This is a genomic window from Acinetobacter sp. ABJ_C1_1 (assembly GCF_044684115.1).
GTDB lineage: Bacteria > Pseudomonadota > Gammaproteobacteria > Pseudomonadales > Moraxellaceae > Acinetobacter > Acinetobacter nosocomialis_A.
In genome coordinates, this window is the sequence record NZ_JBITPU010000012.1 from 57,672 (window position 1) to 115,342 (window position 57,671).

The following is a 57,671-nucleotide window of genomic DNA, read 5'->3' on the forward strand; positions in this document are numbered from 1 at the left end:
TTGATCAAGTAAACCCCACATATTCGCTGGGCGATTTCCTGCTGGACGTGCTGAAATATCAACCGCAATCACAATATCTGCACCCATATCGCGTGCTGTTTTTACAGGAATTGGGCTCACTAAACCACCATCTACATATTTTTGATTACCAATAGTGGCAGGTACAAATACGTTTGGAATACTACAAGACGCGCGTACAGCTTGACCTGCATTACCTTTAATAAAGTCAGCTTTTTGACCATTATCAAGACGGGTTGCTACTGCTGCAAAACGAATTGGGAATTTCTCAATAGGCTTATTGCCTACGTTACGGTTCACGTAGTCCTGTAGCTTTTGCCCAAGAATAATACCTTGGCGATTAAGCGTTAAATCACGAATATCAGATTCTTGCAATTTAAGTGCAAGATTTTGAAGCTGATAAGGTGTTTGTCCGCTGGCGTAGATACTTCCTACAAAACTGCCGGCACTTGTGCCTGTAACAATTTTAGGTTTAATACCATGTGATTCTAAAACCTTGATAACACCAATATGTGAAAATCCTTTTGCTCCACCGCCACCTAAGGCAAGTGCGATTACTGGTTCGCGTGCTTTAACTGAAGTGGTCGGTGTTGGTGTTTTGCTGAATTTATCACAGCCGAATAGGGCTAAAGAGATAAATCCGATACTGGCAAATTGAGCAATTTTCATCTTTAAAAAACAATCTATGGCAAGATAAATTAAGATGGCCCATCAGACCAGATTCGTTTAATTTTTGCTAGGTTTTTTTCACAAGATTTTGTAAAGGTTCCGCAAGCCAATTACGATTTTTAGGTGATATTTTTCCTTTATAGCGCTCAAAAATCTTGGCGAGATCTTCCTCATAGTTTCCACTAGGTATTAAATAGTCTAAGCAATGAATAGTCTTGCGATCATAATCAAAAGAAAACATTACAATCGGAATATTGGCTTTTGCAGCAATATGGTAAAAGCCACTCTTCATTTTTTTTGCTTTCTTACGTGTGCCTTCAGGCGCCATGCCAATCCAGATTTTGTCATAGTGCTGAATAGTGGCAACCACTTGTTCAGTCAGACCATTAGCAGAGTCACGTTTTACAGGAATAACACCTGCCCAATCTAGAGCGCGTTTAAACGGTGGCTTAAATAAACTATCTTTACCCAACACCGTAATTTGAATACCGAGTCCAAAAATAGCAAGAAAACCATACCAACCATCAATGTTAGATGTATGGGGAGAAATAATGGCTACTGCTTTAGGAAAGTTGGGAACTTCACCTTCTATGGTCCAGCCTTGAGCCAAAAAAAGTTTCTTAAATAATGCTCGGCTTAAAGCATTACCACGTTGAGGAACCTGAGACGGTAGATTGGGAAAATGTTGTTCCATATTTTTAAGTTTTAAATCATCCTTTGCTTTATCTTAATCTTTTGAAATCTATGCTTCATTGGCAAAATGTAAGGCCACGCATGGTATTTCATGTGATTACCGCATAAAGAAATAAAAGTAGGTATATATGTTCCGACAGCAAAATCTTTATCTTTTGCTATTTTCCTTATATTGGGCACAAGGCTTACCTGTGGGGTTTATGACCCATGCTTTGCCCGTAATATTAAGAGCTCAAGGTGTATCACTTGCCCATATTGGTGGTTTTGGGTTGCTCATGTTGCCTTGGTCAATCAAAATATTTTGGGCACCGTGGGTAGATCGACATGCGATTTCACGCTTAGGACACTATCGTAGCTGGATTTTACCTACCCAATTTCTGACGGTGGGCGTACTTTGTATTTTATCTTTTTTCCCGATTCAGGCATTAGATCAGCCTGTTTATCTACTTATGTTCTTTATAGCACTGTTATTTATGAACTTAACAGGAGCAACGCAGGATATTGCTACCGATGCTTTAGCTGTCAATTTATTGCAACACCATCAACAACATTGGGGAAATACTTTTCAAGTGGTAGGTTCTCGGCTTGGTTTTATCGTGGGTGGGGGAGCTGTGCTGTGGTGTTTAGACTGGTTGTCATGGCAGCCGACATTTTTATTATTAGCTGCTTTAGTCTTTATCAATACTTTACCTATTTTACTATTTAAAGAGCCTCTTCATAATTCTCATTCTATTAATGAACCTAGCCAGCCAAATTTAGTCACAAAAATTAAGGCTTATTTGAGTTATTTTTCTCAAAATAAAGAACTTCGTTCTTGGTTAATGGTACTCATCACTTTTAAAGTGGCAGATGGCTTAGCTGGGCCGTTACTCAAACCCTTAATGGTAGATATGGGATTAAGTTTTACCCAAATTGGTGTTTACATCACTATGCTAGGCGCTGTAGCTGCTTTAGTGGGGGCATTTATTGCAGGATGGGTATTAAAGTATTTTTCTAGGTCAACTACATTAATTAGTTTTTCAATATTAAAAATCATGAGTTTAGTTGCGTATGTTTATTTGGCCTATGCTTACGAGCAAAAGATAAAAATAAATGCATGGCTTATCTATACTATAAATGCTTTAGAAGATGCCTTTGCCGCGATGCTACTGGTTGTAATGTTAACCTTAGTCATGCATTACAGCCGAAAGAACTACGCAGGCACTGATTTTACTCTCCAAGTTTCGGTCATGGCGACAGTAAGTGGTGGTCTTTATACCTTGAGTGGTGTTATTGGAGATGCGCTTGGTTATTACCATTATTTGATATGTATTGTCAGTGTTGGAGTACTCTTTTTAATTCCTATGTACATATGGAAAGGTACAAAGACTGTATAAAAAATGGCATTAAGTTGATGAAATAAAGAGACTTAAATCAGGTTAAGTCATGCTGAAAAATTGTACTTGTACCTTTAGTCATTCTTTTGAAAATGTATATTTTTAGCTATTCAAATGGCTTATTAATTGTGCCATCTTGTTTGGGTAGCGAATGGAAGCTAGAAGGAGAAAAAGGGATGCGAATAACAAGAAAAATCATGTGAAACCATCAGGACAGCAAAAGAATCTTTAATTAGATTGTATATTAGCCTAAAGTCTAAAAAAGAATAATGAAATAATGATTTAATCATTCTATAAGATAAGAGAGTTGTGTAGGATTCGTTACAACATGAAGTCAAGGTAAAAGTTCTGTAAACAAAAGTCTGTTTTAATTCTTTTGATTTGGGAATTTTAATCTTACCCAGCGTTAAAATTGGTTTTGATTGCGGTAATAAAATTAATGCAATCAAATTTGGAGGATAGTTGGTTTTTTTGTGCTCAATGGTCACACGAATCAACTTGGCATGGACAAGCAACATAAAATATATTTTTAGGAGTTTTTGATGGATCTATTCCTTAATCGTAAATCGTTTGTTGTTAAAAGTTTAGCTATTACAGTAACAGCTTTAATGATGAGTGGGGCAAATGCGGCAACCTCTGAAAAAGAGGAAATTCAAAAACTTCGTCAAGAAGTTGAAGCTTTAAAAGCATTAGTTAAAGAACAGCGCCAAGTTCAACAGCAACAGCAACAAGTACAGCAACAACAGCAAGTACAGTTAGCTGAAGTTAAAGCACAGCCTCAGCCTGTTGCTGCGCCAGCTTCTCCATTAGCAGGTTTTAAATCTAAAGCTGGTGCTGATGTGAACCTTTATGGTTTTGTTCGTGGTGATGCTAACTACATTATCGAAGGTGCGGATAACGACTTTGCTGACGTTAGTAAGACTGATGGTAAAACAAAAGATAAATTACGTTCGACTGCTAAAACTACACGTCTTGGTTTAGACTTTAATACACCTGTTGGCGATGCTAAAGTAGGCGGTAAGCTCGAAGTTGATTTTGCTGGTTCAACAACAGATTCAAATGGCTCATTGCGTATTCGACATGCTTACTTAACGTATAACGACTGGTTATTTGGTCAAACGACATCTAACTTCTTGTCAACTCATGCACCAGAAATGATCGATTTCTCGACAAACGTTGGTGGTGGTACGAAACGTGTGCCTCAAGTGCGTTATGGCTACAAGTTAGGTCCAACTACACAATTGTTTGTTTCTGCTGAAAAAGGTGATAGTACCTCTGCGGCAACAGGCGACAGTATTAAATATAGCTTACCTGCATTAACTGCTAAAATCACTCAAGGTTATGCAGGGGGTAAAGGTTCTGCATCAGCTCGTGCTTTAGTTGAAAATTATAAATCATCACTTGGTGATGATAATAAAACTGGCTGGGGTATTGCTGCAGGTACAGACTTCAAAGTTTCAGATCCTTTGAAGCTTTTTGCTGATGTTTCTTATGTAGTTGGTGATAGCAGCTATTTATATGGTAGTAACGCTGCCTATACTTTGGTAAATAACAATATCGAGCAAAATAAGTTTGTTGCTGTACAAGTAGGCGGTACTTATAAAATCTTACCTAACTTACGTTCAACTTTAGCGTACGGTGCAGAATTTGCTGATGATGGCACTGATTATGCAAAAGCATATACAGCTGGTAATGAAAAAGTTCAACAAGCATGGATTAACTTTATCTATACGCCTGTTAAACCAATTGATTTAGGTCTTGAGTATGTAAACGGTAAACGTGATACTTTTGCTGGCAAATCTTACAAAGATAACCGTATTGGTTTAATGGCTAAGTATAGCTTCTAATCTCTCATAGTTTTTCATCTGAAAAAGTCGAGGTTCAAGTTAACCTCGACTTTTTATTTGTAGTTAAGTTAAATAACACTAAGCCCATTAAAAATGGTTTATACCGATCATTCTATTATTTAAGTCATTTTTAAGTTTCAATTTTTACATTAGAAGATCATAAAAAAAGGTCGTAGTAACCAGAGATGCTGAGTTTTTTTTCTAAATTAAGAAATAAGCAGATTTCCCTGTTTATGTTCAACGTCATTATAGCCATTTGGTTAGGAGCAATTCTAAATATTGGTTTTTATAAGAAAGTTCACCTGTTGACGCCATATTTAGGTATAAAAGCAACCTTATTCTTAGCCGCTACTGTAGTGATTGTTGTTGCTACCTATTATGCAGCTTTACAAATTTTAAACTGGAAATGGACAGCCAAAATTTTTGCCATTTTGTTGGTATTCATTGGTGGATTTAGCTCGTATTTTGTAAATACTTTAGGTGTCATTATTTCACCTGACCAGATTCAAAATATTGCTCAAACAGATGTCGCAGAAGCCACAGATTTACTCTCTTTACGTTTTGGACTTTGGACGATTTTCTTTGTTGTTTTGCCTATATTTTTGATTACTCAGGTAAAACTTAAATCAGAAAAAATACTTCCGCTTTTGCTTAAAAAAGTCCTTTCAATCGCCCTTGCATTTGCCGTTGTGGGCGGATTGTTGTTTGCTTACTATGTTGATTTTGCAGCAATATTTAGGGAGCATCGTGACTTGAAAGGGATGATTTCTCCTCAGAACACCATTTCTTCGGTCATGTCTTATTATCGTAAAAAAGCACCTAAGAAAAATCTTCCTCTTGTGAAGTATGGTGAAGATGCTCATCAAGTCCAGCAAACTCAAAAAGATTTACCTAAACTTATGGTACTTGTGGTGGGTGAAACTGCACGTGCAGAAAGTTTCTCACTGAATGGTTATGCGAAAAATACAAACCCAGAGCTTTCTAAACAAGATATTTTAAACTTTTCACAAGTGAGTTCATGTGGTACTGCAACAGCGGTTTCTGTGCCATGTATGTTCTCTGGTATGCCACGTGCTGATTATGATGAGCAATTAGCGAGTCATCGTGAAGGATTACTTGATATTGCAAAACGTGCAGGCTATCAAGTCACTTGGATTGATAATAACTCGGGGTGTAAAGGCGCATGTGATCGCGTTGAACAATATCAAATTCCAGAAGATTTAAAGCAAAAATGGTGTAAAGATGATGAATGTCTTGATGACATTCTGATTGATAGCTTAAAGCAATATTTGGCTTCTATTCCGAAAGATGATAAGCGTCCACGTTTAGTTGTATTACATCAGATGGGTAGTCATGGGCCAGCATATTACAAGCGTGCACCTGAGAAATATCAACCATTTAAACCAACTTGTGATACTAATGCGATACAGGGTTGTTCACCAGCCGAGCTGATAAATAGTTATGATAATACAATCGTCTATACTGACCATGTATTAAGCCAAATGATTAATATTTTAAAAGAAGTATCAAATTATCAAACTGGTTTCTGGTATTTATCTGACCATGGTGAGTCAACAGGCGAACATGGTATGTATTTGCATGGTTCACCTTACTCAATTGCACCAAGCCAACAAACACATATCCCAATGATTATGTGGTTCTCAGATGGCTGGAAACAACATAATCTTGCTCAAGTAAATTGTTTAAATCAACAAATTAAACAAAAGTTAAGTCAGGATAATTTATTCCCAAGCTTGTTAAGTATGTTGGATGTAAAAACCCAAGTCATCAACCCTCAACTGGACATGTTGCACTCTTGTGCCAATGTAAACTAAAGCGAGCCTAGAACATGACAAAAATCTTGATGATTGAAGATGATTTTATGATTGCAGAATCAACGACTACGTTGCTGCAATATCATCAATTTGAGGTGGAATGGGTCAATAATGGTTTAGATGGTTTGGCCCAACTGGCAAAGAATAAGTTTGATCTCATTCTTTTAGATTTGGGATTGCCCATGATGGATGGTATGCAGGTTTTAAAGCAAATCCGTCAAAGAGCAGCAACGCCTGTCTTAATTATCTCTGCGCGTGACCAGTTGCAAAACCGTGTTGACGGTTTGAATCTGGGTGCAGATGATTACTTAATTAAGCCATATGAGTTTGATGAGTTACTTGCTCGCATTCACGCATTATTGCGCCGTAGTGGAGTAGAGGCTCAACTTGCGAGCCAAGATCAACTACTACAAAGTGGTGATCTGGTTTTAAATGTTGAACAGCATATTGCGACGTTTAAAGGGCAGCGTATTGATTTATCGAATCGTGAGTGGGCAATTTTGATTCCGCTTATGAGTCATCCGAATAAAATTTTCTCGAAGGCTAACTTGGAAGATAAGTTATATGACTTTGATAGTGATGTGACCAGCAACACGATTGAAGTATATGTTCATCATTTGAGAGCCAAACTAGGTAAAGACTTTATTCGAACTATTCGAGGGTTAGGTTACCGTCTAGGGCAATCATAATTTAAGAATTCGGGACTTTATGAACGTGCATTATTCATTAAAAAAGCGATTACTCTGGGGCACCTCAATTTTTAGTGTCGTCTTAGGTTGTATCTTAATTTTTAGTGCTTATAAAGTTGCACTTCAGGAAGTCGATGAAATTTTAGATACTCAAATGCAGTATTTAGCAGAAAGAACAGCAGAGTATCCTTTAAAAACAGTAAGTAGTAAGTTTGATTTACATCGAACTTACCACGAAGAAGATTTATTTTTAGATATCTGGGCTTACAAAGACCAAGCGAATTTATCTCATCATCTTCACTTACTGGTTCCTCCTGTTCAACAAGCTGGTTTTTATTCACATAAAACCGCTGAAGGTGTAGTCCGAACATATGTTTTACCGTTAAAAGACTATCAAATTCAGGTCAGTCAACAAGAGCGGGTTCGTGAAGCTTTCGCGTGGGAGCTTGCGGGCAGTATGTTCATTCCTTATCTAATCATTTTACCTTTTGCGATATTTGCCTTGGCCGCTATTATTAGTCGTGGTTTAAAACCAATAGATGATTTTAAAAATGAGTTAATGGAACGAGATTCTGAAGAGTTAACACCGATTGAGGTGCATGATTATCCTCAGGAGCTTTTACCTACCATTGATGAAATGAACCGCCTATTTGAACGTATTTCTAAAGCACAAAATGAACAGAAGCAATTTATTGCAGATGCTGCTCATGAACTACGAACACCTGTTACTGCATTGAACTTACAAACCAAGATTTTGCTAAGTCAGTTCCCTGAACATGAGTCGTTGCACAACTTAAGCAAGGGATTGGCACGTATTCAGCATCTAGTTACACAGCTTTTGGCATTAGCAAAGCAAGACGTAACGCTAAGTATGGTTGAACCTACTGGCTATTTTCAGCTTAACGATGTGGCTTTAAATTGCGTTGAGCAGTTGGTTAATTTAGCCATGCAAAAAGAAATTGATTTAGGCTTTGTTAAAAACGACCCTGTCGAGATGCATAGTATTGAGCCTACCGTACATTCGATCATTTTTAACTTAATTGATAATGCAATTAAATACACACCGCATCAGGGCGTTATTAATATTTCAGTTTATACCGACCCAGATAACTATGCGTGTATTCAAATCGAAGATAGTGGTGCAGGTATAGACCCTGAAAATTACGATAAAGTACTTAAACGTTTTTATCGAGTGCACCATCATTTAGAAGTAGGAAGTGGTTTAGGTTTATCAATTGTAGACCGTGCCACTCAAAGACTTGGTGGAACTTTAACTCTCGACAAGAGTTTAGAACTTGGTGGTCTTTCAGTTTTAGTGAAGTTACCTAAAGTTTTACATTTACATGAAACAAGAGCTTAAAGCTCTTGTTTTAATTCTTTCTCAAATTCAAAGCGATGAATACAAATCGCGTAAAATAAAATATTGACTGCCCAAACAACCCAACCTGTCCATAAATTATGACTTAGGAAATGTGCTCCTCGCATCATTTGTGCCCAACCCATCATAAATCCTAATAAAATGCCTGAGAATAAATAAAAGTAAGCACGTTTAGGTTGTTCAAGACGATAAACAAAATAACCGGTCATGATGATAAAACCAGCGCTAGCATGACCACCTGGAAAACAATGACCATGTTTCGCAGTAAAGTCCCAAATATAGCCACCTAAGCTGTTAGGATGAACCATATTCCAAGGGCAGGCATGAGCAGATTGTGATTTTAATAAACCCACAATACCGCTACCAATCATACTGACAAAAAACATATAGCCGTATTGCCAGCGATATATTTTTAGCTTTTCTACTTTAAATGAAGCAAGCCAGAGACCAAAAAACATAACATAAACCGCTGTAATAATATCTTTTACGATTTGATGATTAAGCTTTTCGAGATACCAATTTTCTCGATTAAAAAATTGACCTGTTGAATCAATCCAAGGTTGGATGAGGTACATATCAATTTTTCCACCCACTGGAAATACAAATAAAAGTATAAAAAAACTGACAGCAAGAAAAATGAGTTGAAGCTGAAAGAAATGTTTTTGTTGATTCATTGTGTTGTAACATCAATTTAAGCGTGAATTGAGGGCATTACATAAAATAAAACTTAAATTGTTCTTAAACTAAACAGGATTTCATTTATAAATCTTAAAATAATATTAAAATTAATATATTTTTCAATATTATAAGCTGGTTGTATAGAGACTTAAAAGCACACTTTTTAATCAATAGTAACTATTTTTATTTAAAAAGTTTTATTTATATTAGGCAATCAGAAGCAGGATATTTAAACCCTGCTTCATAATCGCTGAATTAAAACATACCTTCTTCAGAGTTCGCAGAGATTTTATGAATAGATAAATCTGCACCTCTAAACTCATCTTCTTGAGATAAACGAATACCAATAGTTGCTTTAAGTATGCCATAAACAATAAATCCACCAGCAAGTGCAATTGCAATCGCTAGAACTGTCCCGATGAGCTGAGAGGCAAAAGATACACCACCTAAACCACCCAGCCATTTTTGACCAAACAGACCTACTGCAATACCACCAAATGCACCGCATACACCATGTAAAGGCCAAACACCTAATACATCATCAACTTTGAGTTTATTTTGAGTGTAGGTAAATAAGTACACAAACATGGCACCGGCTGCACCACCAATCACAAGTGCACTAATAGGGTGAACAATGTCAGACCCTGCACAGATTGCAACTAAGCCAGCAAGTGGACCGTTATGTAAGAAACCCGGGTCATTTCTCCCAATTGCATTTGCTGTAATGGTTCCGCCCACCATTGCCATAAGTGAATTAATAGCAACTAGGCCAGAAATTGCATCAAGACGTTGAGCACTCATTACATTAAAGCCAAACCAACCTACAATCAAAATCCATGAGCCAAGTGCCAAAAATGGAATAGAAGAGGGTGGGTGAGCACTTACGCGACCATCTTTCTTATAACGACCAGAACGTGCACCTAATAAAATAACTGCAGCAAGTGCAATCCAACCACCCATGGCGTGTACCACAACTGAACCTGCAAAGTCGTGAAAAGCTGCGCCAAAAGTTGTTTCTAACCACTTTTGTAGACCGTAGTTACCATTCCAGACCATACCTTCAAAAAAGGGATAAACCAGACCAACTAAAGCGAGCGTTGCAATTGCTTGCGAACGCATTTTGGCGCGTTCAGCAATACCGCCGGAAATAATGGCAGGAATTGCCGCAGCAAACGTCAGTAAAAAGAAGCAACGCATTAAGTTGTAGCCATGATCACTTGCTAGAGCTGTACCATCATGGAAGAAGTGCTGACCATACGAAATGTAGTAGCCAACAAAGAAATAGGCGATGGCTGAAAGGGCAAAGTCAGTCAGAATTTTACTAAGCGCGTTCACCTGATTTTTATGGCGAACGGTACCAAGTTCCAAGAATGCAAAACCTGCGTGCATGGCAAGAACCAAAACTGCACCAAGTAATAAGAAAAATAGATCTACATTTTGCATAGCATGCTCGAAAAAAGTGCTAAATTCCATTTTGGAACAAATCTGGGTCTGTAAATTGCACCAAAATAGATTTAAGGAATCTAAAAACCTAAGTTTGTCGAAACAAACTCAATTGCATAAAAATGAATATGCAATAAGCGCACCAATTTGGATTAAATAAGTAGTTTTTGGCGATAAATGGTGCGTTGATTTGGTTAAAGAGGGGCAATTTGGGCGCTTTTTACGTTACAAGTCATCTAATGCGCTTATAAATTGACCTAAAAAAGTTCGTTATTAAAATATAAAATGAATTAAATTTTGACTAAATTATTTATTAGACCAAACCTCTTGAGCAACTTCTATAAATGCTTTTACGGCTGGACTCATGTGCTTTTTATTTTTTACGGCAAGGCCAATAGAGCGTTTAAGGTTCGGTTTAAAAGGGCGCTTAACTACATTGGGATAGAGTGAGAGTAACTCTTTGGTGATGACCATATCAGACACAATGGACACCCCTAATTGATTGTGAACCATGCTGACGATACTCAAAATTTGTGAAACATAAAATTTAATGTCTGGTTTCACATTAAAGTTTTTTAAAATTAATTCGACCTGATGACGACTACCTGCCATTGTCATAATGAAAGGGCAGTTTTCTAGCTGTGCTGGATCAATATAGAGTTGTTGAGCGAGCGGGTAACCACTCGGAATTAAGGCAACAAAACGGTCTTCAATTAAAGGGAAAGTATCGAATCGCTCATCTGGCATAATCAAAAAACCGACTTCTATGCGCCGTTCCAATAACCACTGAGTAACTTCTTTATCTTCACCTTCATCAATATAAATTTCGATTTTTGGGTAACGCTGTCGAAAGGTTTCTAAAATTTCAGGCAGTAAATAAATAGAGGAGGACGCCCCAAAAGAGCCAATACGTAATGTGCCTTCGTTTAAACCATGGATCGCTGCCACTTCTTTTTCTAAGGTATCGGAAATACTCAATAGCTCTTTTACATGAGTCAATAACTGTTGACCTGTCGTGGTCAGTTCAATATCGCTTTGAGTTCTTGAAATCAGGTTAATGCCCCATTGTTGTTCTAGTGATTTAAGCGCATGGGAAACTGCCGACTGTGAAATTCCCAGCTTTTCTGCTGTAGCAGTAAAGCTTTTCAGTTCGGCAACGAGTGCGAAAATTTCAAGCTGGGTAAATGTCATGTTGTATTTGTTATGAGTAAAAACTCATTTTATCATGAGTTTTCATTATCTTTAATATATGAGTAAGCCAAGGTAGTTGCCAAACAGCAAACCTCCACAAAACTCGAGTAAAGAAATGAATAGCATTGTTTTATCTCTTTTTCCTTTAGTTGCATTAATTGCATCGGGATACTTATTTAAAAAATATCGTTTTTTTAGCGATGAGTTTTGGGCTGGGGCAGAGAAGCTTAATTACTATATTTTATTTCCCGCTTTGCTTTTTAGTACGCTATCGACTGCAAAAATTGACTTACAAAGCTTGAGTACAGCTATCATTGCGATGTTGATTGTGGTCTTAGCTGTGACCGCCTTTTTATACATACTTCGAATGTTTTGGCACATACCGCCTGCACGTTTTGGTGTGCATGTACAAAGTATGGTTCGCTTTAATACCTATATTGGTTTGGCTTTAGTGACTTCACTTTTTAAAAGTGAAGGAATGGCAATACTGGCAATTTTATTGGCGCTTTGCATTCCACTTGTGAACGTTATTTCGGTGCTTGCTTTAACCTCTAAAGAACACATGGCAATTAAACCTGTTTTGATTGCACTCCTTAAAAATCCTTTAATTGCATCGTGTGTGGTTGGGGCTGCAGTCAATGCACTTCAAATCCCGATTTGGGAAGGTTTTACTCAGTTTATTAAGCTTTTTTCAGTGTCGAGTTTGCCACTAGGTTTGTTATGTGTTGGCGCAGCTTTACAGTTTATGCAAATTAAAAAAGATATTGTGGTATTGGCAGCAGACACGTTTGCACGACTTTTAGCAGTACCTGCCTTGGCTTACGCTGTCTGCATGTGGTTTGGTTTACCAAGCTTACAAACGCAAATTTTAGTCATTTTCTTTGCACTACCGACTGCTTCTGCTTCATACATTTTAACCAAAGTTTTGGGTGGCGATAGTCAGCTTATGGCAGCTGTGATTAGCTTTCAAACTTTATGTGCTGCCGTGACTTTGCCACTGGTGATTTGGTGGATTTCTTAAGATATAAATTTTAGGCCTCTTAACACTTAAAGAATGCTTGGCTACCTTCCTCATCTGATTATTGATACACTTTTTTCTTTTTCAGGTGGATGAGTATGTCCTTTGATCTCAAAGTGAGCTTGCAGCAAATGTCTGAACCGTCTGCACAGCAAAAAAAACTGAATCGCCTGATTGATAAAATAGAACAGCAAAAAGTTAGCCTGAGTACATGGCAAAATGCACAAGCCGAGATTCAACAGCACATACGGCAAAAACTGATGCCTGTGTACAGCGATTTGCATAAGGTCTTATTTCAGCAGTTAGATCAACTCTGGAATATGTTGCATAGCCATGATTTTTCTAAAGCAGACATGCAACAGCTGGATGAAAAAATTGCCCAGCTTGCACAAATGTTGAAGCGCTCCCAAATACTGTCTGCTGAACAATTGGATTTAGTGAAACAGATTGATACCTTTTATGAGCAACATGCAGGGGAATCGGTAAAAAAGAATAAAAAAGTTCAGTCAATAAAATTTGGGTATGAAGAAAGTGCTGATCAAGGTTTAGAGTTTGAAGAAGACTTTGAAAAGTACGCTGCCGAGCAACAACAAGCGCGAGAACAAGCCAAACAGCGAAGACAGCAACAGAAACGTGAACAAGCTGAGCAAATGGCAGCGCAGTCACTCAAAACAGTCTATTTAAAAATTGCCGCGATGATTCACCCAGACCGCGAGCAAGATGAAACCAAAAAAGAAGAAAAAACTGAGTTGTTTCAACAAGCAAGTCAGGCCTATGAAAAGCAGGATTTGTTTTATTTACTCAAACTCCAGTTACAGCTTGAACAGAATAAAGGGCTAGGGGCTAAAGAATTATCTGCTGAGCAGTTGCGATTTTATAAACTTGCTTTGGATGCACAAAGTCAGCAGCTTGAAAGTCAAATTGCTGAGATTTTAGATTCTTTTAAGTTAGCAAAGAGTGTAAAAGTAGAACATATACATATCAGTGATGTTTATAAAGCTGTAGATGCTGATTGTGCTGAGTTAAAGCAGCAGGTGAAGTGGGAAAAGGAGCGTTTAAAGCATATGAAAAAGGTGAGTGGGGTGGAGATGTTGTTGGGGCATGGGGTGCTTTAAAGCTTTTTTGCCTATTCCTTTGGAAGAGGGAATATATCGAATAGGAAATGAAGTTCGAAATACTCTCTTCCAATAGGTTAGATAAACATATTTATTCTATAAAAAAGACTAAAATATTTATTCATATAAATCATGAGTTTTTATAAAGAGGGCAATATCAGGTGATTGTATTAAGTTAATACATTTTCTTAATATAAAACCAAATAAAATAACTATAATGCAGAATATAACAATAGCTAAAAACTCTGAAATAAAAAAGAATATAAGACTACACCCAAGTAAACTAATCAAAATATAAAGAAATAAAGTAAAATATTTTTTCTCTATTTGTTTAATTTTAGATTTACGCTGTGCTTGGTTTAAAATAGGTCTAGGAGATTGCCAAATTGTATGTGAATGAGCCAAAGCTTTATTTTTAAGTTCCTGATAATAGTTTTGGTCAATAGCGAAGAAATCTAAAAATGTCTGTTCTGCAACATAAAAATTTTGCATGGATTCAGATAAAATAAAATTATTAAATTCAACTTGTTGAAAATGAATTTCGAGAAATTGATTATCAGAATTACGTAAAATTTTTATTTTTTCAACTGCATTGAAATAAAGAAAATTTGAGTTTGTTAAACCATAAATATTACATAAACCAACAGGGATTTTTGGATTAGTTCTTGCTTGTTTGAATTCAATTAGTACATTATGTGGTTGGAAGTTGATTACTTCAATTAGCAGTAAAGTATAAGAATGTGGTAATAAATAAAGTTTAACTTGTTGTCCGATTAATTGGTGAGGTACGAGGTTGTTTTTACTGAGATTGATTTGAGGATAATCAATTTTAAAATCTTTCTCTAACGTTCTATTATTTATATCCTGATATTTTATTGTAATAATGAGGGAAAGTTTTTTCTTATTCCAATGTTGGATTTTTTTGATAACACCATATGTTAAAAGATATTTTTTAATTTGAGCTTCTTGGCGTAACTTTTTTTGTTTTTGATAATCAAAATAAAGAAATAGAGTAGAAGATAATAGCCCAATAGCACACAAAGTATAAAGAATAATAATAAATATTTGATTATCTATTTTTTTCCAGACTGCTAAAACTAAAAAAAGAATAAGAATAGCTTTAAGCAAGTTTTGTAGCCATTGTGGTGACAGGCTTAGAGGGAAATATTTCGTCAATTGTTTTTCAGAATTGACTATTTTGAGCTGGGGGGGATGATTGGTTGGATTCATTATTTTTTATCTATGAGTATAAAGGCCTGATAAATCATCCATTTATACTACAGATTAAATTGGAGGCTATAAAGATTAAAGTGCAACAATCTGCTCCGTATTCGCTTTAATTTTCTTAACTGAGCAACAAATTAAGCAAGCTTTGCTTTTTCATCCTCAACCACCGCTGCTGGTGCTTTAGACATAAAGCCTTCATTCATTTGCAAGTTGGCCCGCGATTTGGTCGGTAGCTTCTAAAATAAGAAATCGTTGAGGTTATATTCTTTATAAAATATAGTGTGAAAATTATAAAAATTAAAAGATCGGATTTATGAATGAAAAATTTATTCAATTATCAAGAGAACTTAAACATAGACCTATTTTAGAAAAGGCTTTAGGTTATTTTTCTAACTTACCTTTAGTTGCTATCGATTGTGGTTGTGGCGCTGGCAATGAATCTGCTTATCTACTCTCAAAGGGATTTAAAGTCCATGCTTTTGATATTTCAATTGATGCACAAAAAGCCTGTACTGAGCGATTCAAAGATGAGTCTAGATTTAGTTTCTATCATGAATCTTTTGAAGACTTTAATTTTCCACCCGTAAGTTTAATTATTGCTTCATCAAGTCTATTCTTTTGTGAGCCAAGCTATTTTTATAGTGTAATTAAACGAATGATAAATGCACTTCCTGAAGGCGGAATCTTGGTAGTTGATTTATTGGGGACTCAAGATGAATGGGTTGCTAGAGAACCCGCAAAATTTATAGGTTTTACTTATCAAGGTATAGCCGACTTATTTTTATATGAGTTTAATTTATTGTTTCATAAAGAAATGAATGAAAATTTACCTTTATTGAATGGTTGCATAAAATTATGGCATCTCCATATGCTGATTCTACAAAAAAAGTAATTTTTAAAATATAGAAAAAACCAGAACCTGTTTGCACAGATTCTGGGTTCGTTTACTTAAAAAAGATTAAAGCGCAGCAATTTGCTCCATATTCGCTTTAACTTTCTCTAACTGAGCAGCAAACTCAGCAAGCTTCGCTTTTTCACCTTCAACAACTGCTGCTGGTGCTTTAGATACAAAGCCTTCATTTGCAAGTTTGCCCGCGATTTGGTCGTGTTGCTTTTGGATTTTATCTAAATCTTTTTGCAAACGAGCAAGCTCAGCTTTAGGGTCAATTAAGCCTTTCATTGGTACAAATACCGATGCATGACTAACAACGCTAGAGCAAGACAAAGGTGGCTCTTGGTCTTTATTCAAGAATTCAATGCTTTCAACTTTAGCCAATGCTTTGAACAATGCTTCAATACGAATGATTTGTTCACGCTCAGCGTCAGATGTGTTTTGAAGTAATACTGGCAACAAGCGCGCATTACCTAAGCCTAACTCACCACGAATGTTACGTACTGCACCAATCAAGCCTTGAAGCCATTGCATATCCGCTTCAGCTTGTTCATTGATTTTTACTTGCTCAGGAATAGGGTATTGAGCAGTCATAATCGTTGGACCACCTTGACCAAGCATTGGTGCAAGCGTTTGCCAGATTTCTTCTGTCAAATACGGCATTAACGGATGAGCCAAACGTAATGATGCTTCCATGACTGCAAGCAATACACGGCGGACTTCAGCTTTACGCTCTTCAGAAACTTCTGCATCGTTTAGAACTGGTTTAGTTAACTCAACATACCAGTCGCAGTATTCATTCCAGATAAAGTCATAAATCGCTTGAGCAGCAAGGTCTAAACGATACGTTGCAAACGCTTGGTGTACAGCAGCTTCTGCTTTCTGCAGACGGCTCATAATCCATTGTTCTGGAAGTTCCCAAAGATCAGGACGAGCGTCTGTACCAACAGTTTGACCTTCAACATTCATGAGAACGAAACGAGTTGCGTTCCAGATCTTGTTACAGAAGTTACGGTAGCCTTCAACACGCTTTAAGTCGAACTTGATGTCACGACCAGTGTTTGCAAGCGCACAGAACGTGAAACGAACTGCGTCAGTACCATAAGCATTAATGCCTTCTGGGAACTCTTTGCGCGTTGATTTTTCAATCTTCGCTGCATCTTTCGGGTTCATTAGGCCAGTTGTACGTTTTGCAACTAAGCTTTCTAAATCAATACCGTCAATCAAGTCTAATGGGTCAAGTACGTTACCTTTAGACTTCGACATTTTTTGACCTTCACCATCACGTACCAAGCCGTGAACGTAAACAGTCTTAAATGGGACTTGCGATGAACCATCTTCATTTTTCATGAAGTGTAGGGTCATCATGATCATGCGGGCAACCCAGAAGAAAATGATGTCAAAACCTGTCACCAATACATCTGTTGGATGGAAAGTTTTTAAGAAATCATTTGCTGCGTCTTTTTGTGCGTCGCCAGTCCAACCTAAAGTTGAGAATGTCCAAAGTGCAGATGAGAACCATGTATCAAGAACATCTTCATCTTGTTTAAGTTCAACGTGAGCAGCGATGTTATTTTTCGCACGTACTTCTTCTTCGTTACGGCCAACATAGATGTTGCCATTTGCATCGTACCAAGCTGGAATACGGTGACCCCACCAAAGCTGACGTGAAATACACCAGTCTTGAATGTCACGCATCCACGCCATGTACATGTTGCTGTACTGCTCTGGCACAAATTTAATACGGCCATCTTGAACTGCTTCAATTGCAGGCTCAGCAAGAGGCGCAATTTTTACGTACCATTGGTCAGTCAGTAACGGCTCAATGATCACACCTGAACGGTCGCCACGTGGAGCTTTTAAGTCATACGGTTGGATTTGATCTAACCAGCCTTCAGCTTCAGCTTGAGCAACTAATTTTTTACGTGCTTCAAAACGCTCTAAACCAGCATAGTCTGCAGGTGCAGTAATGGTTTTAGAAATCTGTTCGCCAGCTTTTGCAATATATTCAAACTCACCTAAAACTTCGGCGTTTTTGTTGAAGATATTAATGATTGGCAAGCTATTGCGTTTACCTAAGTCATAATCATTGAAGTCGTGAGCAGGGGTGATTTTTACACAGCCAGTACCAAAGTCTTTTTCAACGTAGTCGTCAGCAACGATCGGAATTAAACGACCAGTAATTGGCAATACAATGTTTTTACCAACAAGGTGTGCATAACGCTCATCTTCAGGATGAACAGCAACCGCAGTATCGCCGAGTAAAGTTTCAGGACGAGTTGTTGCAACCACTAAATAGTCTTTGCCGTCTTGAGTTTTAACTGATTTGTCTTCAAAGAAATATTTAAAGTGCCAAAGCGAACCTTTTTCTTCTTTGCTTTCTACCTCAAGGTCAGAAAGTGCTGTTTGAAGTTTAGGGTCCCAGTTTACAAGACGTTTACCACGGTAAATTAAACCGTCTTCGTGCAAACGAACGAATACTTCTTTAACTGCGTTTGATAAACCTTCATCCATCGTGAAGCGTTCACGTGACCAGTCTACCGAAGAACCTAAGCGACGAATTTGTTTCGTAATTGTGCCGCCAGATTGTTCTTTCCATTCCCAAACTTTTTCGATGAACTTTTCACGGCCTAAGTCGTGACGAGTCACCCCTTGTAAGCCAAGTTGACGCTCAACAACCATTTGAGTTGCAATACCAGCATGGTCTGTACCTGGTTGCCACAAAGTGTTTTTACCCATCATACGGTTATAACGAGTAAGGGCATCCATAATGGCGTTGTTAAAGCCATGGCCCATGTGCAAACTACCAGTGACGTTTGGTGGTGGAATCATGATACAGAATGATTCACCGTGACCAGAAGGTTTAAAGTAACCTTGTTCTTCCCACGTTTTGTACCACTTCTTTTCGATCTCGGTTGGATCGTATGTGGTTGCAATATTTTGAGCGGTTTGAGCGTCAGTCATAGTAGCTTAGATCGAATATGCATAAAAAATTGCATCTATTGTAGCAAAAAAATGCCTCGAAATTAATGTGCTGAAAACAGATAAACGGTTTTGTATTTTTTTCAAAAAACGGTAGATTTATGAAGCATGGATCACAATTTAATCGTGTAGCGGCACGGCACAAAAATTACAAAAGAATTGATAAGGAATGCGACTCATGAGCTACAAAGTTTTTTTAAAGATTTCCGACTCGACCTATACGCAATTTGCTGCGATTCGAGAGAAATTGCACGCTGGGGTAAAAGAAAGCCAGTCCAAAGTATTAGGTAGTGTTCTTTCTGATTTATCTTGTGAAATTATTGAGCAAGTGTTCTCCGTATTGTTACAAGGAGAGCAAGGCAACTCGACCATGACCGAAAAGCAGCGCCAAGAATCTGAGAAAGTTCTTCAACAAATTTTAGATACTTTCCGAAAGTATATGCCTTGGTCAGTTTCTTTTTTTGGTAATGAACGACTTTTACCTTTAGTTGATTATATGACCTCACTCATGAAAGAACGTGAGCAAGATGTTTATATTACCTACCCGATCACACCTCAACTTGTGCAACAAGCCCAAACACTGACCGAGCAAATACGCGCGGGCAATATGCAAAGCGTAGAAGAAGCTTTTCAAACCTTGATTCAAATTGTGGATTTAGGCGTAACAAGCCTAGTACGTGAACCTAAAAAACGTTTAAAATTTAATTTAGTTGTCGATAAAACCCTAAATGGGGTCATTAATATGACAACGCATTTGGGCTATAAACGTTTGGAAAAATTGGGGACGCAGGTTGATCAGACCACAGCAACTCACTATATCAACCACTTTTTGGCCTTCATGCATCAAGCAGCATAATTTAAAAAGATAATAGGAATTTAAAGCATGGCCAAACTTGATACTTTGCAAAATAAAGTGGTGTGGATTACTGGAGCATCTTCTGGATTAGGGAAAGCTTTAGCTGGTGAGTTTGCTCTGCAAGGTGCTCAAGTAATTTTAACTTCACGCCGCTTTGAAGAATTAGAAGAAGTTCGCGTTGGTTTACTCCATCCAGACCAGCATTTGTCGGTAGTTGCGGACATTACCAACCAACAGCAAGTTCAAGAAGCGTATGAGCAGATTTTAAAAGCCAAAGGCCGAATCGACTGGCTCATTAATAATGCAGGTTTAAGTCAGCGTGCTTTGATTCAGGACACCACAATGGAAACTGAACGGGCCATTATGGAAGTCGATTATTTCTCGCAAGTGGCATTAACCAAAACTGTGCTGCCGACGATGCTCAAACAAAAGTCTGGCCGAGTTGTATTTGTCTCTAGTGTAGCAGGGCTATTAGGTACGCAGTATCGTGCAAGTTATTCGGCTGCTAAAGCTGCAATTCATATGTGGGCCAACAGTTTGCGTGCTGAAGTTTCAGATCAAGGCGTTGAAGTTTCTGTGATTTTCCCAGGCTTTGTAAAAACCAATGTTTCATTTAATGCGTTAAATGGTGCAGGGCAGCCTCAAGGCCATCAAGACGAAGCAATTGAAAATGGATTGGAAGCAGATGTTTTTGCAGAACAGTCAGTTAAGGCGTTAATGCAAGGGCAAGAGTATATAGTAGTGGGTGGAACGAAAGAAAAATTAGGTGTAATGGTTTCCCGTATGTCCCCGAAATTACTCTATAAAATGATTCGAAAAACAAAAGTGAAATAAAAAAGAGATTTCGCCGTGCTAAATTGATGGAAAAACCCACATAGAAGGTTCACCATGGATCAAGACTACCATCGTATCTTAGACGTTGTAACGCGTTTTCAATTGGTCTTTGACCAGAAAAATTGGGATGCGTTTGATGAGTTATTGGCCGATCAACTTGAGGTGGACTATTTCCAGTTTAGAGGAGAACCTCTATGTGTGGTGTCTTGTCATGAATATAAAGGTTCACGGCAACAAGCTTTGTCGCATTTGCGACTACAGCACAATTTGAGTAATCCTCTTATTCGGATTGAACAAGACCAAGCTTGGCTAGAGTGTAATTATCAAATTTACCGTTTTTCGGAAAATGATTATTTTCATTCTTTTGGTCGCTATTATTTTACTTTGGCAAAACAACAGGACAAATGGAAAATTACCGGAATTTGCCAACACTTAACTAAAAATATTGGCAATCCGCGTATACATTTTTCTGCTATGGGGCAGTGCTAGTCTTTGACTGCTGTACCATAAGCAAAAACTTCAACCATTCCACCTTGCATACCGAGTTCGGTTGTACTCAGCCGAACTCCCATAATATGGTTAGCACCCACACTATGTGCTTGTTGTTTTAAACGAATAATCGCTTCACGGCGAGCACGTTCAACAATACTTTCATAACTGCTAAGACGACCACCTAGAACATTTTTTATAGAAGCCAGTACATATTTAAAGTAGTCATGGGAAATGACCACGTTACTGCTAATAAAGTGGCCCAACTGATCACTCGTTGCAAAACGATTGGTATCAATTCTGATATGGGCAAATTGTTGCTCTTTTTCTAGAAGTTCATTCAAATGTTTTTGTTCAATATGACGGCCAAAAGCCCAACCGATACTGAAAAGAATGAGAAAAACAACAAGCTGAAAAATAAGATTTTCCATTTTCTACCTATGCATTAAATGGATCTGGTAGATGTGGAGCTTGCGGTTGCACCACGACTGCTGTGCCATATACAAATAGCTCTGAAGCGCCTTGGGCAATGTTTGAAGTTGAAAAACGAATACCGACAATTGCATTTGCACCAAGCTGCTGGGCTTTGGCAATCATACGATCCATGGCTTCTTGGCGGGATTCTTCTAAAAGTTCGGTGTAGCCCGTGAGTTCACCACCCACAATATTTTTTAAACTTGCCATGAGGTCACGGCCCACATGTTTGCTACGAACAGTGCTTCCATAAACAACATCGAGTTGCTTTAAAATTTGATGGCCTGGAACGCTTTCTAAATTACTTAATAACATTGTTTTTTATCAATCTAAATTTCTTAAGGTTTCAAGATAAAAAATATTCACATCAGTTGCAATAAAAAAGCCCACCGAAGTGAGCTTTTATAAGAACATGATTTAAAGCTTATTGCTTTTTAAGTTCAGCACTTGATGGTTGGTGTGCCACAGTATCTGAAGTATTTGCTTTTAAACCACCACCTAGAGTTTTATATAACTCGATTTGGTTGTTTAAGTTTGCTTGTTGAAGCAATAACAAACCTTGTTCAGCTGAATAAGATGAACGCTGTGCATCAAGAACCGTCAAGTAACTATCAATACCAGCACGGAAGCGAGCATTTGAAAGTGTGTAGTTACGGTTAGTTGCTTCTACCAAACGTTGTTGCGCTGTTAAACGGTCACCAATGTTGGCACGCGTAGCAAGTGCATCATTCACTTCACGGAATGCAGACTGAACTGATTTTTCATAGTCAGACAATGCAATTTTCTGATCAGTTTCAGAAATTTTCACATTGGCACGACGAGTACCCCAGTCAAAGATTGGTAAATCTAAGCTTGGACCAATTGACCATGCAAAACCACCAGACTTAAATAGATCACTTAAGTCAGTTGATGCATAACCTGCTGAACCCGTTAAGCTAATGGTTGGGAATAAACGTGCTTTTGCAGCACCAATATTCGCACCCGCAGCGCTTAAGTTATATTCAGCTGCTTTTACATCTGGACGGTTGTTTAACAAGTCACTTGGTAAACCAGCAGTGAATACATTTTGCTGAGCAATACGTTTCACAGGTTGTGTTGGCAACAAGTTTTGTGCGACTGGTTGACCCACAAGTAAGTTCAATAAGTTCTGTGCTTGAGCAATTTGAGTCTTGTAGTTCGCTACATCATTACGCGCAGTTTCTACAGAAATCTGTGCCTGACGTAACGGAACTTCACTGTCGATACCTACATCAAAACGTTTTTTGTTGAGATTGTAAGAATCTTGCTGTGCTTTAAGAGTTTGCTCTGCAAGTCTTAAATTTGCTGTTGCAAACGAATAATTCAACCATGCTTGAGCAACTTGGCTGATCAAGCTGATCTGAGTCGAATCACGCGCACTTTGTGTTGAGAGGTAATTATCTAAAGCAGCGTCTTTTAGACTACGAACACGGCCCCAAAAATCAAGCTCATAAGCAGTTACACCCAAACCTACTTGGTAAGTAGAGTAGGGGTTATTCGGGTCACGGCTTGGCGTAACCTGACGAATTGCACTACCACTTGCTCCAATCGTTGGAAGCTGGTTGTTCTTCGTAATTTGATATTGCTCTTGAGCACGTTCAATATTGAGCGTTGCTTTACGTAAATCACGGTTATTCGCAAGAGCCAAGTCGATTACTTCCAGCAAACGCGGGTCAGCAAAGAACTGTTTGTAGCCCTGTTCAGCAATAGATGTACCAGAAGCGCTGTTATATGCATAGCTCTGTGGAATATCGGTTTTCACGACTGGTTCTGGGCCGCGCATGCTTTGACAAGCTGCCAAAGCAAGCGCAAGTGCAGATACCGCAATGCTACGACCTGAAATAGACCATACTTTTTGCATCACGATTTATGCTCCTGAGTGTTTATGGTTTTTGGTTTGTACTTAAAGATACTACGAATCCACACATAGAATACAGGGATAAAGAAGATACCTAAGAATGTCGCGCTGAGTACGCCACCAAGTACACCGAAGCCTACTGAGTGCTGACTTCCTGCACCAGCACCTGTTGAAAGAGCAAGTGGAAGTACACCAAAACCGAAGGCAAGGGTCGTCATGATAATTGGACGTAAACGCATTTTTGCAGCATGTAAGGTTGCATCAAGCAGATCTTCACCTTTTTCCTGCAATTCTTTTGCGAACTCAACAATCAAGATCGCATTTTTTGCAGAAAGCCCGATCACCGCAATAATCGCCACCTGGAAGTAAATGTTATTTGAGAGATTTGGATCTCCTTTAATAATCATACCCAAGTAGGTCAATACAAGTGCACCAATGACACCCAGTGGTACCACAAGTAAAACCGAGAACGGAATAGACCAGCTTTCATATAATGCAGCTAAGCAAAGGAATACGATTAACAATGAAAGTGCGTATAAGAATGGAGCTTGAGCACCAGACTCACGTTCTTCAAGTGATAAACCTGTCCATTCATAGTCGAAACCTTGTAAGCCCATAGATGGTAACTTACCAATAATTTCTTCCATTGCTTTCATCGAGTCACCAGAGCTTACGCCAGGTGCAGGAGTACCTTGAATGTTAACTGATGATACGCCGTTATAACGTTCAAGACGTGGAGAACCATAAGTCCATTTACCTGTAGCAAATGCAGAGAATGGAACCATCACACCTTTGTTATTACGTACATACCACTTGTTTAAGTCTTCAGGCATCATACGGGTATCCGCATCGCCTTGAACATAAACTTTTTTCACACGACCACGGTCAACGAAATCGTTAATGTATGAACCACCCCATGCAATACGCATTGTATTGTTGATGTCAGCAATGCTCACGCCCATCGCGCCAGCTTGGGCTTGATCTACATTAATTTGATACTGAGGTGTATCTTCCTGACCATTTGGACGTACACCCATCAGGCGTTTATCTTGTGATGCTAAGCCTAGAATGGTGTTACGAGCTGCAATCAATTTCTCATGGCCTTGACCACTTGAATCTTTAAGCTGCAAGTTAAATCCGGCAGTTACACCCAATTCAGGCATTGCAGGAAGCTGTAATGGCATAACGTATGATGCATCTTTAATGATCATGTTTAATGCCATACCACGCTTAATTAATGCGCCGATTTGAGTTTCTGGTGTTGTACGTTTGCTCCAGTCTTTCAACTTAACGAAGCCAATACCAGCATTTTGACCCACACCCGTGAATGAGAAACCAGATACGGTGAAAATAGATTCCACAGTGTCTTTTTCATTCATGAAGAAGTTAGTCATGGTGTCAATCACTTTACCTGTACGGTCAAGCGTTGCATTTGGCGGTAATTGAACAAGTGTCATGACCACACCCTGATCTTCTTCTGGTAAGAATGAAGATGGGAGTTTTTGGAACAAGAATACTAAAAGGGCAACTACAACAGCATAAAGCACGCCAGAGAAGATTTTGCCTTTAAGCATGCGGCTAACACCATTTTGGTAGCTATGCGACATGCGGTCAAAACCGTTGTTAAAGCTTCTAAAGAAACGCGCAAAGATATTATTGCTTGGTTCTTTATTTGGATCATGCTGTTTTAAGATTGTTGCACAAAGTGCAGGGGTGAAGGTTAACGCCACAATTAACGATAAAACCATTGCTGTTACAAGGGTAATCGAGAACTGACGATAAATTACACCTGTTGTACCACCAAAGAAGGCCATTGGTACGAATACCGCAGTCAATACGCTGGTAATACCCACTAATGCACCAGAAATCTGCTGCATTGAACGAGAAGTTGCTGTAACCGGATCGGTATGGTCTTCACTCATTACACGTTCAACGTTTTCGACTACAACAATGGCGTCATCGACCAGAAGACCGATTGCCAATACCATAGCGAACATGGTTAAGGTGTTAATTGAGAAACCAAAGATATTAATAACTGCAAATGTACCTAATACAACTACTGGAACTGCAAGCGTTGGAATAATCGTTGCGCGCCAGTTTTGTAAAAATAGGAACATGACAATGAATACCAAAATCACGGCTTCAATTAGCGTGTGTACAACACTTTCAATTGAAAGACGGATAAATGGAGTCGTGTCATAAGCGAGTTTATCTTGTAAACCTGCTGGATAGTTCTTACGTAATTCAGACAAACGTTGTTCAACAGCTGCTGCTGTATCAAGTGCGTTCGCACCAGTTGCAATTTTAATTGCAAGACCAGCCGCTGGTTTGCCGTTAAATTTCGAATCGAACTGATAGTTATCAGAACCTAACTCTACACGAGCAACATCTTTTAAACGAACCTCAGCACCTGATGCTGTGTTCTTTAAGAAGATATTTTTAAACTGTTCAGGTGTCTGTAACAAGCTTTGAGCATTTACAGTTGCGTTAAGCACTTGACCTTGTACAGCAGGTGCACCACCTAACTGACCTACAGCAACTTGCGAGTTCTGCGCTTGTAAAGCAGTTGCAATATCACTAGGTGTGAGTTGGTAACTTGTTAATTTAGCTGGATCGAGCCAAATACGCATCGCGTATGAACCACCAAAGACTGTTACTTCACCAACACCAGCAACACGGCTAAGGGGTTCTTTAATTGATGAGTTTACATAGTCTTTAATGTCTGAGTCTGACAGGTTGTTATCTGGTGAATAGAATGCAATAACTTGCAAGAAACTCGCACCAGATTTAGTTACTGTCACACCTTGACGTTGTACATCTTCAGGTAAAAGTGCAGTTGCAGATTGCAATTTGTTTTGAACTTGAACCTGTGCAATATCAGGGTCAACACCTTGTTCAAAGTTTAATTGAATAGATGCTTGACCATTACCTGCACTGTTAGAAGAAATATAACGTAAACCATCGAGACCATTCATTTGTTGCTCAATGATCTGGGTTACGGTGTTTTCAACTGTTTCAGCCGACGCACCAGGATAAGTCGCAGCAATTGTGACTGTCGGTGGTGCAATCGTTGGATACTGTGCAATAGGCATTTTTGTTAGCGTGAGAATACCCGCCAACATAATGACTAATGCAATCACCCACGCAAATATGGGGCGATGAATAAAAAATTGTGCCATTCAATCTACCCCTTATGCATTTGAAGCTGCTTTCTGTTCTGCTTGAGGTTTACCTGATTGAGCCGGTTTCGCAGCATTTGGCGCTGCACCTTGAGGATTTGCTGGTTGAGCTTGATAAGGTTTTGCTGTTACTTGTTGCCCTTCTTTAACTTTGGCAACGCCATCAACAATGACTTTATCGCCAGCTTTTAAGCCGTTAGTCACAATCCAGTTTTGTCCTTGAACCCCTGAGGTTTCAATTGGACGACTCTCAACAGCCCCTTTGGCATTAACAAGCATTGCTACAGCTTGACCTGTAGGTAAACGTGTAACGGCAGCTTGTGGAATCAGATAAGCATTTGGAACAACACCCTGAACAATTTGTGCAGTTGTATACATACCCGGAAGCAATAAATGATTCGGGTTAGAGAATACGGCACGTAACGTAATTGTTCCTGTATCTTGGTTTACAGAAGCGTCAGAGAAAGCAAGTTGCCCTTCGATTGGATAGGTAGAACCATCTTCAAGCTTTAATTTTACTTTCGTGTTGTTACTGTTGTTTAAACTGCCTTTACTTAATTGCTGACGTAAACGTAACAACTCGGCGCTAGACTGATTAATATCAACATAGATTGGATCTAACTGTTGAATCGTTACTAATGGGTCAGTCTGGTTTGCAGTAACTAAAGCACCAGCCGTTACTGAAGAACGCCCAGATTGTCCAGAAATAGGAGAGCGAATTGTAGAATAACCAAGATCTACATTCGCATTTGTTACTTGAGCCTTAGCTGCAGCAACTTGTGCTTCTGAGACATTGACTTGACCAAGTAAGTCATCATATTCCTGTTTAGACACAGCATTACTAGAAACAAGTTGTTTATAACGATTTAACTTGGTACGTAGTGAAGCTAGATTTGCCTGTTGTTGTAGGAGTGATGCTTTTGCATTTTCTAACGTTGCGCGGTTCGTTCTAGAGTCGAGCTCATAGAGCGCCTGACCTTCACGAACATAGCTTCCTTCAGCAAATAAACGTTTTAAAATCACGCCACTTGTTTGAGGACGAACTTCAGAAATTTGATATGCTGAAGTACGGCCTGAAAGCTCAACGCTCTGTTCAACACTTTGTGGTTGAGCAACAATAACACCTACTTCTGCAGGCGGCATTTTCTGAGCAGCAGCAGCTTGCTGTTTCTCATCGGAGCCTTTGCTACAACCAACAAGCGCGATACTTGTTGCTAATGCGCAAGCAGTAAGGGCTGGTGCCCAAAGCTTAGCCGACATCATTGTTCCACCTCGTTTAGATAAAATCTAAAAATATATTTGTTTTCTACTTAACCTACTTTGTGTTTGTAATAACCAGAGCCAAAGCAGTGCAATCCAAATAAAACCAATACCCCAACCAGCGAGTACGTCTGTTGGGAAATGAACTCCTGCATATATTCTTGAAAGCCCCATACACACAAACCAAAGACAGGAGATCAAAACAATATAAGGAGAGTTAATGTTGTGCTTACGGCATAACATAATCATTGCCAGACAAGCCAGTGTTGATGCATAAACACTATGTGCACTTGGGAACGATGCACCGTAACTTTCAACGATATGATATGCCTCAGGAGGTCTAGGCCGGTTAACACACCACTTGAGCAGCCAACCAATGGTGATACTGCCAATAACTCCCAAGCTAATGAAAATAACAGTAATATATTTTTTATACCATGCTAAATATACACATACTAGAAAGGATAAAAAACATACAAAAGGCATGCCGCCTACGCGTGCAAGAAAGGCAGTTATAGTATTAAGATAATCTAAACGATGATGACTCAATGTTTGAACGGTGAGCAAGTCCAAAGATTGAAGACTTGGTACAACCAGACCAAGAACACCTAATCCTAAAAAAACGCAACCAATACAAAGCAATAGATAGGGCATATACACACCTTTGCTTATTCATGTAGTGTTTTACTACTGAATGCCGTTGAAAGTGTACTTGCCAGTACACTTTTTTTCAAGCCTGATAGATCATCGTAAATTCATTTTGAAATTTTTTTAACATTTGGAAAAACAATCACAACAAAATTGACGGAATTCACAATTTGTGTACAAAGCAAAACGCTAGTGTTCTGCTTTTTTCCCGCCACTTGTTTGGGTATTTTCTTCTAATTCTAGAGGCTGTTTCGGTGGCCAGAAGAAGTCACTTGGTCGGGTAAGAAAATGGGTCATGACGAGTTTGGCTAAAGGTTTCCATTGTTCAAAGCGAACTCGGCGTGCACGTAATGCCACAATAATAGTGAGCGTGAAACTCACAAATAAGTTGGTGAGACCAATACAGAGCACACCTAAAAATGAAACAATAATCAAGCCAATATCTGGACTACCGTTAATGGTCATTAAACCTTGAATAAAGTTCGCTGATGCAAAGGCAATATGGCGAATATCTAAAGGTAAACCTAGAATAAAGCCGATAGTTCCCATACTTCCTAGCATGACACCGAACAGAAAGTTACCAGCAAGCGCACCTAAGTTACGTTCAATATATTCAGCAAAACGGTTTAGGCGTTCTTGCCCAAACAAGCTCTTTAAACGTCGGTGTGCTTTTAAACGTGGCCCTACTTTTCTATAAACAGCCATGTTATCGAAGTAACCTGCAATAAGGCCCGACAAGAACAAACACACGCCTGCGATTGCTGCATGTGGAACGGCTAAGGACGTAAATGGATTTAAACTGTGTAAAAGAGAAGTTGCTTTGGTATGGGTTAATAAAGGTTCATCTAGATAAAACTGCCAAGCAAAAGTAATGAGTGCGGCAGTAGGGATTGCAATCGAGATATTACCCAAAATAGCAATAAACTGAGTTCGAATAATATTGATAATAAGCGCTGCTAATTCTGCAATTTGTGCAGTCTTAGAGCCTTTACGCTGCTGAACAGTTGCAGCGAGGGCAGCGGCTGTCATTGCGGGTTGTTTAGTTGCAACAGTAAAGTGCAATACATGAATCAGAATAAAGCCAAGTGAATAGTTCATGCTGAACGTAAAGGCTTGCATAAGCGGGGCCATCGTCATACGTGCAGCAAGAATTTTTAATGAGGCCATACAGGCAATAATCACACCTGCACCAGCAGCGGCTTTATACATACCCCAAAAGCCTTTGGTGTCTGTACTCACATAGTGCTCACCAGTACGGCTTGCATTTTCTGTGACCTGAAAGGCGATGAGTTCACTGGTGGTACTTAGTAAAGAGCGAACACTTTTTTCGCTGTAATGTGCTTTAGTTAAGTCCGAAATTAAATTCCCTAAAGAAATATAGCGGCCTTCACTGTCGTCTACGACCAAGTAGAGTAATAATTCAATTCGATCTAAACATTGCTCAAGCAAAGACAGTAAATAAGTCAAACTTAAACTAACACCGATTCTTTTGGTGGCCCGACGTATTTTTAAAACGACGTCACGGCATTGTTCCAACATTACAAATGCTTGAGATGCATCTGGCGGGGGAACAACTGCAATGTCATTGCTAGAAATATCTTGTTTTTTATATTTTTCGATAAACTCAATAATTTCACGGTTCTGTACTAAAAACGGCGATTCATATTCAGTTAACTCAGGCTGAGCATTAATAAACTCAGGATAAAGCCCAATACCACTAATACGATAAGATAAGACAGTAATCGCCTTAATCATTTCTCGTTGAATGGCATGTTTTTCATCGACATTGCTGTTACTTTGCCCAATTAAACCGAATAAGGTTGCCCAATCTTTGTCATCAACGTTGTTTAACCAAACTGAATCACTTTCTAAATAGAAAATTTTTCCAATCAAAATTTTGAGCTGGCTGGCATCTTCAATGAGTGGCAGAAAATGGCCACCTAGTCTTTGTCCAAGTTGGTTCCAGAAACCATCTAAAGACAAAATGCCACTATCGGCATATAAGCTCACTTGCTTATATTGATTAATGAGACGTAATAAAAAGGTTTGTAAAAGGACAGGAGCGGTAGGAGTAAGTAATAAGCTGTCAATAAATGCTTGTATTTTTTGCTCTATTTCATCCGTATTGTGAGGATCGGATGGCCGTAAAGCATTGACTAGGTCAATGAGAATATTTTCGTCGATAACAGCTTGAGGATTTTCAAGCTGTTTCTGGATTTTTAAAAAATGATCTGAAAAATTTATATGCATAGGCAAAATAATATCTACTGTATTCGATGTAATGCAAGCCGAGTAAGATTAATCAACGCCTGACGATAGGGTGTATCAGGCAAGATTGATAAGGCTTGCAGTGCTGCTTCTGTTTCTTCTTGGGCACGGCGCTGGCAATAATCTAAAGCACCAGACTTTTGTACAATTTCAATGACTTTGGATAATTGGTCAACCCCACCAGTCGCAATACTACGACGAATAATGGCGTGCTCTTCACCAGTTGAATGTGCTAATGCTGAAATTAACGGTAAAGTCGGTTTACCTTCCATTAAATCATCACCAATATTTTTACCTAATGTTTCAGCATCTGAAGTGTAGTCTAAAATATCGTCAATAATTTGGAATGCATTTCCAAAATGACCTGCAAATAATCTTAAAGGTTCACGGTAGGCTTCTTGCCCAGCCAAAATGGCAGCACCTTCAGTTGCAAGTTCAAATAAACGAGAAGTTTTCCCGTGAATAATTTTTAAATATGTTTCTTCGGTTGTATCCGGTTGATGCTGAGATTGAAGTTGTAGTACTTCACCTTCAGCGATTTCACATGTACCTGTTGAGAAATCTTTTAATAAGGTCATGTTGTTTAAATCAACCAATAGATCAAAAGCGCGAGCAATAAGGAAGTCACCTACTAACACGGCAGTTTGGTTGTTCCAAGTTGCGTTGGCAGTAGGGCGGCCACGACGAAGCCCAGATTCATCGACCACATCATCATGCACTAAAGTTGCGGTATGAAGCATTTCAATAATGGCAGCCAGACGCTGTGCATTTTGCATGTTGTCCAGACCACAAGCTCGTGCTGCAAGTAAACACATGATCGGACGCATACGTTTGCCGCCAGCTTCAACAACATGTTTACTGACCGACATGACCAAGCCGACTTTTGAGCTAATTCCTTCATTAATCAAGTGATCCATCGCAGCAAAGTCTGTAGCAACAGGAGCGAGAATGTCTTGCTTAAAATCGATGACCATATGAAGAAAAACCCCGTATTGGTGATAAGTGGCGTTAGTGTATCAATTAAAAGTGCATTAAACAGGGAAACAAGCAATTGATATTAATCATTTGTAGGTTCATGAAGAGTTCTTTGTTCTTTATTTCGGCAAAACGATGTGTTTCCGACAAAACAATAAATTTTAATAACGTCAACATGAATACAGCTTGTTCTTGTTGCAAGTTGTGTTTGGAACTGTATTTTAAATTCCATTCAGAATCAATGAAAAGTACTAAATTCGAATTGAAGCTGTTTTTATTATGTAAGAATAACGGTCTCTATTGCTTAGATAAAGATAAAGCACTTGTCGTTTGATCAAATTTCACTTAAAATCTGTCGCCTTGTATAACCCCAGTGGCGTTCGTTTTAAGATCGATATATCCCTTTATCGACACGACGACACGGGCTGATTGGAGTACATTATGTACGCAGTAATCCAAAGCGGTGGTAAACAGCACCGTGTAGTTGAGGGTGAAACCCTTAAAGTTGAATTATTGAAGGCTGAATCTGGCGCAACTATTACATTTGATGATGTATTAATGGTTGTAAACGGTGACAACATTCAAATCGGTGCTCCAGTTGTAGCTGGCGCTAAAGTAACTGCAGAAGTGATTGGTCATGGTCGTCACGACAAAATTCGCATTATCAAAATGCGTCGTCGTAAACACTACCGTAAGCAACAAGGTCACCGTCAATGGTTCACTGAGTTGAAAATTACTGGTATTTCAGGCTAATCACGAGGAGTAAGAGACATGGCAACTAAAAAAGCCGGTGGATCGACGAAGAACGGTCGTGATTCAAACCCAAAAATGTTAGGTGTTAAAGTTTACGGTGGTCAAACTGTAACTGCTGGTAACATCATCGTTCGTCAACGTGGTACTGAATTCCACGCTGGTGCAAATGTTGGTATGGGCCGTGACCATACTTTATTTGCTACTGCTGACGGCGTAGTAAAATTCGAAGTGAAAGGTCAATTTGGCCGTCGCTACGTAAAAGTTGAAACTGTTTAAGTTTTAGCTTAAGAAAAAGCCCACATTTTGTGGGCTTTTTTTATGGAATTTCATTAATTTCATCTTCATCATGATGAATGAAATTCTACAAACAATATGAATAACATAACAAAATATCTTATTTTCTCAATGATTAGCACAGAGTTTGTCGGTTAATATGGGTCTTGAATGAAGAGCTTGTTCGGCTTAGTGAAATTAAAAGCGAACAAGTTATCTTACAGCAACTAAAAAGGTGATGACATGAATATGCTTCGTAAAACCATGTGTGCTATTACACTCAGCGCGTCAGTGCTTGCTCCTGTAATGAGTACTACAGCGTTTGCTGCACCAGTAGCAGCACCGGAGCAACAGGCGATTGGGAACCTAGTAAATCAGTTATCAGGATTACAGCGTTTAACTGCCGATTTTGAACAAACAACCAAAGCAAATACAAAAGCTGTAGCACAGAAAAAAGGTTTAGGTGCTCAGCATATGAACCAGACATTTAAAGGTTCAATGAAAGTTGAACGTCCGGGGAAATTTTATTGGGAAACTGTGAGTCCGTCTAAACAAACTATTGTGACGAGTGGTAAAACAGTCTGGATTTATGACCCTGATTTACAACAAGCTGTCCGTCAAAGCTTAGATTCGCAAGTAGCCGATACTCCAGCTTTATTGCTCTCTGGTAATACTAGTCAAATCATGAAGTCTTACCGAGTGACTCAGCCAGATAAATCTAAATTATATTTCACGTTGTTCCCGAAAAAAGAAGATGGCGCTTTCCAAAGCTTAACGATTAGTTTTGGTGCCAACAAAGCACCGACATTAATGGTGTTACAAGATTCTTTAGGACAAACCACTTACGTGAAATTTAATAATGTAAAAGTGAATGCTTCAATTCCAGCTTCAACTTTTAATTTTACGCCACCTAAAGGCACAGATATTATTGACCAATAATTATTGCACCTCTTTAAGAAAGCCACCTGAAAGGGTGGCTTTCTTTTTATATATCAATCACAGATACATTTTTTAACCCCGTCTTATTCTTACGCTTTGTATAGTGATAAAAGAGAATACACGGGGATTAACATGCGACTTTACGATAAGAAAATTATTTTCATTCTTCCTATGGTAGCTGCCATGGTGGCAGGAAGTGGCTGTCAGCCAAAATCTGCAGCTAAAGATGAGCAACCTGCATCTAGTGCTTCAGTAAAAGAGCAAAAACAAGCAGAAGTTCCTGTTATTCAGGCAAAAGTAATTCCAGTAAAATTACCAAAGTCTAAAGTTTGTCTTGAAGATGGCTGTACTGAATATGACTTTCAGACAGTACAAACTAATCAAAAGTGGATTAATGATTATTTTACAAACCGTATAAAAAAAGCAGACCCGAATGCTTTTGCAAACTTGGCTGATAAACCTGTTGAAGTACCAGAGGGGGAGCCTCGTTCAAGCCAAAGTGCAATTTATGTCCGTTATTTGGGACAAAATTATAATCTAGCAACCTTTGCCTTACAGACATACTCATACTCTGCAGGTGCAGCACATGGCATCTCTCATCAAGAATTTGTAAATTTTGATTTATTAAATAAAAAACACATTACTGTTGCTGAACTGATTAAGCCAGATGTAGAAAAGCAACTCGTTGATGCACTTTTTGATGCGAATACCAACTGGCTTCAAGAACACAATATTAGCCGTGAAAAACTGCAGTTAAGTGATAATTACTACTACGGTGCCAATGGGATTGTTTTTGTTTACCCCGTTTATGAGCTAGCTTCTTATGCAGAAGGGATGACTGAATTAACACTGCCGTATTTTGAGGCAGCTAAGTTCATTAAACCTGAGTACTTACCAAGTGTGCCGAGCTACAACATGTAAAATATCTGGTGTCTTCTTAGAATTGTGTGAAAGCTATTCGATATGAAGATGATCACTATATTTTTTAGTGCTAAGGGCTTACACTATAGCCAGTTTTTTACCCATATTATGATTAATTATGATCGACCCTAAGTTACTCAGAAATAATATTGAAGTCGTTAATGCAGCTTTGGCAAAACGTGGTGTTCAGCTAGATGTTCAAGAATGGGCGTCTTTAGAAACTCGCCGTAAAGACTTGCAATCAAAAACTGAAAAGTTACAGGCAGAGCGAAATGCCGGTGCTAAACAAGTGGGTCAGATTAAAAAATCCGGTGGCGACGCTTCTGAAATCATGGCACGCATGCAAGCCATTGGTGATGAGATTAAAGCTGCTGAAGTTGCTTTATCAGAGCTACAAAACGAGATTGAGCAAAAAGCATTAAGCATTCCAAACTTACCAGATGAATCTGTTCCAGTTGGTAAGGATGAAAGTGATAACGTTGAAATCTCAAAATGGGGTACACCTCGTCAGTTCGATTTTGAAATCAAAGATCATACTGATTTAGGCGAGTGGATGGGCGGCTTAGAGTTTGAAACTGCGACCAAGCTCACTGGTTCACGTTTCAGCGTGTTGAAAGGGCCTTTAGCGCGTCTACAACGTGCTTTAACCCAGTTCATGCTTGATACTCATACTTTAAAGAATGGCTACACAGAAGCTTATGTGCCGTACTTGGTTAATGCTGACTCACTTCGTGGGACAGGTCAGTTACCAAAATTTGAAGAAGATTTATTTAAACTTCAAGGTGAAAAAGAATACTACCTTATTCCTACAGCTGAAGTTCCAGTCACTAACTTTGTTCGTGACGAAATCATTGATGCAGACCGTTTACCATTAAAATATGCGGCTCATACACCATGTTTCCGTAGTGAAGCGGGTTCTTATGGTCGTGATACACGTGGTTTAATCCGTCAGCACCAATTTGATAAAGTTGAAATGGTGCAAATCGTTAAACCTGAAACATCTATGCAGGCACTTGAAGAACTCACTGCACATGCTGAGGGTATTTTGCAAGCACTTGGTTTGCCATACCGCAAAATTTTGCTCTGTGGTGGTGATATGGGCTTTGGTGCGATGAAAACTTACGATTTAGAAGTATGGGTGCCAAGCCAAAATACATATCGTGAGATTTCAAGCTGCTCTAATATGGGTGATTTCCAAGCACGTCGAATGAAAGCACGCTTCCGTATGGATCAGAAGAAGACTGAATTAGTGCATACGCTAAATGGTTCAGGTCTTGCAGTAGGACGTACTTTGCTTGCAGTAATGGAAAATTACCAACGTGAAGACGGCTCAATCGAGATTCCAGAAGTATTACGCCCATATATGGGTGGTGCAACGTTTATTGACTAAGCTTTGCATCTAAATTGTGCACGTTTTTTGCTTAAACATAGTCAGATGATTGATGTAGAGGTTTAAGGTGGATATTTTTCCAATCTCTTTGAAGTTGCAGCAGCAACGTTGTCTGATTGTGGGCGGAGGGCATATTGCTTTACGCAAGGCAACCTTATTAGCTAAGGCGGGGGCAATAATTGATATTGTTGCTCCTGAAATTGAAGAACAGCTTCTGCAATTAGTGACAACAACAAACGGTCAGCATTTTGTTGAAGTTTTCTCTGAGAAGTTTTTAAGTACACCATATCGACTCGTCATTGCCGCGACCAATGATCCGCAAGTCAATAAAACAGTTTTCGAGCAATGCGAAGTACGTAATTTACTCGTAAACAGTGTTGACGATATTCCACATTGCCGCTTTATGGTTCCTGCGATTATTGACCGTTCACCTTTAGTGATTTCGGTTGCTTCAAATGGGACATCTCCTGTTTTATCTCGTCAAATCCGCACACAGTTAGAGACATCCATTCCACATGGAATGGGGAAGTTAGCTGAATTTTCAGGAAAATGGCGAAATCAAGTTAAAGAAAAAATTTCTAATCCCGATGAACGCCGTATTTTTTGGGAAAACTTGTATGCAAGTCCCTTAAAAGAGAAGGTTTTTAACGATAATCTAGATGCTGCAGATAGTATGCTTGAACAAGCATTGCAGGAGTGGAAAGCACCTAAAGGTGAAGTTTATTTAGTGGGTGCAGGTCCTGGTGATCCTGAACTGCTTACCTTAAAAGCTTTACGTTTAATGCAGCAAGCTGATGTGGTCATTTATGATCGTTTGGTATCTCAACCTATTTTAGAGTTATGCCGTCGAGATGCGACAAAAATATATGTCGGTAAAGCTCGTTCAAATCATTCGGTTCCCCAAGATGGTATCAATGCTTTACTCGTTGAATATGCTCAACAAGGAAAGCGTGTTTGTCGTTTGAAAGGCGGTGATCCGTTTATTTTTGGGCGTGGTGGAGAAGAGATTCAAGAATTATTCCAAGCTGGTGTGCCATTTCAGGTGGTTCCGGGTATTACTGCAGCATCAGGCTGTTCAGCTTATGCGGGTATTCCGCTCACTCATCGTGATTATGCGCAGAGTGTACGTTTTCTAACTGGTCATTTAAAAGAAGGCTCTCCTGAGCTTCCTTGGAATGAGCTGGTATATGAAAACCAGACTTTAGTTCTTTATATGGGCTTGGTGGGCTTAGAACGTATTTGCGAGCAGTTAATTGCACATGGACAGCGTCCAGATATGCCAGTCGCATTAATTTCAAAGGGTACTACCCCTGAACAAAAGGTTGTGGTGGGGTCACTTGCTGATATTGCATCTAAAGTGACAGAACATCAAATTCATGCGCCGACTCTCACGATTATTGGTGAAGTCGTACGTTTGCGTGAACAGTTACAGTGGAACTAGTGGGCTAATCATTATCTTCGATAGATTTAATGATTGCCTGAACTAACCAACAAGTAATTTAAGTGAGTAATTAAGTGATTCATGTTGTTCTATACGAGCCTGAGATTCCTGCGAACACGGGGAATATTATTCGTCTATGTGCTAATACAGGGGCTCAATTGCATTTGGTTAAGCCTTTAGGTTTTGAGCTTGATGATAAAAAGCTTAAACGTGCAGGGCTTGATTATCATGAATGGGCAAGAATGCAGATTTGGGACAATATTGAAGCATGCCTTGCAGACTTAAAGTCAAAAGGTGTTGAGCATGTCTTTCCTCTAACGACAAAGGGTTCTGCAACTCCGCATACAGTTGATTTAAACCGACCTGTGGCTTTACTGATGGGGCCAGAAACACGTGGCTTGCCTGAACATGTGCGTTTGATGTTCCCTCAAGAGCAGTGGATTCGCTTACCAATGGCTGAAAATTCTAGAAGTTTAAATTTATCTAATGCGACTGCAGTGATTGTTTATGAAGCATGGCGTCAGCAAGGCTTTAAAAATTTAGGTTAGTTTTATAAATACAAAAAATAAGGCCCTTGGTGGCCTTATTTTTTTGATCTAATTTTAATTTAAGCTTGTTCTAGTACTTTTTCATCATAGATGATTTGTGCTGCTAAAACTTGTTCGATGTTTGTTTCAGCCCATTCTTTTAACTGGAATGCCATTGAAGCGACATTTTGGCCTAATGGTGTAAGTGAATAGTCAACACGAATAGGTGAAGTGTCTTGAATTTTACGTTCGATAAAGCCGTCTCTTTCAAGCATTTTTAACTTTTGTGATAAGACTTTAGGTGAAATACCTTGAATATTCTTTTTGAGCAAATTGAAGTGCTGTGTTTCTTCTTCAAGAATGTTTAAGATGAGTAAAACCCACTTGTCTGCAATTTTTTCAAAAAATAAACGAGCAGGGCAATGTTGTTGAAAAATATTATATTTTAGACATTCATTCATACCATTTACCTACTTATTTTAAAAAAAATATACTAGTTACCAAGTGGTAACTAATTGACACCTAGTTTCTAAAATATATCATAAAATGGAATTTAATAAAACACAGGTTCTTCCATGTCTAATTCTAATATTGCGGTTGTATATTTCTCTGGTTATGGCCACACGAAAGTAGTTGCTGAAACTTTTGCTAATGAAATTAATGCTCAACTTATCCAGATTGATCAGGAAGGTAATATTACTGAGCAAGATTGGGAAACATTAAACAATGTAAAAGGTATTGTTTTCGGTGCTCCGACTTACATGGGTACAGCACCATGGCAATTTAAAAAATTTGCTGATGCAACTTCAAAAGTTTGGTTTACACGTGGTTGGGAAGATAAAGTATTTGCAGGCTTTACCAACAGTGCAAGCCTAAATGGTGATAAGCAAGTTACGCTTATTCAATTACAAACTTTAGCATCACAACACGGTGGCATTTGGGTGAGCTTAGGTCTATTGCCAGCAAACACTAAAAACGCAAAACGTGAAGATGTAAATAACTTGGGTGGCTCAGTAGGTCTACTTGTTCAGTCGCCATCAGATGCAAGTGTAGATGAGATTCCAACAGGGGACTTGGAAACAGCAAAACTTTATGCAAAACGCGTACAAGGTATTGTAAATAAAATATTTGGATAATAAGTCCATAAAAAAGGCGCTTTAAGCGCCTTTTTTATTATTCATGCTCGTTGTGTTGAGGAGCATTGTATTTAAAGCCTTTGGTCTTGTAAGCAAGATAACCTACACCAACCACTGCCCAAGCTAAGCCAATTTGTAAAGCAAGCTTGTCAATTTCCAACCACATTAGGAACACACTGGCAAAGCCAAGCGTCGGTACAATAATGTAATTAATAATATCTTTAATAGATTTGTTTTTACCATCTCTAAGCGCATAACGCGAAATGACAGAGAAGTTCACAAAACTAAAAGCAGTTAAGGCCCCGAAACTAATTAAGTTAACAATATGTTCAAGGTCTAAAAAGCCAGCAGACAACGCAACTACACCAACAATAAGAATATTGTAAGTTGGGGTATGTAGTCTTGGGCTAATATGACCAAACAACTTTTTATTGATAACGCCATCACGTCCCATTACATACATTAAGCGAGATACGCCAGCGTGTGCTGAAATACCCGATGCCATTACTGCAACCACAGCAAAGTATAAAACTAATGTTTTAAAGGCAATGCTACCAATTGCTGCAACCATCACAGGTTGTGATTCATCTAACGGTTTAAAGTAAGTCGTTGGGTTGCTTGGGAAATACAACTGGATAAAGTAAGTACTTATGATGAAAATGACACCAGCAAGCAATGCTGTTGAAAAAATCGCTTTTGGAAGTGTTCTTTCAGCATCTTTTGTTTCTTCAGCAAGTGAAGATAAAGCATCAAAACCTGTAAAAGAGAAACAAAGTACCGTTGCACCACCAATCAAAGCACTAATAGAAGTCATATCATTCCAAAAAGGAGTGAGTGACCATAATTCAGCTTTATCCGGATTTAGCGTACCATCGGCATATACACCTTGGGTAAGCAAGGTATACACTTGATAAACAAAGTAAAAGATAACACCAAGTTGAATAACTACAATTGTACTGTTAAAGCGAGCAACGAAACGTGCGCCGAATAAGTTAATAACAGTCATTAATGCAGTTAGGCCAATTACCCATAACCAATTATTTACTTCTGGAAACAATGCTCTTAAATAAATATCGGCCAAAATGATATTGACGAGTGGTGAAAGTAAATAGTCTAGCCAAGATGACCAACCCACCATAAAACCAACATTAGGGTGAATTGACTTTTGGGCATAGGTGTATGCTGACCCTGAAGAAGGATAGCGTTTGATCATGTGTCCATAACTGATCGACGTCAATAAAATTGCAACTAACGCAAAAATATAAGAAGTAGGTACATGACCACCACTTCGTTCTGATACTAAACCAAAAGTATCAAATAAAGTTAATGGCTGAATATAAGCTAAACCAATAATAATGATGTGCCATAGCACAAGATTCTTTTGAAGTTTAGCTGTTGGTTTAGTCCCAGATAAGTTTGTCAACGGCGTTATCCTCATAATCGTTGATCAAGGATCAGCTTGGTGTTAAGGATCGTTTGAGACGAACGATCCCCCCTACATAAAAGATAAAGTGCGCCAATCTATCCTAAATTGATGCAAATTGTCAGTACTTTCGTGGATTTTTTAGCAAATTTTTTGCCATATTTCCAAAGAAAATGATGAATAAAAATTCATAGATATAAAAAAGGTCTGATTTGTCATAAAAATCAGACCTTTAGTTTTTTCTTTAGATAGCTAAAACTTAAATTACCAAGCTTTTTGTAGGATCTCGCGTATATCTTTTAAGCTTGCTTCTTTAGGGTTGTAAATAATAGAGCCATCATTTAGTGCTTTTTCTGCAACTTCATCAAGTTGTGCTTCAGTAACCTTACCAGTTTCGCGCAAGGTACGTGGTAACTTGGTTAAGCTAAATAAACGATCACGCATTGCTAAAATAGTTGTAATTGCTCTATCTGCACGTTGGGTTGCTGGAGTTTGTGCATAGATATCTGCACTAGCTAGAGGTAATAGTAACTCACCAATTTTCTGACCATTTACTTGTTTGTTGTATTCAAGCACATAAGGTAAGAATAGGTTCATACATAAACCGTGGGGCAGGTGAGCAACTGCACCTAATGCATGCCCTAACGAGTGCACAAGGCCTACCATCGAGTTAGAAAATGCGATACCTGCCATTGTAGAAGCTTGTGCGAGTTCTAAACGGCCTTGCGAGTCATTTGGATTTTCTAAAACATTAAATAAATTTTCACTAATCTTTTTGATACCCGCACTTGCATAGGCATCACTGAGTGGATTAGCTGCCATGCAAGTATATGCTTCAACACAGTGTGTTAACGCATCCATACCAGTCATTGCCGTCAAGTGAGGTGGTAAAGTTAATGTCATACGTGGATCTAAGATTGCAGCATGTGGCATTAAATAATATGAAGCAAATGCCAATTTCACATTCTTTTGTGTGTCAGAAACCACAGCAACCATAGTCACTTCTGAACCTGTACCTGATGTGGTTGGAATCACAAAAAATGGCTTTAATGGTTTTGGTAGGTTATGTGCACCAGAATATTGAAGAAGGTCATTTCCACCTTCAGAGACTAAAATATTGGTTGCTTTAGAGGTATCAATAACAGAGCCACCGCCAACAGCAATAATCGCGTCACACTTATTTGTACGATAAGCTTCTGCTGCAAGACGAACTACTTCAAGACTTGAGTCTGGCGGAACATCATCAAAAACATGACCAATCACAGCATCAGTTGTGCTAAATGCAGCTTCAATAGGGTTGAGTAAGCCATTTGCGCGAACGCCTTTATCTGTAATGATAAGTGGACGCTTTGCACCTAAAGTTGCAAGTTCAAACGGAATATGTTCTAAAGCAGCATTACCGGCAATGACTTTTACAGGACAAAAGAATTCGTAATATGGTTTAGCCATGTTATGCGCTCCGCTTGAAGTAAGACTTAGCTACTTTTAAATAAATATTTGCAGCTTCGTTGAATTTTTCTTTTAGGGTGAGTTCGGTTGGGTATTCTTTAACTGCGAGTGAAGCTACCAATTTCGGTAAAATGAGAGATTCCATTTTGTTTAGGCAGCGTACTAAACGAATTGCTGCGGATACATCACCATCGGCAATCATTCGATCATTTGCAAATGCTTGAGCAGTACTTTCCTGAAATGAGAAAACCAAAAATGCATGGGTTACATGCTTAAATGTAATGGTTAAATCAGGCTTTTTTTCCGCTCTTTTTAGCAGTTCTAATTGTTTGTTCTCTGTCACTCGGGCAAAAAATGCTGGTCCATTTGGGAAGACATTCATTGAAAGTACAAAGTGAACAGGAAATTTGGATACTTCCTCTTGTATTTCACTATCTACTTGACTCGCCATGACTAAGCCACGACCAACAACATCCATCATGAGCTTAACGTAGGCAAGTTGCAGAGTGGGCTTTACAGCTTTTGTCGAAATCACTTGCTATCCCTTCTTAAAATTATGCAAAAGCAAATTTAGAGTAATTACTCTAATCTATTTTTATTCCATCTCAAAATCATTTATTCAATTTTGACTTCAGGGTCATTAAAGTACCCAGAGGCCTTAATATACTCAATAAAGTCCTGACAAAGTTGTTCAAATGATGGATATGGAGTCACCAAATCTTGTATGCGGACCATTTCTAAACCTGCATAACCACATGGGTTAATAGTTTGAAAACCTGTTAATGCACAGTCTAAGTTTAGGGCTAAACCGTGATAACTGCGGCCACGACGAATTTTGAAACCTAAGGAACCAATTTTTCTATCATTTATATATACGCCTGGAGCATCAGGTTTTGCATATGCTTCAATATTATATTTCTTTAAAACATCAATCATAAATTGTTCAGCAAAACTAACCAATGTACGCACATTCCACTTTAGCCGATTAAGATCAAACATAAAGTACGCGACCAGTTGACCAGGGCCATGCCATGTCACTTGCCCACCACGATCAGTTTGAACTACAGGAATATTGGATGGAATTAGAATATGTTCTGGTTTTCCAGCTTGACCTTGAGTTAATACTTCGTGATGCTGGAGCAACCATAGCTCGTCGGGTGTATTTTCATCACGTTGATTGGTCAGGTTCTTCATCAATTCGAATTTGCTTTGATAATCTTGTAAATCGTTCCACTGACGAATAATCAAAGTGGGTTTATCAAGGCTCATTAAACATTTTCCTGTGCGATGTACTAAACAGAAGGGCAGTCTCACAATATTAAGTTATGAGAGTATGCTCTTGATGAGTTTAAAGTATTTTGCTTAAACGGTTCTAAATATTTATTGTTATTTATAATAAGATTGATATAAATAAAAATGCCATGACATTAAAGTTGTCATGGCATCTTAAAATTAAAGTGCAGTTCTGATCTGCGGACAAGCAGCCAAGTCTGCATATAAAGCATGAACTTGTTCCAATTCATCAAAGCGTAATTGTGCGGTTAATGAATGGTATTTACCTGTACGAGATTCTTGTACTTTTAACGTTGATTGGTCAAAGTCAGGAAAATGTTTTACTAGAATATCAACTACAGCTATACGTAATTCTTCACCCGCATCGCCAATGAGTTTAATTGGATAGTCCATTGGAAATACCCAAAGGTCTTCACGGAGTTCGCGAGATGGAGTGCGGTCTAACATAAGTAACCTCATCATGTGAAACGCCTGCATCATCGCAGGCGTTTGTAGCTCTTTCTATTAAATGGGGACTAGTGCCGAAATTTCAAGATTTCAAAACTTAGTCATTCTCTAAGAAAGAACGCAAGTGTTCAGAACGAGAAGGGTGACGTAATTTACGTAAAGCTTTCGCCTCGATTTGACGAATACGTTCACGCGTTACATCAAACTGTTTACCAACTTCTTCTAAAGTATGGTCAGTTGGCATATCGATACCAAAACGCATTTTCAATACTTTAGCTTCACGTTCAGTTAAGTTTTCTAGAACTTCACGAGTTGCTTCTTTTAAGCCTTCTGAAGTCGCAGCATCAATTGGAGAAGTGATGTTCTGGTCTTCAATAAAGTCCCCAAGATGCGAATCTTCATCATCACCGATTGGAGTTTCCATTGAAATTGGTTCTTTAGCAATTTTAAGAACCTTACGAACTTTGACTTCGTCCATTTCTAAACGTTCGCCCAACTCTTCTGGAGTAGGTTCACGGCCCATTTCCTGTAATAACTGACGAGAGACACGGTTAATCTTGTTAATCGTTTCAATCATATGTACAGGAATACGAATTGTACGTGCTTGGTCTGCGATAGAACGGGTAATTGCCTGACGAATCCACCAAGTTGCATAAGTCGAGAATTTATAACCACGACGGTATTCAAACTTGTCTACAGCTTTCATCAAGCCAATGTTCCCTTCTTGAATCAAGTCAAGGAATTGTAAACCACGGTTGGTGTATTTCTTCGCAATCGAAATTACCAAACGAAGGTTAGCTTCTACCATTTCTTTTTTCGCACGACGTGCTTTGGCTTCACCAATTGCCATGCGTTTAGAAATATCTTTAATTTCAGCAACGCTTAAATTAAGTTCTTTCTCAATATCTGCAATCTTTTGCTGGAATGCTAAAACATCTGGACGAACTTTTTCTAAATGCCCTTTGATTTCTGCAGGAGCTTTAGCAATTTGTTCATCTAACCAAGCTGGATTAGATTCTTGTTTAGGGAAAGATGTACGGAATTGAGTACGATCCATACGGCCACGACGTACTGCATAACGCATAATTTCACGTTCATTGGCACGAATTTGCTCGTGAGTTCCGCGAATCATTTCTGAAATGATGTCAAATAAACGTGGAGTAAATTTAAACATCATGAATACAGTTGCTAAAGACTCAAGTGCTTCATTTGCTTCACGACTATTACGACCATGTTTTTCAATCACGGACTTAGTTTGAGCCCATGCAGCTTCTAATTCAGCAAAACGAACTTTTGCAACTTCAGGGTCTGGACCTGAATCGCCTTCAGAGTCATCATCACCTTCAGACTCTTCTTCTTCATCGTCATCATCAAGCTTAACTTCTTTCGTTGACTTTGTAGATGAATCGTCTTCTTCCTCAATTTCTTCAACTTCTTCTAAAACTTCAGGAATATCTTCATCCGTTTCAGGGTCGAGGTAGCCAGATAAAATATCGGCAAGACGGCGTTCGCCAGTTAAAAAATCATTATATTCTTTTAATACAACTTCAACAGCATTTGGCCAGTAAGCGATTGAGTTCAGGACATCACGAATCCCTTCTTCAATACGTTTGGCAATGCTGATTTCACCTTCACGGGTTAATAGTTCTACTGTACCCATTTCACGCATGTACATACGTACAGGGTCTGTCGTACGTCCAGGCTCATTTTCAACAGATGCAAGTACGGCAGCAGCTTCTTCTTCAGCAACTTCGTCAGTTGCATCAGCTGATTCGCCGAACATGGTATCGTCAGATTCAGGTGCACGCTCGTGTACAGGAATACCAACGTCTTGAAGCATCTGGATGATGTCTTCAATCTGTTCGCTTTCAGTAATCGAGTCCGGCAGATGATCGTTAACCTCAGCGTAAGTTAAGTAACCTTGTTCTTTGCCTCGGCTAATCAGAGCCGCTACTTGAGAAGTAGGGGAATGCATATCGCTCATCTTTGCTTACTCTTTGTTGAATCTGTGGCAGTGAAAAACCGTGCATGATAGCACAATTTGCTTGAAATGTTTCGGCTTTGATCGGTGACCGTTAAATAAAAAATATCTTTGAATTCACGACTATTTTTTGAATATTGGGCTAAAATCATTTTTTTCAAGTTTAAATCATAGAAAAATTTGTAGAAATCTTCGATTATCAAAAGACTGTGCTGTTTTATAAATACACAATTTTTTGGGCGAAAAAAAGTACAAATAGGCAATTAAATGAAAAAAATATAAATAAAACTTGACAAGGAAAAGTAAGACAGATAAATAGCGGCTAGACCCATTCACATTTTTTCATTATGAGGTAGTTTTAGTGTCTTCTACAGATTTTGAACTAGATGATAACTACGGCGATGATGATGATGTCGGTTTTGATGAGTCATCAGGCAAAATCAGTGCAAAAGAATCGTTGGAAAAACGTAGATTAATTGATGATCTATTGGCACAGCGCCGTTTAGAGCGTGAGTTGAAAGATTTCGATTATGATTTAGACGACGATGATCTTGATGATGAAGACTGATCAAAACTAAATAGGGCATCGTCGGCTTAAGTGCTATGCTATCGTCAATTTCTTTTTAAAGTCAGGTAACACAATGAGTGCATTAGATTTAGACCAGTTAAGTGAATATCTAGATGGAGACCACAATGAGTATGGTCTAGACTTTGCTGCAACTCATGGTTTTTTGTGTGCAATTGCAGTAGGTCCTCAGTTTGACCGCTGGTTAGATGAATTGTTCGAAGGTAACCAGAAAAAGGTTCCGGCAGAAATTATTCAACAAATCAAGGTTTGGCTAGAGTCGATTCGTCAAGATTTAGCAAATGAAAATGGGATTGAATTTCCATTTGAAGTTGAAGAAGCTGATGTTGAATCAAGCCTAGGCGATTGGAGTGTAGGGTTTGTTGACGCAATGTTTTTAAACGAAGAGGCATGGTTTGCTCCTGAGTATGAAGAACAATTGGTTGATTTAACTTTACCGATCATGGTTTTTAGTGGAATTGATGAAGAAGATCCACAGATGGAATCTTTCCGTCGCAATGGACAGTTAATGGATGAACTGGCAGAAGAAATTCCAGATAATTTGAATGAATTATATTTGATGTACCATACTCCAAATTAATTTATTAGAAGAAATAATAAATAACGTCCTTTCTAGGGCGTTTTTTATTGTCAGTGTTTATTTGGAAGAAATAAAAAAAGGCATTTAGAAAACTAAATGCCTTTTGAAAATACTTTTTAGTTTTATAAGCGTTTACGCTTAGCTGCAGCAATTTGTGATTGGCGCATACGGAAACCGGCTTTTTGTTTTTCAGTCGTTTTATCGATGCAATATACGCAAGAAACACCATGTTCATAGCTTGGTAGAGCAGACTCTTCTGGAGTTAAAGGCCAGCCACAAGCATGACATTTAATGTTTGCACCTTCTTCGACACCATGAGTTACAGCAGTACGTCCATCAAATACGAAACATTCGCCTTCCCAAAGACTTTCATCTGCTGGAGTTTCTTCTAAGTATTTAAGAATACCACCTTTGAGGTGGTAAACCTCTTGAAAGCCCTCTTGAAGAAGTAAAGAAGTCGATTTTTCACAGCGAATACCGCCTGTACAGAACATCGCGATTTTCTTGTCTTTATGCTGTTCTAACTCTTTTTTAACATACTCAGGAAACTCGCGGAATGTTTCAGTTTTAGGATCGATCGCGCCTTTGAAAGTACCAGCTTTATATTCATAGTCGTTACGCGTGTCGATTAGGATTACATCATCACGTGCAAGAAGCTCATTCCATTCTTTAGGGTCAAGATAGTGGCCTACTAAATCACGAGGTTTTACTTCTACCCCTAAAGTTACAATTTCTTTTTTAAGCTTAATTTTCATTTTACGGAAAGGTTTGTCAGAGCTATGGGACTCTTTATATTCCATAGCGTTAAAACCTTCGTTTAACAAAAATTGATGAATTTTATCAATTGCCTCACGGTCGCCAGCAACGGTACCATTAATTCCTTCACCTGCTACAATCAGAGTTCCACAAAGGTTAATTGTTTTCACTAAGTCTAAAAGACGTTGTTGAAGATCAGCAGGATCTTGAACTTCTTTAAATTGATATAGTGCTGCAACAACCCAACCCGCGGTCGCTTGCTGTTCTACAGGTGCAAGCTGTTCTACAGTAGCGTTCATGGAAAACTCCAAATGTATTAAGATAGAAATTTAAGGCGCGTATTTTAGCGCGAAAATTTGTAATAAGCGAGAAAACCATAAAAAGTATATGGTTTATTTAAGGAGTCTGTTTTGAGTAATGATCATCGAACGCTCTCTCTCACCCCATGTGCAGGGCGTTGTTCAACAGTTTTTGGTGATCAGGTATGTCGTGGTTGTCGCCGTTTTAACCATGAAGTGATTCAATGGAATACTTATACAGCAGAACAGCGTTTAGCTGTCTGGAAGCGCTTAGATGATCAATTAGACCAGATTTTGGTACCTATGTTGCCACAGGCGAATGTCCAGCATGTGGAAGGTTTTATATTAAGCAAGCGTGTTCGTTTAATGGAAGGGGCGAGTAAAGGTCGTAAACTTTACCATGCCTTAAAAATATGTGAAAAAAATAAATATCTTGCATCTGAAAGTGGTTTAGGGATTTCAGAAGCACAAGTTAAAGAGATATGGACTGAATTTGAAAGACGTGTCTTGGCTTTGGCTAAAGCAAGTTATGAGTTGGCTTGGTTAAGAGCAGATGGTATTAGTCATCACTTGTTAAATATGTTTGAAGAAGAGTAACTTTTAAAAAAACTTATTTATAAAAAAAGCTGCCATAAGGCAGCTTTTTTACATTAATGTTCTTTCGAATATTAACGCTTGATGTCACGTTGCACTTCACCAGTGTAAAGCTGACGTGGACGACCAATTTTGTAAGGCCCGCTGTGCATTTCTAACCAGTGGCTGATCCAGCCAACTGTACGTGCAAGAGCGAAGATTACAGTAAACATTTCTGTTGGAATACCAATCGCTTTAAGGATGATACCAGAGTAGAAGTCTACGTTAGGGTAAAGTTTACGTTCAACGAAGTACGGGTCGTTCAACGCAATACGTTCAAGTTCCATAGCAAGAGCTAATTGAGGATCATTGATACCTAAAGCTTCAAGAACTTCGTCACAAGTTTGTTTCATAACTTTAGCGCGTGGGTCGAAGTTTTTGTAAACGCGGTGACCGAAGCCCATAAGCTTAACTTCTTTGCGTTTAACTTTTTCCATGAACTCAGCAACATTCTCAACGCTACCAATTTCATCAAGCATTTTAAGAACTGCTTCATTCGCGCCGCCGTGTGCAGGTCCCCAAAGTGCAGAGATACCAGCAGAGATACATGCATATGGGTTCGCACCAGTAGAACCAGCAAGACGAACTGTAGATGTAGACGCGTTTTGTTCGTGGTCAGCATGAAGTGTAAAAATACGATCCATTGCGCGAGCAAGAACAGGGTTTACTTTGTAGTCACGATCTGCAGGAGTCGCAAACATCATGTGTAAGAAGTTTTCCGCGTAATTTAAGTCATTACGTGGATAGATGAATGGCTGACCTACAGTATATTTGTAGCTCCAAGCAGCAAGCGTTGGAATTTTAGCAATCAAACGAATCGCAGTAATTTCGCGGTGGTTGATGTCTTCAATGTCAAGGTTGTTGTGATAGAACGCAGATAATGCGCCGACTACACCAACCATGATTGCCATAGGGTGTGCGTCACGACGGAAACCATTGAAGAAACGGCTAACTTGATCGTGAACCATAGTATGAGCACGAACTTTCGCATCGAACTCAACTTTTTGTTCAGCAGTTGGTAACTCGCCATTTAATAATAAATAACAAGTTTCAAGGTAGTCTGCTTGAGTCGCTAACTGGTCAATCGGGTAACCGCGGTGTAATAAAATACCTTTGTCACCATCGATAAATGTGATTTTAGACTCGCATGAAGCTGTCGCCATAAAACCAGGATCAAAAGTAAAGTGACCTGAGGCCAATACATCTTTAACGTCGATTACATCGGGACCTAATGTGCCACTGTAAATTGGTAATTCAATTTCTTTGCCATCAAGATGTAATACGGCTTTTTTGCCAGTTGCTTCAGACATTCAATAGATCTCCTGTCCTGGTGAATGATTATCTGACTCGAAATCCTAATTTTCTCATGTGCGAATCAGACGGTGTCAAAATTTGCTATAAGATTAGTGAGTACTGAAATTTTGTCAATTATACTTATGGATAAAAAATGACGTTCCCACAGAGAGTTAGTCATCAAGACCCGAGCAAAAAAGTCAGTAAAATCACTGCATCGGGATGGTATCATAAGTCAATTCAAGAAGAACGTGCAGAAAAAAAATGAAGCGTGAGTACAATTGTAAGCAAATTTTTAAATAAAAATTAAGAATTCGTAGTGGTCATAAAATGTCAATCAGCTTAAAAAAATCATAAAACTCAGTCTGTAATTTTAAATTGCGATTCAAAAATTGCTTCATTATCACCATTTGATAATTCCAAAAGTTGTACTTTTTTTGAGTTTAATTGTCTAAAAAATAGCTTGTTGATCATGCTTGAAAAATTAAAAAGCTTTTTTTGTAAAAATACTGCTCACTGTTAAGAGTCAAGTAGCTCTTTATTACTTTTAAGATAAGTATGGATAGTTACCATTTTAAAAATAAAAATGATCAAAATTAGTAAGTAAGAATAATTTTAGTTTATGCTTTCGATTAGACTTGATGATTTATTAACTTTATCTTTAGTCTAAAACCCACTTATTTTAAATAAAGCAGTAGAAAAGATATTTTTTATAAAATATGAGGTTAAACAAGCACATGTTTTGTTTTATCTTAGGTTTTGGATAGGGAAGACTGCTGTTTGGCTATGTGAATGATTCTTATTTGATGAGTTTTTGCGGAAAAGGCAAAGTGGATTGTTTGTATTTTGATATTTCGCGTTTTATAATTCAGTGTCGTTTATAGGTTAGGCATGAGCTGTGCTTGCCTAACAATGCCAGCTTTCCTTGGAATTAATTCAACAAACTCCGGTCGGAGTTTCTACCTACAGGATGCCCGCTGTGAAAAGCAACAGACCTGTCAATTTGTCCATGGGTCAGGTGTTAGCGGTAAATTTACGCTCACCCGTGGCTATTGCATCAATTTTACACCGTTTATCAGGTGTCATCGTTTTCTTATTAGTACCAGTTCTCTTATGGATTCTAGATAAATCATTATCTTCACCAGAAGGATTTGACTACGTTAAAAATGTCGTTTTTGGAAATATCCTTGTACGTTTTGTCGTGTGGGTATTTGTAGCCGGCTTAATTTTCCACTTTATTGCTGGGGTTAAGCATTTGCTTGCAGATCTAGGTTTTGCCGAAGAACTGCAAAGCGGTCGTATTGCAGCGACAATTTCATTGATCTTATCTGTGGTAGCCATTATCGCAGCCTTTGTATGGATTATGTTCTAATGAAAAGTGCTACAGGTTTAACAGGTTCAGGTTCTCGTGATTGGTTTATCCAGCGTGTAAGTGCTGTGGTATTGGCAGCTTATACTGTTGTTCTTTTTGGTTGGATTCTCTGCAAAGGCGGATTTGACTATCAACAATGGGCTGGTTTCATGATGACATTACCAATGAAGATTTTTTCTTTATTGGCAATTTTATCGCTTATCGCACACGCATGGATTGGTATGTGGCAAGTTTTCACTGACTATGTCACTACTCGTCAAATGGGTCCTTCAGCGAAAGGTTTACGCCTTGTACTGACGACGGCTGTCATTATTGCAGTGTTTGTGTACGCAATCTGGGGTATCCAGATTTTCTGGGCGAATTGATAGGAAGATATCATGGGCGCGATAACCCCTAAAGAAGATTATTCAAATATTCAAAACCTCACTTTCGATGCAGTTATCGTTGGTGGTGGTGGTTCTGGTATGCGTGCATCTTACCAACTTGCTCAAGCAGGTTTGAAAGTTGCAGTACTTACTAAAGTTTTCCCAACACGTTCACATACAGTTGCTGCTCAAGGCGGTATCGGTGCGTCGTTAGGGAACATGCAAGAAGATAACTGGCATTTCCACTTTTACGATACAGTAAAAGGTTCTGACTGGTTAGGTGACCAAGACGCAATCGAATTTATGTGTCGTGAAGCGCCAAAAGTTGTGTATGAACTTGAACACATGGGTATGCCGTTTGACCGTAACGCTGATGGTACAATTTACCAACGTCCGTTCGGTGGTCACTCTGCGAACTATGGTGATAAACCAGTTCCACGTGCTTGTGCTGCTGCTGACCGTACTGGTCACGCATTATTGCACACGCTTTATCAAAGCAACGTGAAAATGGGTACTCAATTCTTCGTTGAATGGATCGCTCTTGATTTGATCCGTAACGAAGCAGGTGATGTACTTGGTGTAACTGCAATTGACCAAGAAACTGGTAACATCGCAGTATTCCAAGCAAAAGCAACATTGTTTGCGACTGGTGGTGCTGGTCGTGTTTACCGTGCATCAACAAATGCTTATATCAACACTGGTGACGGTCTTGGTATGGCTGCTCGTGCTGGTATTCCATTACAAGATATGGAATTCTGGCAATTCCACCCTACGGGTGTTGCGGGCGCAGGCGTATTGTTAACTGAAGGTTGTCGTGGTGAAGGTGCGATCCTTCGTAACAAAGACGGCGAACCGTTCATGGAACGTTATGCACCGACTTTAAAAGATTTGGCTCCACGTGACTTCGTATCACGCTCTATGGACCAAGAAATTAAAGAAGGTCGTGGTTGTGGTCCAAAAGGTGATTATATCTTACTTGATATGACTCACTTAGGTGCTGACACAATCATGAAGCGTTTACCATCTGTATTTGAGATCGGTAAAAAATTCGCAAACGTAGACATTACTAAAGAACCAATTCCAGTAGTACCAACAATCCATTATCAAATGGGTGGTATTCCTACGAATATGCATGGTCAAGTGTGCTTACCAGAGCCTGGTACAGACAACTACACTAAACCTGTAAAAGGTTTCTATGCAATTGGTGAATGTTCTTGCGTATCAGTACATGGTGCAAACCGTTTAGGTACTAACTCACTTCTTGACTTGGTTGTATTTGGTAAAGCTGCTGGTGAGCACATTATCGATTACGTAACTAAGCATCATGGTGATGAATATGCGCCACTTCCAACAAACGTATTAGAGCAAACTTTAGATCGCGTACGTAAGTTAGATGAATCAACTTCTGGTGAAAATGCACAAGAAGTTGCTGACGCAATTCGTGATATCGTTCAAGATCACGCTGGTGTATTCCGTACCCAAGCATTGCTTGATAAAGGTGTTAAAGAGATTCTTGCTCTTGAACCACGCGTGCGCAACATTCACTTGAAAGATAAATCTAAAGTATTTAACACTGCACGTGTTGAAGCGCTTGAAGTTGAAAACTTATATGAAGTTGCAAAAGCTACATTAATTTCAGCTGCTGCGCGTAAAGAATGTCGTGGTGCGCATACGGTAGTTGACTATGAATTACCAGCTGATCACCCAACTTATTCATACGGTCGCCGTGATGATGAGTGGATGAAACATACTTTATGGTATTCATCAGATAACCGTTTGGAATATAAGCCAGTGCGCTTCAAGCCGTTAACTGTTGATCCAATTCCACCAGCACCACGTACATTCTAATCGGGAGTATAAAGATGAGTAGAGGTACTCGTACATTCGAAATCTACCGCTATGATCCTGATAAGGATAAAGCGCCGTACATGCAAACTTTCAAACTTGAATTGACTGATAAGCACCGTATGTTGCTTGATGCATTGCTTGCTTTGAAAGTTCAAGACGAAACGTTAACATTCCGTCGTTCATGCCGTGAAGGTATTTGTGGTTCGGATGGTGTGAACATCAATGGTAAAAATGGTTTGGCTTGTTTATGGAATTTAAACGACCTACCTGAGAAAATTGTAATTCGTCCATTGCCAGGTTTGCCGGTTATTAAAGATTTGGTTGTTGATATGAACCAATTCTATGATCAATATGACAAAATTCAGCCATTCTTGATCAATAACCAACCAGCTCCACCTAAAGAGCGTTTACAGTCTCCTGAAGAGCGTGAACACTTGAATGGTTTGTATGAATGTATTCTTTGTGCATGTTGTTCAACTTCATGCCCATCATTCTGGTGGAACCCTGATAAATTCTTGGGTCCTTCAGCATTGTTGAATGCATACCGTTTTATTATCGATTCTCGTGATACTGCGACCGCAGATCGTTTGGCTCGTCTTGACGATCCATTCAGTTTGTTCCGTTGTAAAGGTATCATGAACTGTGTGTCAGTATGTCCTAAAGGTTTGAATCCAACAAAAGCTATCGGTCACATCCGTAACATGTTGTTAGATCAAGCGGGTTAATTCTGCACAAATAGAGAACGCACATCCTTGATGTGCGTTTTTTTTTAACTTTATAATAGGCGTCTTATACTTTAGTCGCTAAAAGAGGGGTTTTTATATCAAGCACCATATATTAATAGATAAAATTGGATATGTATTTCGCCAATTTATAGATGGTATGTGTCAAAAAAATCAATCGTTCGTTAAGAACATGATACGATTTGCCACAAAGTTGTAGGTGAAAAAAGCGTATACTAGTGAAATTAAATTAAGTGGCACGATCTTAGATCAGTGCTTAATTTTTATGGTCAAAGTCATTTTAGAAAAGTTAATTGTGTAGTTAATTTTTCTAAAAAGATTTGCAAAAAATTGCTCGGTTTTAATCGAGTATAAGGTGAGTGATGATGCCATTGAGGGCGTTGTGATTCATTAATTACCTATGGAGTTTTCTCTCTAGGTAGTATGACGCCCCATGGTCTTGAAGACCTGTTGGGTAAGTAGTGTCATTTTTACCAATTTGACATTATGCATCATGGGTGTGCTTAAAAGGCAGCCTGTAATATTTTTTGCAATAGGAAATGGGTCCACAAATGCAAGAAGTTGCTGACGCATTGCGTCTTGACACTGAACTTTCCGCTGATAGTGCAGCGTATATTGAAGAACTTTACGAGCAGTACCTGACTTCCCCAACCTCCGTCGCTGAGGACTGGCGCCAATATTTCGATAAATATCCAAAGGGTGACCAACCACACAGCGCTGTGCGTGAGCAATTCCTATTACTAGGACGTAATGCTAATCGTGTTCAACCTGTTGTACAAAGTACTGTAAGTACTGAGCATGAGCGTCGTCAAATTGGCGTTTTACAACTTATTGCTGCTTATCGCAATCGCGGACATCAAAAAGCTAAATTAGATCCATTAGGTCTTGCTAAGCGTGAAGATATTCCTGATTTAGATCTTTCAGCACACGGTTTAACCAAATCAGATTTAGACACAGTATTCAACACAGGCAATCTTGAGATTGGTAAGAGTGAAGCAACTCTTGCTGAAATGATTGAAGCAATGGAAGCAATCTATTGTGGTTCAATCGGTGTTGAATACATGCATATCGTGGACACAAAAGAAAAGCGTTGGATTCAACAACGTCTTGAAAGTGCCCGTGGTAAATTCAATTACTCAAATGATCAAAAGAAAGGCTTCTTAGAGCGTTTAACCGCTGCTGAGGGTCTAGAAAAATATCTTGGTAATAAATACGTCGGTGCTAAACGCTTTGGTGTTGAAGGCGGCGAATCTTTTATTCCTATGGTAAACGAGATTATCCAGCGTGCTGGTGCTGTAGGCTGTAAAGAAGTTGTTATCGGTATGCCACACCGTGGCCGTTTGAACCTTCTTGTTAACATTATGGGTAAAAATCCTGCGGACTTATTTGGTGAGTTCGAAGGTAAATCAATTCATAAGAAAGGTTCAGGTGACGTTAAATACCACCAAGGTTTCTCAAGTAATGTAATGACTCCAGGTGGCGAAGTTCACTTGGCATTGGCATTTAACCCATCTCACTTGGAAATTGTTGGTCCTGTAGTTGAAGGTTCTGTACGCGCACGTCAAGTACGTCGTAGAGACATCGGCGGTGATGACGTATTGCCAGTTATTGTTCATGGTGATGCTGCATTTGCAGGTCAGGGCGTGAACATGGAAACCTTCCAAATGTCACAAACTCGTGGCTATACGGTTGGTGGTACAGTTCATATTATTGTGAACAACCAAGTTGGTTTCACAACTTCTGATCCACGTGATGCGCGTTCTACAGAGTACTGTACAGACGTTGCTAAAATGATTCAGGCGCCAATTTTCCATGTAAATGGCGATGATCCTGAAGCTGTTATCTTTGCTACTCAATTAGCACATGATTTCCGTCACGAATTCCGTAAAGATGTTGTTATCGATTTGTTCTGTTATCGTCGTCGCGGCCATAACGAAGCGGATGAGCCATCTGGTACACAACCATTGATGTATCAAGTAATTGCGAAGAAAGCAACTACTCGTACACTTTATGCTGATCAACTTGTACAAGAGAAAGTACTTGATCGTGCTGAAGCTGATCAAATGGTTGAAGATTACCGTTCTGATTTAGAAGCGGGTAATCATGTAGCAAATGCATTGATTCTTGAACCAAATACCAAAATGTTTGTTGATTGGACTCCATATTTGGGCCATGACTATACAGACGATTGGGATACTTCATTTGACTTGAACCGCCTTAAAGAATTAGGCGAGGGCATGAGCAAACTTCCTGAAGGGTTTGTAATGCAGCGTCAGGTTCAAAAAGTAATTGAAGATCGCGTGAAAATGCAAACTGGTGAAACTCCTTTAAACTGGGGTGCAGCAGAAACTTTAGCTTATGCAACTTTATTAGATGAAGACTATCTAGTTCGTATTACTGGTGAAGACGTAGGTCGTGGTACCTTCTCACACCGTCATGCGAAATTGCATAACCAAGTTGATGGTTCAACTTACATTCCTCTTTGTCATGTTAAAGAGAACCAACCACGTTTTGCGATTTACGACTCTCTTTTATCTGAAGAAGCAGTTCTTGCGTTCGAATATGGTTACGCAACTACAATTCCTAAGAGCTTGATTATTTGGGAAGCACAATTTGGTGACTTCGTAAACTGTGCTCAAGTTGTGATTGACCAGTTTATTGCTTCTGGTGAGACTAAGTGGGAGCGTGTTTGTGGTTTAACAATGTTGTTACCACACGGTTTCGAAGGTCAAGGTCCAGAGCACTCTTCAGCTCGTTTAGAACGTTTCTTACAGTTATGTGCTGAAGACAACATGCAAGTGATCACTCCAACGACACCTGCACAGATTTTCCATGCATTACGTCGTCAGGCTGTACGCCCAATTCGTAAGCCATTAATCGTAATGTCACCGAAATCTTTACTTCGTCATAAACTTGCGACTTCTACTTTAGAAGAGCTAGCACATGGTTCATTCCAAACTGTAATTGACGAAATCGATCAAATTAACAAGTCAGATGTAACTCGTCTTGTACTTTGTGGCGGTAAAGTTTATTACGACTTACTCGAAAAACGTCGTGAACAAAACTTAACTAATGTTGCAATCGTACGTATTGAACAGTTGTATCCATACCCAGAGCAACGTCTTGCGGAAATCTTGGCTGCTTATCCAAATGTGAAAGAACTCGTTTGGGCGCAAGAAGAGCCGAAGAACCAAGGCGCTTGGTTGTTTATCGCACCGCGTTTATATGACGATATCTTAAAATCTGGCAAACAAATCCGTATCAGTTTTGCAGGTCGTGAAGCTTCTGCTGCACCAGCTTGTGGCTCACCGTA

The 57,671-nt window shown here is 38.9% G+C and carries 52 protein-coding genes and 2 pseudogenes (2 of these 54 cut by a window edge); 28 read left to right on the top strand and 26 right to left on the bottom strand.

Translation table 11 applies throughout. The features are described from left to right. Together ACG59Z_RS13675 and ACG59Z_RS13680 are read right to left on the bottom strand one after the other, a co-directional pair. Positions 1 to 687, bottom strand: partial view of a patatin-like phospholipase family protein gene (locus ACG59Z_RS13675; RefSeq protein ID WP_016805260.1) — the 5' portion only. It extends 231 nt beyond the left edge of the window; 687 of the gene's 918 nt are visible here — the first part of the coding sequence; it begins with the start codon at positions 685 to 687; its stop codon lies beyond the left edge, outside the window. A gap of 67 nt (positions 688 to 754) precedes the next feature. Then, on the bottom strand, positions 755 to 1,381 hold the full coding sequence (locus tag ACG59Z_RS13680; protein ID WP_016805259.1) for a lysophospholipid acyltransferase family protein: 627 nt from the start codon (positions 1,379 to 1,381) through the stop codon (positions 755 to 757). A 127-nt stretch (positions 1,382 to 1,508) separates the two neighbouring features. On the opposite strand from ACG59Z_RS13680, the gene ACG59Z_RS13685 reads away from it, so the two are divergent. The 5 genes from ACG59Z_RS13685 (at position 1,509) to ACG59Z_RS13705 (ending at position 8,487) form a co-directional block, all read left to right on the top strand. Then, a complete protein-coding gene (locus ACG59Z_RS13685) occupies positions 1,509 to 2,756 on the top strand; it encodes an MFS transporter (protein WP_400199823.1) in 1,248 nt (415 codons plus the stop codon). A gap of 542 nt (positions 2,757 to 3,298) precedes the next feature. Then, the gene (locus ACG59Z_RS13690) at positions 3,299 to 4,603 is read left to right on the top strand and encodes an OprO/OprP family phosphate-selective porin (RefSeq protein WP_263614480.1); all 1,305 of its coding nucleotides are present in this window, start codon (positions 3,299 to 3,301) and stop codon (positions 4,601 to 4,603) included. A gap of 185 nt (positions 4,604 to 4,788) precedes the next feature. Continuing rightward, the gene (locus ACG59Z_RS13695; RefSeq protein WP_263614479.1) at positions 4,789 to 6,438 is read left to right on the top strand and encodes a phosphoethanolamine--lipid A transferase; all 1,650 of its coding nucleotides are present in this window, start codon (positions 4,789 to 4,791) and stop codon (positions 6,436 to 6,438) included. 14 nt (positions 6,439 to 6,452) lie between these two features. Then, positions 6,453 to 7,127 (top strand): DNA-binding response regulator PmrA, encoded by a 675-nt coding sequence (locus ACG59Z_RS13700; RefSeq protein ID WP_004746055.1) that lies wholly within the window; start codon positions 6,453 to 6,455, stop codon positions 7,125 to 7,127. Between the two features lie 25 nt (positions 7,128 to 7,152). Then, the gene (locus ACG59Z_RS13705; RefSeq protein ID WP_263614920.1) at positions 7,153 to 8,487 is read left to right on the top strand and encodes an ATP-binding protein; all 1,335 of its coding nucleotides are present in this window, start codon (positions 7,153 to 7,155) and stop codon (positions 8,485 to 8,487) included. On the opposite strand, the gene ACG59Z_RS13710 is transcribed toward ACG59Z_RS13705, so the two are convergent. The 3 genes from ACG59Z_RS13710 to ACG59Z_RS13720 form a co-directional block, all read right to left on the bottom strand. Continuing rightward, the gene (locus tag ACG59Z_RS13710) at positions 8,484 to 9,179 is read right to left on the bottom strand and encodes a phosphatase PAP2 family protein (RefSeq protein ID WP_263614478.1); all 696 of its coding nucleotides are present in this window, start codon (positions 9,177 to 9,179) and stop codon (positions 8,484 to 8,486) included. The two genes, ACG59Z_RS13705 and ACG59Z_RS13710, sit on opposite strands and share 4 nt — an antisense overlap. Positions 9,180 to 9,438: 259 nt before the next feature. Continuing rightward, positions 9,439 to 10,626: an ammonium transporter gene (locus tag ACG59Z_RS13715; RefSeq protein ID WP_263614477.1), complete on the bottom strand. Its 1,188-nt coding sequence runs from the start codon at positions 10,624 to 10,626 to the stop codon at positions 9,439 to 9,441. A 306-nt stretch (positions 10,627 to 10,932) separates the two neighbouring features. Then, positions 10,933 to 11,817, bottom strand: coding sequence for a LysR family transcriptional regulator (locus ACG59Z_RS13720; RefSeq protein ID WP_400199824.1), 885 nt, complete (start codon positions 11,815 to 11,817; stop codon positions 10,933 to 10,935). A 115-nt stretch (positions 11,818 to 11,932) separates the two neighbouring features. Here ACG59Z_RS13720 and ACG59Z_RS13725 point away from each other — a divergent pair, with 115 nt between their 5' ends. Together ACG59Z_RS13725 and ACG59Z_RS13730 are read left to right on the top strand one after the other, a co-directional pair. Then, positions 11,933 to 12,838: an AEC family transporter gene (locus ACG59Z_RS13725; protein ID WP_400199825.1), complete on the top strand. Its 906-nt coding sequence runs from the start codon at positions 11,933 to 11,935 to the stop codon at positions 12,836 to 12,838. Between the two features lie 95 nt (positions 12,839 to 12,933). After that, complete coding sequence (locus tag ACG59Z_RS13730; RefSeq protein WP_400199826.1) at positions 12,934 to 13,950, top strand: molecular chaperone DnaJ; 1,017 nt, start codon at positions 12,934 to 12,936, stop codon at positions 13,948 to 13,950. Between the two features lie 117 nt (positions 13,951 to 14,067). Here ACG59Z_RS13730 and ACG59Z_RS13735 read toward each other — a convergent pair whose 3' ends face one another. Further along, positions 14,068 to 15,180, bottom strand: a complete 1,113-nt coding sequence (locus tag ACG59Z_RS13735) for a hypothetical protein (RefSeq protein WP_400199827.1) — start codon at positions 15,178 to 15,180, stop codon at positions 14,068 to 14,070. A 131-nt stretch (positions 15,181 to 15,311) separates the two neighbouring features. Beyond that, the gene (locus ACG59Z_RS13740) at positions 15,312 to 15,380 is read right to left on the bottom strand and encodes a hypothetical protein (protein WP_400199845.1); all 69 of its coding nucleotides are present in this window, start codon (positions 15,378 to 15,380) and stop codon (positions 15,312 to 15,314) included. A 110-nt stretch (positions 15,381 to 15,490) separates the two neighbouring features. Here ACG59Z_RS13740 and ACG59Z_RS13745 point away from each other — a divergent pair, with 110 nt between their 5' ends. After that, positions 15,491 to 16,069 carry a class I SAM-dependent methyltransferase gene (locus ACG59Z_RS13745; protein ID WP_400199828.1) on the top strand — a complete coding sequence of 193 codons (579 nt, stop codon included), beginning with the start codon at positions 15,491 to 15,493 and terminating at the stop codon, positions 16,067 to 16,069. Positions 16,070 to 16,135: 66 nt separating this feature from the next. On the opposite strand, the gene ACG59Z_RS13750 is transcribed toward ACG59Z_RS13745, so the two are convergent. Then, positions 16,136 to 19,033, bottom strand: coding sequence for a valine--tRNA ligase (locus ACG59Z_RS13750; RefSeq protein WP_400199829.1), 2,898 nt, complete (start codon positions 19,031 to 19,033; stop codon positions 16,136 to 16,138). A gap of 196 nt (positions 19,034 to 19,229) precedes the next feature. On the opposite strand from ACG59Z_RS13750, the gene ACG59Z_RS13755 reads away from it, so the two are divergent. From ACG59Z_RS13755 to ACG59Z_RS13765, 3 genes are read left to right on the top strand one after another with little or no spacing between them, the layout of a single operon-like run. Continuing rightward, the gene (locus ACG59Z_RS13755) at positions 19,230 to 19,907 is read left to right on the top strand and encodes a hypothetical protein (RefSeq protein WP_275289763.1); all 678 of its coding nucleotides are present in this window, start codon (positions 19,230 to 19,232) and stop codon (positions 19,905 to 19,907) included. 27 nt (positions 19,908 to 19,934) lie between these two features. Beyond that, on the top strand, positions 19,935 to 20,741 hold the full coding sequence (locus ACG59Z_RS13760; RefSeq protein WP_016803828.1) for an SDR family NAD(P)-dependent oxidoreductase: 807 nt from the start codon (positions 19,935 to 19,937) through the stop codon (positions 20,739 to 20,741). Positions 20,742 to 20,795: 54 nt separating this feature from the next. After that, positions 20,796 to 21,230 (top strand): nuclear transport factor 2 family protein, encoded by a 435-nt coding sequence (locus tag ACG59Z_RS13765; RefSeq protein ID WP_016803829.1) that lies wholly within the window; start codon positions 20,796 to 20,798, stop codon positions 21,228 to 21,230. Here the strand turns inward: ACG59Z_RS13765 and ACG59Z_RS13770 are convergent. The 9 genes and pseudogenes from ACG59Z_RS13770 to ACG59Z_RS13810 all read right to left on the bottom strand — a co-directional run bounded on the left by ACG59Z_RS13770 (position 21,227) and on the right by ACG59Z_RS13810 (position 32,255). Beyond that, positions 21,227 to 21,661: a YbjQ family protein gene (locus ACG59Z_RS13770; protein ID WP_400199830.1), complete on the bottom strand. Its 435-nt coding sequence runs from the start codon at positions 21,659 to 21,661 to the stop codon at positions 21,227 to 21,229. The genes ACG59Z_RS13765 and ACG59Z_RS13770 overlap by 4 nt on opposite strands. A gap of 7 nt (positions 21,662 to 21,668) precedes the next feature. Continuing rightward, positions 21,669 to 22,019 (bottom strand): YbjQ family protein, encoded by a 351-nt coding sequence (locus ACG59Z_RS13775; RefSeq protein WP_002051367.1) that lies wholly within the window; start codon positions 22,017 to 22,019, stop codon positions 21,669 to 21,671. A 109-nt stretch (positions 22,020 to 22,128) separates the two neighbouring features. After that, on the bottom strand, positions 22,129 to 23,583 hold the full coding sequence (adeK, locus tag ACG59Z_RS13780; protein ID WP_263614919.1) for a multidrug efflux RND transporter outer membrane channel subunit AdeK: 1,455 nt from the start codon (positions 23,581 to 23,583) through the stop codon (positions 22,129 to 22,131). Beyond that, positions 23,583 to 26,759 (bottom strand): multidrug efflux RND transporter permease subunit AdeJ, encoded by a 3,177-nt coding sequence (gene adeJ / locus ACG59Z_RS13785; protein WP_263614466.1) that lies wholly within the window; start codon positions 26,757 to 26,759, stop codon positions 23,583 to 23,585. The genes adeK and adeJ overlap by 1 nt, the downstream gene beginning before the upstream one ends. Positions 26,760 to 26,771: 12 nt before the next feature. Further along, positions 26,772 to 28,022: a multidrug efflux RND transporter periplasmic adaptor subunit AdeI gene (adeI, locus tag ACG59Z_RS13790; protein ID WP_263614465.1), complete on the bottom strand. Its 1,251-nt coding sequence runs from the start codon at positions 28,020 to 28,022 to the stop codon at positions 26,772 to 26,774. A gap of 24 nt (positions 28,023 to 28,046) precedes the next feature. Continuing rightward, positions 28,047 to 28,673: a phosphatase PAP2 family protein gene (locus tag ACG59Z_RS13795; protein ID WP_240287939.1), complete on the bottom strand. Its 627-nt coding sequence runs from the start codon at positions 28,671 to 28,673 to the stop codon at positions 28,047 to 28,049. 183 nt (positions 28,674 to 28,856) lie between these two features. Next, positions 28,857 to 30,917, bottom strand: a complete 2,061-nt coding sequence (locus tag ACG59Z_RS13800; RefSeq protein WP_400199846.1) for a site-specific recombinase — start codon at positions 30,915 to 30,917, stop codon at positions 28,857 to 28,859. Between the two features lie 14 nt (positions 30,918 to 30,931). Then, positions 30,932 to 31,909: an All-trans-nonaprenyl-diphosphate synthase gene (sdsA, locus tag ACG59Z_RS13805; protein WP_079548933.1), complete on the bottom strand. Its 978-nt coding sequence runs from the start codon at positions 31,907 to 31,909 to the stop codon at positions 30,932 to 30,934. 46 nt (positions 31,910 to 31,955) lie between these two features. Beyond that, positions 31,956 to 32,255 (bottom strand): annotated as a pseudogene (locus ACG59Z_RS13810) (hypothetical protein). Positions 32,256 to 32,351: 96 nt separating this feature from the next. On the opposite strand from ACG59Z_RS13810, the gene rplU reads away from it, so the two are divergent. From rplU to ACG59Z_RS13845, 7 genes are all read left to right on the top strand, one after another. Next, positions 32,352 to 32,663 carry a 50S ribosomal protein L21 gene (gene rplU, locus ACG59Z_RS13815; protein ID WP_000271409.1) on the top strand — a complete coding sequence of 104 codons (312 nt, stop codon included), beginning with the start codon at positions 32,352 to 32,354 and terminating at the stop codon, positions 32,661 to 32,663. Between the two features lie 18 nt (positions 32,664 to 32,681). Continuing rightward, entirely contained in the window at positions 32,682 to 32,939 is a 258-nt protein-coding gene (gene rpmA, locus ACG59Z_RS13820) for a 50S ribosomal protein L27 (protein WP_000201632.1), read from the top strand. A gap of 240 nt (positions 32,940 to 33,179) precedes the next feature. Further along, a complete protein-coding gene (gene lolA / locus ACG59Z_RS13825; RefSeq protein WP_002051355.1) occupies positions 33,180 to 33,875 on the top strand; it encodes an outer membrane lipoprotein chaperone LolA in 696 nt (231 codons plus the stop codon). Between the two features lie 132 nt (positions 33,876 to 34,007). Next, positions 34,008 to 34,796: an RsiV family protein gene (locus ACG59Z_RS13830; RefSeq protein WP_400199831.1), complete on the top strand. Its 789-nt coding sequence runs from the start codon at positions 34,008 to 34,010 to the stop codon at positions 34,794 to 34,796. Positions 34,797 to 34,914: 118 nt separating this feature from the next. Further along, positions 34,915 to 36,186: a serine--tRNA ligase gene (serS, locus tag ACG59Z_RS13835; RefSeq protein ID WP_017393835.1), complete on the top strand. Its 1,272-nt coding sequence runs from the start codon at positions 34,915 to 34,917 to the stop codon at positions 36,184 to 36,186. A 67-nt stretch (positions 36,187 to 36,253) separates the two neighbouring features. Next, positions 36,254 to 37,627: a siroheme synthase CysG gene (cysG, locus tag ACG59Z_RS13840; RefSeq protein WP_400199832.1), complete on the top strand. Its 1,374-nt coding sequence runs from the start codon at positions 36,254 to 36,256 to the stop codon at positions 37,625 to 37,627. A gap of 74 nt (positions 37,628 to 37,701) precedes the next feature. After that, positions 37,702 to 38,175, top strand: a complete 474-nt coding sequence (locus tag ACG59Z_RS13845) for a tRNA (cytidine(34)-2'-O)-methyltransferase (RefSeq protein WP_002051239.1) — start codon at positions 37,702 to 37,704, stop codon at positions 38,173 to 38,175. A 59-nt stretch (positions 38,176 to 38,234) separates the two neighbouring features. Here the strand turns inward: ACG59Z_RS13845 and ACG59Z_RS13850 are convergent, their stop codons facing one another. Further along, positions 38,235 to 38,615 carry a helix-turn-helix domain-containing protein gene (locus tag ACG59Z_RS13850; RefSeq protein WP_032010152.1) on the bottom strand — a complete coding sequence of 127 codons (381 nt, stop codon included), beginning with the start codon at positions 38,613 to 38,615 and terminating at the stop codon, positions 38,235 to 38,237. A gap of 114 nt (positions 38,616 to 38,729) precedes the next feature. Between ACG59Z_RS13850 and ACG59Z_RS13855 the strand changes: the two genes are divergently transcribed. Beyond that, positions 38,730 to 39,290, top strand: coding sequence for a flavodoxin family protein (locus ACG59Z_RS13855; protein WP_400199833.1), 561 nt, complete (start codon positions 38,730 to 38,732; stop codon positions 39,288 to 39,290). Between the two features lie 37 nt (positions 39,291 to 39,327). Here the strand turns inward: ACG59Z_RS13855 and ACG59Z_RS13860 are convergent, their stop codons facing one another. The 6 genes from ACG59Z_RS13860 to rpoD all read right to left on the bottom strand — a co-directional run bounded on the left by ACG59Z_RS13860 (position 39,328) and on the right by rpoD (position 45,886). Further along, entirely contained in the window at positions 39,328 to 40,713 is a 1,386-nt protein-coding gene (locus ACG59Z_RS13860; RefSeq protein ID WP_080961315.1) for an APC family permease, read from the bottom strand. Positions 40,714 to 40,977: 264 nt separating this feature from the next. Next, positions 40,978 to 42,162, bottom strand: a complete 1,185-nt coding sequence (locus ACG59Z_RS13865; protein WP_400199834.1) for an iron-containing alcohol dehydrogenase — start codon at positions 42,160 to 42,162, stop codon at positions 40,978 to 40,980. Between the two features lies 1 nt (position 42,163). Beyond that, a complete protein-coding gene (locus ACG59Z_RS13870; protein ID WP_002051257.1) occupies positions 42,164 to 42,697 on the bottom strand; it encodes a hypothetical protein in 534 nt (177 codons plus the stop codon). An 80-nt stretch (positions 42,698 to 42,777) separates the two neighbouring features. Then, positions 42,778 to 43,431: a lipoyl(octanoyl) transferase LipB gene (gene lipB, locus ACG59Z_RS13875; protein WP_400199835.1), complete on the bottom strand. Its 654-nt coding sequence runs from the start codon at positions 43,429 to 43,431 to the stop codon at positions 42,778 to 42,780. A 183-nt stretch (positions 43,432 to 43,614) separates the two neighbouring features. After that, positions 43,615 to 43,902 carry a YbeD family protein gene (locus tag ACG59Z_RS13880; protein WP_002051390.1) on the bottom strand — a complete coding sequence of 96 codons (288 nt, stop codon included), beginning with the start codon at positions 43,900 to 43,902 and terminating at the stop codon, positions 43,615 to 43,617. Between the two features lie 97 nt (positions 43,903 to 43,999). Beyond that, positions 44,000 to 45,886 carry an RNA polymerase sigma factor RpoD gene (gene rpoD / locus ACG59Z_RS13885; protein WP_400199836.1) on the bottom strand — a complete coding sequence of 629 codons (1,887 nt, stop codon included), beginning with the start codon at positions 45,884 to 45,886 and terminating at the stop codon, positions 44,000 to 44,002. 358 nt (positions 45,887 to 46,244) lie between these two features. Here rpoD and ACG59Z_RS13890 point away from each other — a divergent pair, with 358 nt between their 5' ends. Then, on the top strand, positions 46,245 to 46,451 hold the full coding sequence (locus tag ACG59Z_RS13890) for a PA3496 family putative envelope integrity protein (RefSeq protein ID WP_000099358.1): 207 nt from the start codon (positions 46,245 to 46,247) through the stop codon (positions 46,449 to 46,451). A gap of 73 nt (positions 46,452 to 46,524) precedes the next feature. Beyond that, a complete protein-coding gene (locus tag ACG59Z_RS13895; RefSeq protein ID WP_001274941.1) occupies positions 46,525 to 47,049 on the top strand; it encodes a YecA family protein in 525 nt (174 codons plus the stop codon). A 122-nt stretch (positions 47,050 to 47,171) separates the two neighbouring features. On the opposite strand, the gene ACG59Z_RS13900 is transcribed toward ACG59Z_RS13895, so the two are convergent. Further along, a complete protein-coding gene (locus ACG59Z_RS13900; protein WP_311070066.1) occupies positions 47,172 to 48,104 on the bottom strand; it encodes a rhodanese-related sulfurtransferase in 933 nt (310 codons plus the stop codon). A 111-nt stretch (positions 48,105 to 48,215) separates the two neighbouring features. Here ACG59Z_RS13900 and ACG59Z_RS13905 point away from each other — a divergent pair, with 111 nt between their 5' ends. After that, the gene (locus ACG59Z_RS13905) at positions 48,216 to 48,701 is read left to right on the top strand and encodes a DUF1289 domain-containing protein (RefSeq protein WP_343569571.1); all 486 of its coding nucleotides are present in this window, start codon (positions 48,216 to 48,218) and stop codon (positions 48,699 to 48,701) included. Between the two features lie 71 nt (positions 48,702 to 48,772). Here ACG59Z_RS13905 and gltA read toward each other — a convergent pair whose 3' ends face one another. Beyond that, complete coding sequence (gene gltA, locus ACG59Z_RS13910) at positions 48,773 to 50,047, bottom strand: citrate synthase (protein ID WP_001287579.1); 1,275 nt, start codon at positions 50,045 to 50,047, stop codon at positions 48,773 to 48,775. Between the two features lie 953 nt (positions 50,048 to 51,000). On the opposite strand from gltA, the gene sdhC reads away from it, so the two are divergent. From sdhC to ACG59Z_RS13940, 6 genes and pseudogenes are all read left to right on the top strand, one after another. Then, positions 51,001 to 51,402, top strand: coding sequence for a succinate dehydrogenase, cytochrome b556 subunit (gene sdhC / locus ACG59Z_RS13915; RefSeq protein ID WP_001984863.1), 402 nt, complete (start codon positions 51,001 to 51,003; stop codon positions 51,400 to 51,402). Next, entirely contained in the window at positions 51,402 to 51,767 is a 366-nt protein-coding gene (gene sdhD, locus ACG59Z_RS13920) for a succinate dehydrogenase, hydrophobic membrane anchor protein (protein WP_000833672.1), read from the top strand. Before sdhC ends, sdhD begins: the two co-directional genes overlap by 1 nt. Positions 51,768 to 51,779: 12 nt before the next feature. Beyond that, positions 51,780 to 53,615 (top strand): succinate dehydrogenase flavoprotein subunit, encoded by a 1,836-nt coding sequence (sdhA, locus tag ACG59Z_RS13925; protein WP_227062829.1) that lies wholly within the window; start codon positions 51,780 to 51,782, stop codon positions 53,613 to 53,615. A 14-nt stretch (positions 53,616 to 53,629) separates the two neighbouring features. Continuing rightward, a complete protein-coding gene (locus ACG59Z_RS13930; protein ID WP_004705893.1) occupies positions 53,630 to 54,340 on the top strand; it encodes a succinate dehydrogenase iron-sulfur subunit in 711 nt (236 codons plus the stop codon). A 283-nt stretch (positions 54,341 to 54,623) separates the two neighbouring features. Next, positions 54,624 to 54,752: pseudogene (locus ACG59Z_RS13935) on the top strand (hypothetical protein). Between the two features lie 157 nt (positions 54,753 to 54,909). Continuing rightward, on the top strand, positions 54,910 to 57,671 hold the 5' portion of the coding sequence (locus tag ACG59Z_RS13940) for a 2-oxoglutarate dehydrogenase E1 component (RefSeq protein WP_263614459.1). The gene runs 79 nt beyond the window's last position; 2,762 of the gene's 2,841 nt are visible here — the first part of the coding sequence; its start codon is at positions 54,910 to 54,912; its stop codon lies off the right edge, out of view.

Bases quoted from the DNA above. Each gene is read 5' to 3' on its own strand.
- ACG59Z_RS13690 (WP_263614480.1), top strand. From the start codon at position 3,299: ATGGATCTATTCCTTAATCGTAAATCGTTTGTTGTTAAAAGTTTAGCT.
- sdsA (WP_079548933.1), bottom strand. From the start codon at position 31,909: ATGGTCATCGATTTTAAGCAAGACATTCTCGCTCCTGTTGCTACAGAC.
- sdhA (WP_227062829.1), top strand. From the start codon at position 51,780: ATGGGCGCGATAACCCCTAAAGAAGATTATTCAAATATTCAAAACCTC.
- serS (WP_017393835.1), top strand. From the start codon at position 34,915: ATGATCGACCCTAAGTTACTCAGAAATAATATTGAAGTCGTTAATGCA.
- rpmA (WP_000201632.1), top strand. From the start codon at position 32,682: ATGGCAACTAAAAAAGCCGGTGGATCGACGAAGAACGGTCGTGATTCA.
- rpoD (WP_400199836.1), bottom strand. From the start codon at position 45,886: ATGAGCGATATGCATTCCCCTACTTCTCAAGTAGCGGCTCTGATTAGC.
- ACG59Z_RS13715 (WP_263614477.1), bottom strand. From the start codon at position 10,626: ATGCAAAATGTAGATCTATTTTTCTTATTACTTGGTGCAGTTTTGGTT.
- sdhD (WP_000833672.1), top strand. From the start codon at position 51,402: ATGAAAAGTGCTACAGGTTTAACAGGTTCAGGTTCTCGTGATTGGTTT.
- ACG59Z_RS13880 (WP_002051390.1), bottom strand. From the start codon at position 43,902: ATGTTAGACCGCACTCCATCTCGCGAACTCCGTGAAGACCTTTGGGTA.
- ACG59Z_RS13800 (WP_400199846.1), bottom strand. From the start codon at position 30,917: ATGCATATAAATTTTTCAGATCATTTTTTAAAAATCCAGAAACAGCTT.
- adeI (WP_263614465.1), bottom strand. From the start codon at position 28,022: ATGATGTCGGCTAAGCTTTGGGCACCAGCCCTTACTGCTTGCGCATTA.
- ACG59Z_RS13895 (WP_001274941.1), top strand. From the start codon at position 46,525: ATGAGTGCATTAGATTTAGACCAGTTAAGTGAATATCTAGATGGAGAC.
- ACG59Z_RS13900 (WP_311070066.1), bottom strand. From the start codon at position 48,104: ATGAACGCTACTGTAGAACAGCTTGCACCTGTAGAACAGCAAGCGACC.
- ACG59Z_RS13710 (WP_263614478.1), bottom strand. From the start codon at position 9,179: ATGAATCAACAAAAACATTTCTTTCAGCTTCAACTCATTTTTCTTGCT.
- ACG59Z_RS13850 (WP_032010152.1), bottom strand. From the start codon at position 38,615: ATGAATGAATGTCTAAAATATAATATTTTTCAACAACATTGCCCTGCT.
- adeK (WP_263614919.1), bottom strand. From the start codon at position 23,583: ATGCAAAAAGTATGGTCTATTTCAGGTCGTAGCATTGCGGTATCTGCA.
- sdhC (WP_001984863.1), top strand. From the start codon at position 51,001: ATGCCCGCTGTGAAAAGCAACAGACCTGTCAATTTGTCCATGGGTCAG.
- ACG59Z_RS13730 (WP_400199826.1), top strand. From the start codon at position 12,934: ATGTCCTTTGATCTCAAAGTGAGCTTGCAGCAAATGTCTGAACCGTCT.
- ACG59Z_RS13930 (WP_004705893.1), top strand. From the start codon at position 53,630: ATGAGTAGAGGTACTCGTACATTCGAAATCTACCGCTATGATCCTGAT.
- ACG59Z_RS13720 (WP_400199824.1), bottom strand. From the start codon at position 11,817: ATGACATTTACCCAGCTTGAAATTTTCGCACTCGTTGCCGAACTGAAA.
- ACG59Z_RS13700 (WP_004746055.1), top strand. From the start codon at position 6,453: ATGACAAAAATCTTGATGATTGAAGATGATTTTATGATTGCAGAATCA.
- adeJ (WP_263614466.1), bottom strand. From the start codon at position 26,759: ATGGCACAATTTTTTATTCATCGCCCCATATTTGCGTGGGTGATTGCA.
- ACG59Z_RS13865 (WP_400199834.1), bottom strand. From the start codon at position 42,162: ATGGCTAAACCATATTACGAATTCTTTTGTCCTGTAAAAGTCATTGCC.
- ACG59Z_RS13755 (WP_275289763.1), top strand. From the start codon at position 19,230: ATGAGCTACAAAGTTTTTTTAAAGATTTCCGACTCGACCTATACGCAA.
- ACG59Z_RS13795 (WP_240287939.1), bottom strand. From the start codon at position 28,673: ATGCCCTATCTATTGCTTTGTATTGGTTGCGTTTTTTTAGGATTAGGT.
- ACG59Z_RS13680 (WP_016805259.1), bottom strand. From the start codon at position 1,381: ATGGAACAACATTTTCCCAATCTACCGTCTCAGGTTCCTCAACGTGGT.
- ACG59Z_RS13760 (WP_016803828.1), top strand. From the start codon at position 19,935: ATGGCCAAACTTGATACTTTGCAAAATAAAGTGGTGTGGATTACTGGA.
- ACG59Z_RS13750 (WP_400199829.1), bottom strand. From the start codon at position 19,033: ATGACTGACGCTCAAACCGCTCAAAATATTGCAACCACATACGATCCA.
- ACG59Z_RS13735 (WP_400199827.1), bottom strand. From the start codon at position 15,180: ATGAATCCAACCAATCATCCCCCCCAGCTCAAAATAGTCAATTCTGAA.
- ACG59Z_RS13685 (WP_400199823.1), top strand. From the start codon at position 1,509: ATGTTCCGACAGCAAAATCTTTATCTTTTGCTATTTTCCTTATATTGG.
- ACG59Z_RS13770 (WP_400199830.1), bottom strand. From the start codon at position 21,661: ATGGAAAATCTTATTTTTCAGCTTGTTGTTTTTCTCATTCTTTTCAGT.
- ACG59Z_RS13855 (WP_400199833.1), top strand. From the start codon at position 38,730: ATGTCTAATTCTAATATTGCGGTTGTATATTTCTCTGGTTATGGCCAC.
- lolA (WP_002051355.1), top strand. From the start codon at position 33,180: ATGAATATGCTTCGTAAAACCATGTGTGCTATTACACTCAGCGCGTCA.
- ACG59Z_RS13695 (WP_263614479.1), top strand. From the start codon at position 4,789: ATGCTGAGTTTTTTTTCTAAATTAAGAAATAAGCAGATTTCCCTGTTT.
- ACG59Z_RS13765 (WP_016803829.1), top strand. From the start codon at position 20,796: ATGGATCAAGACTACCATCGTATCTTAGACGTTGTAACGCGTTTTCAA.
- ACG59Z_RS13745 (WP_400199828.1), top strand. From the start codon at position 15,491: ATGAATGAAAAATTTATTCAATTATCAAGAGAACTTAAACATAGACCT.
- lipB (WP_400199835.1), bottom strand. From the start codon at position 43,431: ATGAGCCTTGATAAACCCACTTTGATTATTCGTCAGTGGAACGATTTA.
- ACG59Z_RS13830 (WP_400199831.1), top strand. From the start codon at position 34,008: ATGCGACTTTACGATAAGAAAATTATTTTCATTCTTCCTATGGTAGCT.
- ACG59Z_RS13775 (WP_002051367.1), bottom strand. From the start codon at position 22,019: ATGTTATTAAGTAATTTAGAAAGCGTTCCAGGCCATCAAATTTTAAAG.
- ACG59Z_RS13725 (WP_400199825.1), top strand. From the start codon at position 11,933: ATGAATAGCATTGTTTTATCTCTTTTTCCTTTAGTTGCATTAATTGCA.
- gltA (WP_001287579.1), bottom strand. From the start codon at position 50,047: ATGTCTGAAGCAACTGGCAAAAAAGCCGTATTACATCTTGATGGCAAA.
- rplU (WP_000271409.1), top strand. From the start codon at position 32,352: ATGTACGCAGTAATCCAAAGCGGTGGTAAACAGCACCGTGTAGTTGAG.